Annotated in this window: 55 protein-coding genes (2 of these 55 running past the window's edge); 22 read left to right on the top strand and 33 right to left on the bottom strand. The window is 68.9% G+C overall.

What is annotated here, in order from left to right:
• Window positions 1-658, bottom strand: partial view of a hemerythrin domain-containing protein gene (locus tag GON04_RS19480; protein WP_157399667.1) — the 5' portion only. Its footprint begins 62 nt before the window's first position; only the first 658 of its 720 coding nucleotides appear in the window; its start codon is at window positions 656-658; its stop codon lies off the left edge, out of view.
• Window positions 659-689: 31 nt separating this feature from the next.
• Entirely contained in the window at window positions 690-1,247 is a 558-nt protein-coding gene (locus tag GON04_RS19475) for a DUF4395 domain-containing protein (RefSeq protein ID WP_157399666.1), read from the bottom strand.
• A gap of 247 nt (window positions 1,248-1,494) precedes the next feature.
• On the opposite strand from GON04_RS19475, the gene nudC reads away from it, so the two are divergent.
• The 5 genes from nudC (at window position 1,495) to GON04_RS19450 (ending at window position 8,649) form a co-directional block, all read left to right on the top strand.
• Window positions 1,495-2,322, top strand: a complete 828-nt coding sequence (gene nudC, locus GON04_RS19470) for an NAD(+) diphosphatase (RefSeq protein WP_157400783.1) — start codon at window positions 1,495-1,497, stop codon at window positions 2,320-2,322.
• Window positions 2,323-2,792: 470 nt separating this feature from the next.
• Window positions 2,793-3,779: a hypothetical protein gene (locus GON04_RS19465; protein ID WP_181653668.1), complete on the top strand. Its 987-nt coding sequence runs from the start codon at window positions 2,793-2,795 to the stop codon at window positions 3,777-3,779.
• A 369-nt stretch (window positions 3,780-4,148) separates the two neighbouring features.
• Window positions 4,149-5,294, top strand: coding sequence for a hypothetical protein (locus GON04_RS19460; RefSeq protein WP_157399665.1), 1,146 nt, complete (start codon window positions 4,149-4,151; stop codon window positions 5,292-5,294).
• 169 nt (window positions 5,295-5,463) lie between these two features.
• Window positions 5,464-6,738, top strand: coding sequence for a M20/M25/M40 family metallo-hydrolase (locus GON04_RS19455; protein WP_157399664.1), 1,275 nt, complete (start codon window positions 5,464-5,466; stop codon window positions 6,736-6,738).
• Window positions 6,739-6,753: 15 nt separating this feature from the next.
• On the top strand, window positions 6,754-8,649 hold the full coding sequence (locus tag GON04_RS19450; protein ID WP_232533153.1) for a bifunctional metallophosphatase/5'-nucleotidase: 1,896 nt from the start codon (window positions 6,754-6,756) through the stop codon (window positions 8,647-8,649).
• A gap of 7 nt (window positions 8,650-8,656) precedes the next feature.
• Here GON04_RS19450 and GON04_RS19445 read toward each other — a convergent pair whose 3' ends face one another.
• The 10 genes from GON04_RS19445 to GON04_RS19400 all read right to left on the bottom strand — a co-directional run bounded on the left by GON04_RS19445 (window position 8,657) and on the right by GON04_RS19400 (window position 19,059).
• Window positions 8,657-9,235 (bottom strand): TetR/AcrR family transcriptional regulator, encoded by a 579-nt coding sequence (locus GON04_RS19445; protein ID WP_338051018.1) that lies wholly within the window; start codon window positions 9,233-9,235, stop codon window positions 8,657-8,659.
• A 112-nt stretch (window positions 9,236-9,347) separates the two neighbouring features.
• A complete protein-coding gene (locus tag GON04_RS19440; RefSeq protein WP_338051053.1) occupies window positions 9,348-11,177 on the bottom strand; it encodes an AMP-dependent synthetase/ligase in 1,830 nt (609 codons plus the stop codon).
• A gap of 71 nt (window positions 11,178-11,248) precedes the next feature.
• Complete coding sequence (locus GON04_RS19435; RefSeq protein ID WP_157399662.1) at window positions 11,249-12,088, bottom strand: ABC transporter ATP-binding protein; 840 nt, start codon at window positions 12,086-12,088, stop codon at window positions 11,249-11,251.
• 104 nt (window positions 12,089-12,192) lie between these two features.
• On the bottom strand, window positions 12,193-13,386 hold the full coding sequence (locus GON04_RS19430; protein WP_157399661.1) for an ABC transporter substrate-binding protein: 1,194 nt from the start codon (window positions 13,384-13,386) through the stop codon (window positions 12,193-12,195).
• A gap of 29 nt (window positions 13,387-13,415) precedes the next feature.
• Window positions 13,416-14,456: a branched-chain amino acid ABC transporter permease gene (locus GON04_RS19425; RefSeq protein ID WP_157399660.1), complete on the bottom strand. Its 1,041-nt coding sequence runs from the start codon at window positions 14,454-14,456 to the stop codon at window positions 13,416-13,418.
• The gene (locus tag GON04_RS19420) at window positions 14,457-15,341 is read right to left on the bottom strand and encodes a branched-chain amino acid ABC transporter permease (protein ID WP_157399659.1); all 885 of its coding nucleotides are present in this window, start codon (window positions 15,339-15,341) and stop codon (window positions 14,457-14,459) included.
• On the bottom strand, window positions 15,338-16,132 hold the full coding sequence (locus tag GON04_RS19415; RefSeq protein ID WP_370530013.1) for an ABC transporter ATP-binding protein: 795 nt from the start codon (window positions 16,130-16,132) through the stop codon (window positions 15,338-15,340). The genes GON04_RS19420 and GON04_RS19415 overlap by 4 nt, the downstream gene beginning before the upstream one ends.
• Before the next feature lie 178 nt (window positions 16,133-16,310).
• A complete protein-coding gene (locus GON04_RS19410) occupies window positions 16,311-17,273 on the bottom strand; it encodes a tripartite tricarboxylate transporter substrate-binding protein (RefSeq protein ID WP_157399658.1) in 963 nt (320 codons plus the stop codon).
• Between the two features lie 76 nt (window positions 17,274-17,349).
• Entirely contained in the window at window positions 17,350-18,222 is an 873-nt protein-coding gene (locus GON04_RS19405) for an amidohydrolase family protein (protein ID WP_157399657.1), read from the bottom strand.
• 21 nt (window positions 18,223-18,243) lie between these two features.
• Window positions 18,244-19,059 carry a class II aldolase/adducin family protein gene (locus GON04_RS19400; RefSeq protein WP_157399656.1) on the bottom strand — a complete coding sequence of 272 codons (816 nt, stop codon included), beginning with the start codon at window positions 19,057-19,059 and terminating at the stop codon, window positions 18,244-18,246.
• 129 nt (window positions 19,060-19,188) lie between these two features.
• On the opposite strand from GON04_RS19400, the gene gcvA reads away from it, so the two are divergent.
• Window positions 19,189-20,088 carry a transcriptional regulator GcvA gene (gene gcvA, locus GON04_RS19395; RefSeq protein WP_157399655.1) on the top strand — a complete coding sequence of 300 codons (900 nt, stop codon included), beginning with the start codon at window positions 19,189-19,191 and terminating at the stop codon, window positions 20,086-20,088.
• Window positions 20,089-20,179: 91 nt separating this feature from the next.
• A complete protein-coding gene (gene gdhA / locus GON04_RS19390) occupies window positions 20,180-21,523 on the top strand; it encodes an NADP-specific glutamate dehydrogenase (protein ID WP_157399654.1) in 1,344 nt (447 codons plus the stop codon).
• Window positions 21,524-21,591: 68 nt separating this feature from the next.
• Here gdhA and GON04_RS19385 read toward each other — a convergent pair whose 3' ends face one another.
• Window positions 21,592-22,503 carry a glutaminase gene (locus GON04_RS19385; RefSeq protein WP_157399653.1) on the bottom strand — a complete coding sequence of 304 codons (912 nt, stop codon included), beginning with the start codon at window positions 22,501-22,503 and terminating at the stop codon, window positions 21,592-21,594.
• 98 nt (window positions 22,504-22,601) lie between these two features.
• Between GON04_RS19385 and GON04_RS19380 the strand changes: the two genes are divergently transcribed.
• The 4 genes from GON04_RS19380 (at window position 22,602) to GON04_RS26625 (ending at window position 27,650) form a co-directional block, all read left to right on the top strand.
• Window positions 22,602-23,507 (top strand): glycine reductase, encoded by a 906-nt coding sequence (locus GON04_RS19380; protein ID WP_157399652.1) that lies wholly within the window; start codon window positions 22,602-22,604, stop codon window positions 23,505-23,507.
• A gap of 57 nt (window positions 23,508-23,564) precedes the next feature.
• Entirely contained in the window at window positions 23,565-24,059 is a 495-nt protein-coding gene (locus GON04_RS19375; protein WP_157399651.1) for a hypothetical protein, read from the top strand.
• 587 nt (window positions 24,060-24,646) lie between these two features.
• Window positions 24,647-27,241, top strand: a complete 2,595-nt coding sequence (locus GON04_RS19370; protein ID WP_157399650.1) for an ATP-binding protein — start codon at window positions 24,647-24,649, stop codon at window positions 27,239-27,241.
• Between the two features lie 220 nt (window positions 27,242-27,461).
• Window positions 27,462-27,650 (top strand): hypothetical protein, encoded by a 189-nt coding sequence (locus GON04_RS26625; protein WP_198349350.1) that lies wholly within the window; start codon window positions 27,462-27,464, stop codon window positions 27,648-27,650.
• Window positions 27,651-28,177: 527 nt separating this feature from the next.
• Here GON04_RS26625 and GON04_RS19365 read toward each other — a convergent pair.
• Complete coding sequence (locus tag GON04_RS19365; RefSeq protein ID WP_157399649.1) at window positions 28,178-29,119, bottom strand: transglutaminase-like domain-containing protein; 942 nt, start codon at window positions 29,117-29,119, stop codon at window positions 28,178-28,180.
• 101 nt (window positions 29,120-29,220) lie between these two features.
• Here GON04_RS19365 and GON04_RS19360 point away from each other — a divergent pair, with 101 nt between their 5' ends.
• Window positions 29,221-30,360 (top strand): sensor histidine kinase, encoded by a 1,140-nt coding sequence (locus GON04_RS19360; RefSeq protein ID WP_181653667.1) that lies wholly within the window; start codon window positions 29,221-29,223, stop codon window positions 30,358-30,360.
• A gap of 31 nt (window positions 30,361-30,391) precedes the next feature.
• On the opposite strand, the gene GON04_RS19355 is transcribed toward GON04_RS19360, so the two are convergent.
• Together GON04_RS19355 and GON04_RS19350 are read right to left on the bottom strand one after the other, a co-directional pair.
• Window positions 30,392-32,323 (bottom strand): PAS domain-containing protein, encoded by a 1,932-nt coding sequence (locus GON04_RS19355; RefSeq protein ID WP_181653666.1) that lies wholly within the window; start codon window positions 32,321-32,323, stop codon window positions 30,392-30,394.
• A gap of 273 nt (window positions 32,324-32,596) precedes the next feature.
• Window positions 32,597-32,740 carry a hypothetical protein gene (locus tag GON04_RS19350; protein ID WP_157399646.1) on the bottom strand — a complete coding sequence of 48 codons (144 nt, stop codon included), beginning with the start codon at window positions 32,738-32,740 and terminating at the stop codon, window positions 32,597-32,599.
• Window positions 32,741-32,924: 184 nt separating this feature from the next.
• Between GON04_RS19350 and GON04_RS19345 the strand changes: the two genes are divergently transcribed.
• From GON04_RS19345 to GON04_RS19330, 4 genes are all read left to right on the top strand, one after another.
• Window positions 32,925-33,239: a plasmid stabilization protein gene (locus GON04_RS19345; RefSeq protein WP_157399645.1), complete on the top strand. Its 315-nt coding sequence runs from the start codon at window positions 32,925-32,927 to the stop codon at window positions 33,237-33,239.
• Window positions 33,240-33,436: 197 nt separating this feature from the next.
• Window positions 33,437-33,910, top strand: coding sequence for a cupin domain-containing protein (locus tag GON04_RS19340; RefSeq protein ID WP_157399644.1), 474 nt, complete (start codon window positions 33,437-33,439; stop codon window positions 33,908-33,910).
• A 90-nt stretch (window positions 33,911-34,000) separates the two neighbouring features.
• Window positions 34,001-34,453: a hypothetical protein gene (locus tag GON04_RS19335; RefSeq protein ID WP_198349349.1), complete on the top strand. Its 453-nt coding sequence runs from the start codon at window positions 34,001-34,003 to the stop codon at window positions 34,451-34,453.
• A 108-nt stretch (window positions 34,454-34,561) separates the two neighbouring features.
• Complete coding sequence (locus tag GON04_RS19330; protein WP_157399642.1) at window positions 34,562-34,744, top strand: hypothetical protein; 183 nt, start codon at window positions 34,562-34,564, stop codon at window positions 34,742-34,744.
• A 98-nt stretch (window positions 34,745-34,842) separates the two neighbouring features.
• On the opposite strand, the gene GON04_RS19325 is transcribed toward GON04_RS19330, so the two are convergent.
• The 4 genes from GON04_RS19325 to GON04_RS19310 form a co-directional block, all read right to left on the bottom strand.
• Window positions 34,843-35,484 carry a hypothetical protein gene (locus tag GON04_RS19325; protein WP_157399641.1) on the bottom strand — a complete coding sequence of 214 codons (642 nt, stop codon included), beginning with the start codon at window positions 35,482-35,484 and terminating at the stop codon, window positions 34,843-34,845.
• Between the two features lie 85 nt (window positions 35,485-35,569).
• Entirely contained in the window at window positions 35,570-35,791 is a 222-nt protein-coding gene (locus tag GON04_RS19320; RefSeq protein WP_157399640.1) for a hypothetical protein, read from the bottom strand.
• A 101-nt stretch (window positions 35,792-35,892) separates the two neighbouring features.
• Entirely contained in the window at window positions 35,893-37,176 is a 1,284-nt protein-coding gene (locus GON04_RS19315; protein WP_157399639.1) for an FAD-dependent oxidoreductase, read from the bottom strand.
• A gap of 1 nt (window position 37,177) precedes the next feature.
• Entirely contained in the window at window positions 37,178-38,164 is a 987-nt protein-coding gene (locus GON04_RS19310) for a Bug family tripartite tricarboxylate transporter substrate binding protein (RefSeq protein ID WP_157399638.1), read from the bottom strand.
• A gap of 113 nt (window positions 38,165-38,277) precedes the next feature.
• On the opposite strand from GON04_RS19310, the gene GON04_RS19305 reads away from it, so the two are divergent.
• Window positions 38,278-39,180, top strand: coding sequence for a LysR substrate-binding domain-containing protein (locus GON04_RS19305; protein WP_157399637.1), 903 nt, complete (start codon window positions 38,278-38,280; stop codon window positions 39,178-39,180).
• On the opposite strand, the gene GON04_RS19300 is transcribed toward GON04_RS19305, so the two are convergent.
• Both GON04_RS19300 and GON04_RS19295 read right to left on the bottom strand, forming a co-directional pair.
• Complete coding sequence (locus tag GON04_RS19300; protein WP_157399636.1) at window positions 39,149-40,036, bottom strand: shikimate dehydrogenase family protein; 888 nt, start codon at window positions 40,034-40,036, stop codon at window positions 39,149-39,151. The two genes, GON04_RS19305 and GON04_RS19300, sit on opposite strands and share 32 nt — an antisense overlap.
• 152 nt (window positions 40,037-40,188) lie before the next feature.
• Entirely contained in the window at window positions 40,189-41,571 is a 1,383-nt protein-coding gene (locus GON04_RS19295) for an FAD-binding oxidoreductase (RefSeq protein ID WP_157399635.1), read from the bottom strand.
• Between the two features lie 415 nt (window positions 41,572-41,986).
• Between GON04_RS19295 and GON04_RS19290 the strand changes: the two genes are divergently transcribed.
• Window positions 41,987-42,952: a hypothetical protein gene (locus tag GON04_RS19290; protein ID WP_157399634.1), complete on the top strand. Its 966-nt coding sequence runs from the start codon at window positions 41,987-41,989 to the stop codon at window positions 42,950-42,952.
• A 64-nt stretch (window positions 42,953-43,016) separates the two neighbouring features.
• Here GON04_RS19290 and GON04_RS19285 read toward each other — a convergent pair whose 3' ends face one another.
• The 9 genes from GON04_RS19285 to GON04_RS19245 form a co-directional block, all read right to left on the bottom strand.
• A complete protein-coding gene (locus GON04_RS19285; RefSeq protein WP_157399633.1) occupies window positions 43,017-44,894 on the bottom strand; it encodes a potassium transporter Kup in 1,878 nt (625 codons plus the stop codon).
• Between the two features lie 67 nt (window positions 44,895-44,961).
• Window positions 44,962-45,648, bottom strand: coding sequence for a response regulator (locus tag GON04_RS19280; RefSeq protein ID WP_157399632.1), 687 nt, complete (start codon window positions 45,646-45,648; stop codon window positions 44,962-44,964).
• Window positions 45,645-47,150 carry a DUF4118 domain-containing protein gene (locus tag GON04_RS19275; RefSeq protein WP_157399631.1) on the bottom strand — a complete coding sequence of 502 codons (1,506 nt, stop codon included), beginning with the start codon at window positions 47,148-47,150 and terminating at the stop codon, window positions 45,645-45,647. The genes GON04_RS19280 and GON04_RS19275 overlap by 4 nt, the downstream gene beginning before the upstream one ends.
• Before the next feature lie 79 nt (window positions 47,151-47,229).
• Complete coding sequence (locus GON04_RS19270; protein WP_198349347.1) at window positions 47,230-48,156, bottom strand: M23 family metallopeptidase; 927 nt, start codon at window positions 48,154-48,156, stop codon at window positions 47,230-47,232.
• A gap of 155 nt (window positions 48,157-48,311) precedes the next feature.
• On the bottom strand, window positions 48,312-49,196 hold the full coding sequence (locus tag GON04_RS19265; protein ID WP_338051014.1) for a Bug family tripartite tricarboxylate transporter substrate binding protein: 885 nt from the start codon (window positions 49,194-49,196) through the stop codon (window positions 48,312-48,314).
• Between the two features lie 172 nt (window positions 49,197-49,368).
• Window positions 49,369-50,460 carry an NAD/NADP octopine/nopaline dehydrogenase family protein gene (locus tag GON04_RS19260; protein WP_338051013.1) on the bottom strand — a complete coding sequence of 364 codons (1,092 nt, stop codon included), beginning with the start codon at window positions 50,458-50,460 and terminating at the stop codon, window positions 49,369-49,371.
• A gap of 135 nt (window positions 50,461-50,595) precedes the next feature.
• On the bottom strand, window positions 50,596-50,988 hold the full coding sequence (gene gloA / locus GON04_RS19255) for a lactoylglutathione lyase (protein WP_157399628.1): 393 nt from the start codon (window positions 50,986-50,988) through the stop codon (window positions 50,596-50,598).
• Window positions 50,989-51,014: 26 nt separating this feature from the next.
• Entirely contained in the window at window positions 51,015-51,755 is a 741-nt protein-coding gene (locus GON04_RS19250) for a sulfite exporter TauE/SafE family protein (protein ID WP_157399627.1), read from the bottom strand.
• A gap of 24 nt (window positions 51,756-51,779) precedes the next feature.
• Entirely contained in the window at window positions 51,780-53,054 is a 1,275-nt protein-coding gene (locus GON04_RS19245) for an MFS transporter (protein ID WP_157399626.1), read from the bottom strand.
• A 71-nt stretch (window positions 53,055-53,125) separates the two neighbouring features.
• Here GON04_RS19245 and GON04_RS19240 point away from each other — a divergent pair, with 71 nt between their 5' ends.
• Window positions 53,126-53,758, top strand: coding sequence for a TetR/AcrR family transcriptional regulator (locus GON04_RS19240; protein ID WP_181653665.1), 633 nt, complete (start codon window positions 53,126-53,128; stop codon window positions 53,756-53,758).
• A 20-nt stretch (window positions 53,759-53,778) separates the two neighbouring features.
• Window positions 53,779-54,051, top strand: coding sequence for a KTSC domain-containing protein (locus tag GON04_RS19235; RefSeq protein ID WP_157399625.1), 273 nt, complete (start codon window positions 53,779-53,781; stop codon window positions 54,049-54,051).
• Between the two features lie 37 nt (window positions 54,052-54,088).
• Here the strand turns inward: GON04_RS19235 and GON04_RS19230 are convergent, their stop codons facing one another.
• Both GON04_RS19230 and GON04_RS19225 read right to left on the bottom strand, forming a co-directional pair.
• Window positions 54,089-54,298 carry a hypothetical protein gene (locus GON04_RS19230; RefSeq protein ID WP_157399624.1) on the bottom strand — a complete coding sequence of 70 codons (210 nt, stop codon included), beginning with the start codon at window positions 54,296-54,298 and terminating at the stop codon, window positions 54,089-54,091.
• A 97-nt stretch (window positions 54,299-54,395) separates the two neighbouring features.
• Entirely contained in the window at window positions 54,396-54,941 is a 546-nt protein-coding gene (locus GON04_RS19225) for a PaaI family thioesterase (RefSeq protein WP_157400776.1), read from the bottom strand.
• Between the two features lie 57 nt (window positions 54,942-54,998).
• On the opposite strand from GON04_RS19225, the gene GON04_RS19220 reads away from it, so the two are divergent.
• Together GON04_RS19220 and GON04_RS19215 are read left to right on the top strand one after the other, a co-directional pair.
• The gene (locus GON04_RS19220) at window positions 54,999-55,457 is read left to right on the top strand and encodes a MarR family winged helix-turn-helix transcriptional regulator (protein ID WP_157399623.1); all 459 of its coding nucleotides are present in this window, start codon (window positions 54,999-55,001) and stop codon (window positions 55,455-55,457) included.
• Window positions 55,450-56,356, top strand: the 5' portion of a protein-coding gene (locus tag GON04_RS19215; protein ID WP_157399622.1) for an MFS transporter. It continues 314 nt past the right edge of the window; only the first 907 of its 1,221 coding nucleotides appear in the window; its start codon is at window positions 55,450-55,452; its stop codon lies beyond the right edge, outside the window. The genes GON04_RS19220 and GON04_RS19215 overlap by 8 nt, the downstream gene beginning before the upstream one ends.

Raw genomic sequence — 56,356 nt, 5'->3', positions numbered from 1 at the left:
CGGGAGGGCAGCTGCGCTGGACGATGGGCCGGAAGTGGCGCCATTGTTCCGGCGTACAGGCGTGCTGCAAGCCCCAGACGAAGACGCGTGTCGCGACGGCGGGGGGCTGTGCCGTCGACCCATGGCGACTCAGCATCTCCACCACCCAGCCGACGAACCAGTCGAAGTCGGGCAGCCCGGTGCCGGGCGTGAGCAGGCGGTCGTGGACGACGCGCGCGCGCCCTTCGGGCGTCGGCGCGGTCTTCATCGTCAGCGGCATCATCACCGCCTCCTCGTGCTCGAGGTGGTGCAGGTGTTCGTCGCGCCAGGCCGACCAGGCGTTGCGCAGGTCAGCGAGATCCGGGCCGGCCAGCGCAGCCTCCACGGCGGCCCCCAGGCGCTTGTCGTCCGTGTGCTCGGCAGGAAGGCCGGCGGCGGCACAGGCGCCTTCGCTCACGGCATCGAGCAGCGAGAACATGTCGCGGTCTTCCATCGCCATGTGCACCGCGAGGCCGCGCTGCAGGCGGCGCCACTCGTCGGCGAAGGCTGTCCGGTCGCGGGTCTCCAGCGCGGCTTCCTGCAGCCGGATGCTGGCGCGCAGGGCCTCGTGGGTGTTGCGCATGATCGCGAACGGCATGGGCTTGGGCGCCTCGGCGGCGGCGGGAGCGGCATCGGGCACGGCGGTCTCCTCGATGGATCGGATGGGACGCTCAGCGCGGCGGGATGTCGCAGGCGCCGTGGGCGCAGATCTCGAAGGCGCTGTCCTTCTGCACCCAGCCCTGCTTGACCATGAAGCCGTGGAATTCGCAGCCGACGCACAGGCCCAGCACGGACTCCATCCAGAGCAGCAGCATGAAGATGACGCAGATCGTCAGCGGCACGGCGCCGGTGACGCCGGCATTGGTCATGACCATCATCGCGCCCGACATGATGAGGGCGAGCGTCCAGGCGAAGCGCTTGGGCCTGGCCGAGGCCCAGTCGGGGCCCTTGCGCTGCACCATCCAGCCCGCCAGGACGCCCAGCGGGCTGTACTGGATGCCGATCGTCACGCGGATCAGGTATTCGACGAACAGGAAGGTCGTGACGGCCTGCATCGGCAGGTAGACGCTCTCGAAGCGGCCGTAGACGAGGGCAACGGCCGCCAGCACCAGCGCCAGGCCGGCGGCGGCGCGCACCTGGTTGTCGTTGAACACTGCCGCCTGCACGGGCTTGCCGTTGTGGCTCAGCCCCGAGATGACGTGACCGTAGGTGGCGTGAAAGAAGGACATGCGAACCTCCTTGAGCTTGGGCGACGGAGTCCGGATGATGCCCATTCCGGTTGCAACAATCCAGCCTCGGCGAGAGGCCGCGGCGACGAGCGGGACCGCGCGGCGGCACGGATGGGCAAAGCGGCCGGCCAGGCCATCGATGGCAGACGCACACCGGGCGCCGTGCGTCTCCCTCGTCGATCACGGTCGTGCTGGTGGCCAAGGCCTGGCTGCCGACGGGCTCGACGGCGCCTTGTTATCGTTGGACATGCTCGTCACACCGTCCCACTTCGTTCCGCTCCATGCGCCGCAGCCAGGCGCGCACGAACACATCTTCGTCTTCCGCGGCGGCGCCCTGCTGGTGCGCGAATCGGACCTGGCCTTGCCCGACGAATCCGCGTGCCTCGCGCTCGATGTGCCGCTGGCGCAATCCCGGGCCGTGGGCATGCTGGGACAGCACTATTGCCGGGCAGCCTGGGTCGAGGCCGGTGCAGCGGACCCGGCCGGCGGCTTCGCCTTCCGGCCTTTGCGCTCGCTGTTCGGCGCGCTGGACGCGCACCTGATGGCCGTGGCCGGCCGCGCCTTCCAGGTGGCCGAATGGGCAAGGACCCATCGGTACTGCGGCGCCTGCGGCGGCCCGATGGAAGCGCTGGCGGGCGAACGGTGCATGCGGTGCACACGCTGCGGCCACGCGGCGTACCCGCGCATCTCGCCGGCGATGATGGTGCTGGTGAAGAAGGGCGACGCCATCCTGCTGGCCCGCAATGCGGCGTCGCCCACCGGCCGCTTCAGCGCGCTGGCGGGGTTCCTCGAAGCAGGCGAGTCGGTCGAGGACGCGGTCCACCGCGAGGTGCACGAGGAGGTCGGCTTGCGCGTGCACGACCTGCGCTACTTCGGCAGCCAGTCGTGGCCGTTCCCGCACTCGCTGATGATCGCCTTCACGGCGCAGTGGGCCGGCGGCGAGATCAGCGCGGACCCGCGCGAGATCGCCGAAGCGCGCTGGTTCGGGCCCGGCGACACGCTGCCGGAGTTCCCGGCCGGCATCTCCATCGCTGGCGAGCTCATTCGCGCGAACCTGCCGCGCGCCGCGGCGTAGCAGCTGGTGGGTTGACGCGCACGACCTGCACCTACGGTCAGCGTGGCGCCATCTGCAAGGCGCGGTGCGCGCGCGCCTACATGGCTCCTTGTCCCATTCGCACGCCGGTGGTCATCGCCCCCTGACGCTTGCGCGCGAGGCCGCCCCCAACACTTTTGACTGACAGCACTGTCTGAGGGCCAACGACCGGAGCGCGGTGGATCTGGCTCGACCGAACTGATAGACAGGCCGATGACCTGGGCCCGGCCCAGGGTCACACACCCACCGCGCGGCTCGACAAGCACGGCTCCCACCCGGGCCGGGAGATGAGCCGCGACTGCGTTTCGGCATGTGCCTCCGAGTGGCGCCCTCCCGGATGGGCGTTGCGCACTCGGCCCGGGACGGCTCGATGCGCTCCGCATCCCGCACACCGCTCCGCCGGGGAGTGGGAGTGTGGTCGCACCTCCGACGTTCACCTGAGGACACAACCCATGAGATCCCTATCCAAGACGACCGGCGGCGCTGCGCTGGGCGTTGCCCTGGCTGCCGGCCTGTTCGCGCTGGCGCCGCTGAAGGCCGAGGCGGCATCGTCGAAGTTCTGCGAGGGTGGTGGCTTCACCATCCAGCGCGCCGGGCAGCCGGACATCAGCGGCGACCGCGACGTCCGCATCCCCGCCGGCACGCTGGGGACCAGCTTCACGATCAAGGGACGCTACGTGCAGTTCCAGGTGATCGCGGCCTCCTTCGGCATCCGCGACTACCGCTTCCTCTCGTCCAATGCGCCAGGCACGCAGACGGTGGGCGGCGACGCCCCCGTGTTCGAGAGCAAGCTCCCCGATCACCGCGGGCTCGTGCTGGCCGCCGACGTGGTCGTGGAACTGAAGGGCGAGAACATCGAACTGTCCCGCACGGGCACCGGGCTGAGCATGAAGATCACGGCCAAGGACTGCACGCAGGGCGGCGTGTTCCAGATGGAGCCGGAGCGGGCCGACGGCACCCAGACGCGGATCCGCCATCTCCTGGCCGCGGGGACGTTCTACTTCGACAACCCCAATTTCCGTGCCCGGGAAGGCGACGTCGTGCCGTTCAACCCGAGCGACCCGACCCGCGCCACGACCGTCACGGTCGGTCCCCGGATCAACTGGGCCAACGACATGTCGCCGGCCTTCGTCGGGCGCGACAGTCCGCAGGTCGCGACCCGCGTGCTGCCCACCAACTGCCCCAACCAGATCCGCCGGCGGGACGGGACGTTCGTGACCGTCGACCATTGCGGCAGGGAGTCGGTCTGGGACGTGGCCAGTGGCGGCCGCATGGGCATGGTGACCGGGGAAGACGCCACCGAGGTGTCGCCGCCGGCGACCAACTGCGTCCAGAACTGCCAGGCGCAGAACCGTGTCCGCGGTGGCGCCGTGGTGCTGGGGCATCCATTCCCGGTCCCGGCCGACGTCCGCCTGCACCCGGACTTCCAGCAGCCTTGAACGACAGGTCCCCGGGGCTAAGGTCCCGGTGACAGTGCCGCCGGGACCGTGGGCCCCGGCGGCATGGCGCTGTCCGGCTGGTTCGATCAGGACTTGAGCGCAGACGAACGGATACCGGGCGAAACAAGAACGTGTTTCGATGTGTGTCGCTGCCCTTGCGACTGATCGGTCCGAGGGCGATTGATCGGTGGCCCCGGCCGGTGTTGAGGTCGTGGGACCGTGCAGAAATCGAAAAGATTGCTTACTAAGGTCGCGTTCCCTGAAGCCCACGCTATGTAACGAAAGCATCCAGAAGTAGACACATGACCTAGACGAGTCGCTGCCCGAGCCGGCAGCCAGCGCGACAACCATCGGATCGGGAGGAATGCCATGCGCAGCGGTTTGCTTGTTCTGGCGATGTTGGTCCCCTCACTGGCCAGCGCGCACGTGAAATGGTTCGCGGCGTCCTGGGACCCGAGTGCCGCGCCGGTCGGCCTCGATCGGCTCCTGGCCTCGCACGGTTTCCTGGCCATGTTCCTCCTCACCCTCGCGGTGGTCGTCGCATCCCAGTTCGCCGACCGGCGGCTGGCGGCCCGGCAAGCTCTCCAACGCTTTCTCGCGGCCGCCGACCTGAAGACCGCCCGCTTCGTCCCCTGGATCATCCGGCTGGGCCTCGTCGTCTACTTCACCAGCATTGCCCTGTACTTCCGGGCCGAGCCCATCATCCTGACGCCCGAGTTGAAGAGCGGCGTCTCCTGGATGCCGATGGTCCAGCTGGCGATCGCGTGCGGGCTCCTGCTGCGCAGGGGCGTGATGCCGGCCTGTGTCCTGATCGTCGCGTTGTATGGCTATGCGGCCCATCGCTATGGATGGGTCCACATGCTCGACTACACCTTCTTCCTCGGTGTCGTCGCCCTCCTGTCCCTGGAAGTCCTGTACGGAGAGCGTCGGGCAGGGGTAGGCATGCTGGTGTTGCGGATCACGGTCGCGACGAGCTTCATGTGGGTGGCGGCGGAGAAGTGGATCTACCCCGACTGGACACACGAAATCCTCTCCAGCCTGCTTCCCCCGGTGCTGACGGGGTTCGACGTGCACTTCTCCTGCACCGCCGCCGGCTTCGTGGAGCTCGCGCTCGCCTTCTTCATCCTGTTTGGCCGCACGGCCGCTCCGACCGCCGCGGTGGTCCTGCTGTCGTTCTTGCTGGCGGCCATCCCGTTCGTCGGCCCGGTCGATGCCATCGGCCACATGCCGCTGGTGGTTGCGCTGGCGGTCCTGGCCGTCACCAAGAACCACCTGCTCCTGGTGGGGTCGGCCCGGCAGGTCGTCACGCGGCTCGGCGCCTTCCTGTTCCCCACGACCGTTGTCGTGCTTCTCGTCTCCTACTACTACTCCCACGCCGCGGCCATCGCCAGCGGCGCCTTGGGCCATTGGCCCGCCACCCTGTCCCATGTCGCACTGGCCGCCGCGGCCGGCTATTGGGCCACCTATGCGCTCTACGGGGTCGTCGCGGAGCGGCGCAGCCACCTGGCGGGGTAGTTCATTGCGGCGCAGCGGGCTGCGGCACCGCCACGCCCGGCGGGTGCCATCGCCGTGAGCCGGCTGGACGACGGGTGCACGGGGACGCCCCCGGCCGTCGTCTACAGTCCTGCCTCGGCTGGCGGAAACAGTCCCGCCAGCCTGTCTCCGCTACCCAAGGGAAATCATCTTGAAGATCGCACTTGCCTGTACTGCGCTCGCGCTCGCGCTCGCCGGTCCAGCCCATGCTCAGCCGGCCGACACGGCCGTGCAGCGCGCGGCCGCCAGCCAAAAGCAGCCGCTGCTGGACACCCTGAAGGAGTTCGTCTCCATCGAAACCGGAAGCCGCGACGCCGCCGGCTTGACCAAGGCGACGGAGCTGCTGGCGTCCAGGCTGCGCGCGCTGGGCGGGCAGGTCGAGTTCGTCGAGCCCACGGATGCCACCACCTATCGCATGGCCGACACGCCCGGGAAGATCGGTCGCATGGTGAAGGCCAGCTTCCGCGGCACCGGCAGCAAGCGCATCCTGTTGCTGGCGCACATGGACACCGTGTACCCGCAAGGCATGCTCGCCAGGCAGCCGTTCCGCATCGACGGCGACAAGGCCTATGGGCTCGGCATCGCGGACGACAAGCAGGGTGTCGCGCTGGTCGTGCACATCGTCGCACTGCTCAAGCAACTGAACTTCAACGAGTATGGCGAGCTGACCGTGCTGGTCAACTCCGACGAGGAGATCAGTTCGCCGGGCTCGCGCGAAGCGATCGCAGCCGCCGGCGCGGCCCACGACGTCACGATGTCGTTCGAGTCCAGCCGGGCGGCGTCCGACAAGCTGTCGCTCGCCACGGCCGGCATCGGCTCGGTGCAATTGAAGGTGGAAGGGAAGGCTTCCCACGCCGGCTTGGCGCCCGAGCAGGGCGTGAACGCGCTGTACGAACTCTCGCACCAGCTCCTGCAGATGCGCGACCTTTCGGACCCCCAGACCGGCCTCAAGCTGAACTGGACCATCTCGCAGGCTGGCACCAATCGCAACGTGATCCCCGCGCAGGCCACTGCCGAGGCCGATGTCCGGGTGCTGCGCGTCGCCGACTACGACCGGATCGAGGCGGTCGTGCGCGAGCGGGCGAAGAAGCAGCTGCTGCCCGAGAGCAAGGTCACGGTGTCGTTCGAACGCCGCCGGCCGCCGCTCGAAACCAGCGACGCCAGCCGGAAGCTGGCCGCCCAGGCGCAGGCGATCTATCGCGAGATCGGCAAGGACCTGGTGGTGGATCCCGTGGCGGAAGGCGGTGGCACCGATGCGGCGTTCGCCGCGCTAAAGACGAAGAACGCCGTGGTGGAGCGCTTCGGCCTGCAGGGGTTCGGTGCCCACTCGACAGACGCCGAATACATCCTCCTCGGATCGATCGAGCCGAGGCTGTACCTGGCGGCACGGCTGATCATGGACGTGTCGCGCGGTCGAGCCCAGTAGAGGGGAGGGGCCGCCTTGCCACCGTGGTTGCCCGATCCGGCGCGCCGACGGGGGTTCGGTGGGCGCCTGGCCCTGCGGGCCGCCGCCGGGACGGTCCTCGTGGCCACGGCACTGGCCGCCGGCTGCGCGGCGGATCGGCAGGCGAGCGGACCGCTGCAGGTCAAGGTCATCGCGTTCAACGACTACCACGGCCACCTCGAACCGCCGGACCTGTCTGCGGCCCCAGCGCGGCTGCCCGCTGCCGAGCGGATCCGGGTGGGCGGCGCGGCCTACCTGGCCGCGCATGTCGCGCGGCTGCGGTCCTCCGCCAGGCACAGCGTCGTGGTGGGGGCGGGCGATTCGATCGGGGCGAGCCCGCTCATCTCGGCGCTGTTCTTCGACGAGCCCGCGGTCGAGACGCTCAACCGCATCGGGCTGGAGTTCAACGCGGTCGGGAACCACGAGTTCGACAAGGGCGCCGACGAGTTGCGCCGCCTGCAGGCCGGCGGATGCCGGCCTGACCCGAACAGTTGCATGGGGCAGCACGCCGGCACGCCGGTGCCGTTCGAAGGCGCGAAGTTCCGCTGGCTCTCGGCCAACGTCGTCGACCGTGCCAGCGCAGGGACGCTGCTCGCTCCCTACGGCGTCAAGAGTTTCGACGGCGTGCGCATGGCCTTCATCGGCGTGACGCTGCGGGCGACCCCTACCATCGTCATGCGGAGCGGCGTGCGGGGGCTGGATTTCCTCGACGAGGCCGAGACCGTCAACCGCCTCGTGCCCGAACTGAAGGCGCAGGGCATCGAGGCCGTGGTGCTGCTCCTGCACGAGGGCGGCACACAGGCCGGCGCACGCCAGGACATCAACGGCTGCGCGGGCGGCCTGCAAGGCTCCCCGGTGGCTGGCATCGTGCGCCGGCTCGACGACGCGGTCGACCTGGTGATCAGCGGCCACACCCATGCCGCCTACAACTGCCGCCTGCCCAACGCGGCCGGCCGCGCGATCCCCGTGACCAGCGCCAGCGCGTTCGGCCGGGTGCTGACGGACATCGACCTGGTGCTGGACCGCCGCACGGGCGAGGTGCTCTCGGCCGCGGCCACCAACCGCCTGGTGCGTCATGACGACATCCAGCCGGATCCTGCCGTCCAGGCGGTCGTCGCGGGGTACGGGCAGCTCGCGTCCCGCGCGGCCCGCCGGGTGGTCGGCGCAGTGGCGGCGGACGTGCCGAACCGGCGGTCGGATGCGGCCTGCAACATGCCGGCAGGGGAACTGATCGCCGATGCGATGCTCTCCGCGACGGCGGCGGAGGGTTCCGGCGGCGCGCGCCTCGCGTTCATGAATCCCGGCGGCGTGCGCAGCCCCGGGTTCCTGCACCGCCCGGCGACGGCGGGTGGCGGCCCGGGCGAGGTGACGTATGGCGATGCGTTCACCGTGCAACCGTTCGGAAACAACCTGGTCACGATGACCTTGTCGGCCCGGGACATCAAGGATGCGCTGGAGGAGCAGTTCGCGGGCTGCGGCCGGCAGCCGCCGGGCAGCACGAGGCTGCTGTTGCCTTCGGCCGGGTTCCACTACACATGGGACGCCGGCCGGGCTTGCGGCGCCCGGATCCGCTCCGCGGTCCTGCGCGATGCCGCGGGTCCCCACATCCTGGTGGACGACAGCGGCGCCTTGCCCGACCCGGACCGCCGCTTCCGCGTCACCGTCAACGACTACCTGGCGCAAGGAGGCGACGGGTTCTCCACCTTCCTGCGCGGGGCCGACCGGCTCGTGGGGCCGCAGGACATCGAGGCGCTGACCGGCTTCCTGTCGCGCTTTGCGCCACCGGCCGCGCCCTATGCGCCCGGGACGAATCCCCAGGACGGTGGCGGCCGCCGCATCCGGCGCACGGGCGCGGGCAACAGCTGCCCGAGCGGCAGGCTGGCCGCCGGATGAGAGACCGTCAGGGCGGCGCGACGCGCAGGCGTGCGGCCACCCGGGGCGTGCACAGGCCGCCGGCCAGCACGTCGATGGCCTGGCGGGCAATCGCATCGGGTGTGAGGGCACCATCCGGGCGGTACCAGCGGCCGATCCAGCTCAGGGCGCCGGCCAGGGTGAACGCGGCGATCTTGGGATCGCAGGGGCGGATGGAGCCTTCCTCCACCCCGCGCGCCACCAGGTCGCGGAAGTGGGCGTCGAGCTTGGCCTTGAAGGCGCGCAGCGCGCGACGGCTGTCCTGCGGCAGCGGGTCCTCGCCGACGCGGATGATGCACATGCCGTAGTCCTGCGTCACGATCATCACGTAGCTGTGCATCGCCGCCACCAGCTGGTCGATGGCGCGGCCGCCGCGGCTGCGCTCGGCCTGGATGGCGTCTTCCAGCATCTGCAGGCCGATGCTCACGCACTCGAACAGGATCTCGTCCTTGTTCTTGACGTAGTAGTACAGGGTCGGCTTGGTGATGTGCAGCCGCTCGGCCACCTCGTCGAGCGACGTGGCGTGGAAGCCCTTCTCGTTGAACACGCGCGCGGCCGTGCGCAGCACTGCGTCGCGCTTGCTGGCGCGAAGGCGCTCGCGGTCGCTCGTGCTGGTCCACGGCGACGCGGGCGCGCGCGCGGGGGTTGTGGAACCCAGCGCCACGCCGGGCCCGCCGCCGTCAGCGGTAGAGCGCTTCGATCTCGGCGGCATAGGCCTTGTAGATGCTGGCGCGGCGCACCTTCATGGTGGCGGTCACCTCGCCGTCGTCGTGGTCCAGTTCCTTGGCCAGCAGGTGGAAGCGCCGGATGCGGGCCACCTCGGCCAGCTGCGCGTTGCCGCGGTCGATCTCCTGCTGCACCAGCTCGCGCACCTGCGGCAGCTCGGCCAGCGAGCGGAAGTGCGTGAAGGCCAGCCGCTGGCCCTCGGCCCACTTGCCCACGGTCTCGAAATCGATCTGCACCAGCGCCGCGACGAAGCGCCGGGCCTCGGCGACGATCACGCATTCCTTGACGAAGGGGCTGGCCTTCATCGCGTTCTCGATCTCGGACGGCGTCAGGTTCTTGCCGCCGGCGGTGATCATCACGTCCTTGAGGCGGTCGACGATCCGGTAGTGGCCGTCCTGCAACTGCACCACGTCGCCCGTGTGCAGCCAGCCGTCGACGATGGCGGCGGCCGTGGCCTCCGGGTTCTTGTAGTAGCCGGCGAACACCACGCCGCCGCGCATCTGCAGCTCGCCTTGCCCCGACACCCGCGCCTCGACGCCCAGCGTGGGCTGGCCCACCGTGCCCCAGCGGATGTCGTCCGGCCGCTGGCCCAGCACCATGCCGCTGGACTCCGTCATGCCGTAGACCTCGACCAGCGGCACGCCCAGGGTGCGGAAATACTGCAGGATCAGCGGCGAGATTGGCGCCGCCCCGGTGAGCGCCACGCGCGCGCGGCGCAGGCCGATGAAGTTCTGCAGCGAACGGAACACCAGCGCGTGCCAGAAGCCGAAGACGAGGCGCTCGGCCGCCGTGCGCTGCCCGGCGTCCCTGTGCGCGAACGGCGCGCAGGCGGCCAGCGCGCGCTGGTACAGCCAGCGCCGGCAGGCGCCGGTCTCCTGCATCTTGATCGAGATGGCCGAGTGCAGCTTCTCCCAGATGCGTGGCACGCCCAGGAACATGGTCGGCGCCACTTCGCGCAGGTCTTCCTGCACGGTGCGGATCGACTCGCCGAAGTCCACCCGCGAGCCCAGGTACAGCGGCACGAAGCAGGTGAGCATCTGCTCGGCCACGTGGCACAGGGGCAGGTACGACAGGTGCGAGGTGCGCTCGTCCAGGCCCAGCCGGTCGATGATGCCCGGCGCCATCGCCGCGATGTTGCCGTAGGTGATCATCGCGCCCTTGGGCTTGCCGGTGGAGCCGGAGGTGTAGATCACCAGGCCGACGTCGCCCAGGGTCTGCGCCGCCAGCACCGCCTCGACGCGGGCGCGGTCGGTGCTGGCGCGGCCGCGCTCTTCCAGCTCGGCGAAGCCGACCACGAGGTGCGGCGCCCGGGCCTTCACGTCGCCCAGGCCCTTGGTTTCCATCACGACCACGGCCCGCAGCGCGGGCAGCTGGTCGCGCGCGTCCAGCACCTTGTCGGCCTGCTCCTGGTCCTCGCAGACGACGACCTGCGCGTCGGCATGGCCGAGGACGTAGGCCACTTCGTTGGTCGGGCTGGTGGGATACACGCCGACGGTGACCGCGCCGACCAGTCCGGCGCCGAGCTGCGACAGCACCCACTCGACCCGGTTCTCGGCCAGCACGCCGACGTGCGCGCCGCGCCCGATACCCAGTGCGGCCAGGCCGAGGCCGACGTGCACCGCCCGCTCGTGCAGCTGCGCCCAGGTGAGCGGCTTCCAGATGCCGAAGCGTTTCTGCCGCATGGCGATGCGGTGGCCGGCGTGGGTCGCCTGGTGGCGCAGCGCCTGGGGGAGGGTGAGGGAGAAGGGTGCCGTGGCGTCACTCCCGCGCGGGCGGGACTCCACGGCGGCCTTCTCGGCACCGTCGTGGAAGCCTTCGGCCACCGCCTGCGCGGGGAGGGCGGCGGTGGGCGACGTCACGACAGCCACCGCTTCCTCCGCTTGTAGTGCTTCAGGTCGCGGAAGCTCCTGGCGCCGCCTTCGCTGCCGACGCCGAGGTAGAACTCGCGCACGTCGGGGTCGGCGGCCAGCTTCTCGGCGGTGTTGTCGATCACCACCTTGCCCGTCTCCAGGATGTAGCCGTAGTGCGCCACGGCCAGCGCGATGGACGCGTTCTGCTCGACCAGCAGCATGGAGACGCCGCGCTCGGCGTTGATGCGGGCGATGATGGCGAAGATCTCCTCCACCAGCACCGGCGACAGGCCCAGCGAGGGCTCGTCCAGCAGCATCAGCTTGGGCCGCGCGATGAGGGCCCGGCCGATGGCCAGCATCTGCTGCTCGCCCCCGGACAGGTAGCCGGCCAGCCCCTTGCGCCGCTCGTACAGCCGCGGGAAGTACTCGTAGACCAATTCGAAGTCGGCCGCGCCGGCGCGCTCGCCGGTGAGCGCGTAGGTGGCGGCCACCAGGTTCTCGTGGACCGTCAGGTCCTCGAACACGTGGCGGCCCTCCATCACGTGGAACAGGCCCGCGCGCACCAACTGGTGCGCCGGCCGCCGCGCCACCGGGGCGCCGTCGAAACGGATCTCGCCGCGCGTGACCTCGCCGTTCTGCAGTTCGAGCAGGCGCGAGATGGCCTTCAGCGTGGTCGACTTGCCTGCCCCGTTGCTGCCCAGCAGCGCGACCACCTGGCCCCGCGGCACCGCCAGCGACAGCCCGCGCAGCACCTGCACCGTGTGGTTGTAGACCACCTCGATGTTGTTGACGGCCAGGATCGTGTCCTGGGTCGCGCCGCCGCTGGACGGAACGTCTACGCGCATGGTGGGCGGGACTTCGCGCGGGCCACCGCGGAACCGGCTGTGCCGGGCCGCTGGTGGCGCCCCCGCGAGGGGGAGGCGCCAGAGGCGCTTCGGGGGGGAGCCATTTACTGCAGACTGATCCAGTCGGAAACCGGCAGCATCTTCTGCTGCTTGAAGTCGGCCTTGTAGATGCGGCCGATCGGGATCGAGTTGCCCTTGATCGACAGCGGCACGCCGATGATGCCGCCGGTGTCGAAGTTGCGGATCGAGCTGAGCGCCGTCTTGAGGTTCTTGCCATTGAGCTCGTTGCCCGCCTCGATGCAGCGGCGCGCCGCCTCTGTCAGCAGCATGGTGGCCAGGAAGCCCTGCATGTACGCCGTGCTCTGGTACTCGGGGCGCATCTTGCGGATGCGCTCGAGCATCGGAGCCTTGCCCTCGGTGTCGTAGTAGTACCGGTAGGGCATCACGCCCATGAAGCCGTCCGCATTCGGGCCCATCTTCATGACCGTGCTGTTGTCCATGGTCCAGAAAGTGCCCATGAAGCTGGTCTTCAGGCCCTGCGCACGCGCCTGGTTGATGAACTCGGGAATCGGGGCCGACACGTAGCCGTGGAAGATGGTGTAGTCCGGGTCGGCGCGGCGCAGCTTGATGACCTCGGTCGACACGTCCACGCTGCCGGGCGGCGTGACGATCTCCAGCACCGGGTTCAGTCCCAGCTTCTTGCTGTCGGCGCGGTAGGCATCGACGGGGTCCTTGCCGAACTCGGTGTCGGAATAGACCATCGCGACCTTGGCGCCCGGCTTGGCCTTGGCGATGTACTGCAGCAGGATGCCGACCATCTCGCTGTAGTCGGGGCCCACCATGAACTGCATCGGGTACTTCTGGGCGTTGCTGATCTCGCGCGCGAACGAGGCGCCGGTCATCAGGATGCTGCCCATGCGGTCGACTTCCGGATTGACCGCCTTCACGAAGCCGGTGGAGTCGGCGTAGTACAGGTTGACCTTGTTGCCGCCGGTGATCTTCTTGAACGCGGCCAGCGACTGGTCGACCTTGTAGCCGGTGTCCTCGGGCACGTAGCGCACCTTGCGGCCCTTGATGCCGCCCTGGCCGTTGAGGATCTCCAGGTAGTCCTTGATGCCGGCGTCGATGCCGATGCCGGCGAACGCGAACACGCCGGTCATGGGAACCGAGGCGCCGAGGACGATGTCCTCCTGCGCGGCGGGCCGGGCCTGCGCGAGCACGCGGCCGGGCAGGGTGGCGGCGGCGGCCGCGGCGGCCGCGGCGGCCGTGGTGGCGAGGAACTGGCGCTTGGTCTTCATGGTGTCTCCTGGTGTTGGCGGGAACGGGCTCAGGTGCGGAAGGGCCACAGGTGGAACGTGCGGCGCACGCGCCGCCACACTTCGGCCAGGCCCAGCGGCTCGAAGACGAGGAACAGGACGATCAGGGCGCCGAACACGATCGTGCGCACCGGCGAGAGGTAGAGCGTGGCGTTGCCCGACAGCGGCAGCCAGCCCATCACGGACTTGAGCACCTCGGGAACCAGCGTCATGAACAGCGCGCCCAGGATGCTGCCCAGCACCGTGCCCAGGCCGCCGACGATGATCGCGGCCAGGAAGAAGATCGACAGCACCAGCGGGAAGGTCTCCGGCGTGATGGCGCGGAAGAAGAAGGCGTACAGGCCGCCGGCCACGCCGGCGTAGAACGAGGAGATCGCGAACGCGAGCAGCTTGTAGCGCAGCAGCGGGATGCCCAGCACCTCGGCCGAGATGTCGCGGTCGCGGATCGCGATGAAGGCACGGCCGATGCGGGTGCGCAGGAGGTTGGCCGACCCGAGCAGGCCGGCAGCCGTGAGCGGCAGCACCAGCCAGTAGAAGCGGAACGAGTCTTCCAGCGCGATGCCCAGCACCGACGCCGGCCTGACCGTCAGGCCGGCCGAGCCGCCCGTCACCGTGGTGAAGTGCGAGAAGGCGAAGTGCGCCAGCACGCCGGCCGCGATGGTGGCGATCGCGAGGTACAGGCCCTTGACGCGCAGCGAGGGCAGGCCGACCAGCAGGCCCAGCAGCAGCGCGGCCAGGCCCGCGGCCGCCAGCGACAGCAGCGAGGGCACGCCCCAGCGCTGCTGCAGGATGGCGACCGTGTACGCGCCGACGCCCATGAACGCCGCCTGCCCCAGGCTGACCAGGCCGGTGTAGCCGGTGAGGATGTTCAGCCCGGTGGCACTGAGGATGTGGATGGCGACCAGGCAGGCGAGGTACAGCCAGTACTCGGAGGCCAGGAACGGGAACCCCAGCAGCGCCACGGCCAGCACGGCGAGCCAGGCGCGCTGCGTCGGCGTGTCGAACAGCGCCGCGTCGGCGGCGTAGGTCTGCCGGGCGGTGCCGATGCGCATCTACAGCCTCTCGATCTCGTGGGTGCCGAACAGGCCGTAGGGGCGCACCAGCAGCACCAGCACCAGCAGCAGGAAGGTGGCCAGCAGGCGGTACTCGCCGCCGAGGTAGAACCCCGCCAGGGCCTCGACCATGCCGACGACCAGGCCGCCCACCAGCGCGCCCAGCACGCTGTCGAGGCCGCCGAAGATCACCACCACCAGCACCGACAGGCCGAACACGCCCATCACGGAGGAGATCCCGCCGATGGAGCCGACCACGATGCCGGCGACGCAGGCGATCATCGCGGCGCCGACCCAGGCGAGCGAGAACACCCGCGGCACGTCGATGCCCATCGAGTAGGCCGCCTGCTGGTCCGAGGCAGTGGCCCGCAGGGCGACACCGCCGCGCCAGAAGCGCAAGGCCAGCAGCACGGCGCCGATCAGCAGCACGGCCACCGCGAACCCCCACACCACCTTGGACGACAGCATGGCGTCGCCGATCTTCACCGGCGCGGCCGGGAAGAACTCCGGCAGGCGCTGCTGGTCGGCGGTCCACACCAGTTCCACGATGCCGACCAGGATGGAGCCCAGGCCGACCGTCACCATGAACGACGAGATCGGCGACTCGCCGAGCATGGGCCGGATCATCACGCGCTCGACCAGCGCGCCGAACGCGCCCGAGGCCACCAGCGCCGCGAGGATGGCGGCCCACACGGGCAGATTCAGGCCGGCGCTGAAGGCGAAGAACAGGTAGGCGCCGACCATCAGCATCTCGCCGATGGCGATGTTGACGACCCGGGTGGCCTTGTAGATGGTGACGAACGCCAGGCCGGTGAGGGCGTACAGGCCGCCCGCCCCCAGGCCGGACAGCACGATCTCGAACAGGAGCCACCAGTCGATGGTCATGCAGCCACCGTCGCGCGGAACCTCGCGCGCAGTTGCGCCACGTCGCCCGAGCCCAGGTAGGCCTTCACGACGTCGGGGTTGCCCTGCACGTCCTTGGGCAGCCCCTGCGCGATCACCCTGCCGAAGTTGAGGACGGCAACGTGGTCGGACAGGTCCATCACCATGCCCATGTCGTGCTCCACCATCAGCACCGTCACGCCCCACTCGCGCCGCACCTCGAGGATGAAGCGCGCCATGTCCTCGGTCTCCTCGCGGTTCATGCCGGCGACCGGCTCGTCCAGCAGCAGCAGGCGCGGCTTCATGGCGAGCGCCCGCGCCAGCTCCACGCGCTTCTGCAGGCCGTAGGGCAGGGCGCCGACCGGCGCCTTGCGGATGTGGTCGATCTCGAGGAAATCGATGATGCGTTCCTCGATCTCCTCGCGCAGCGCTTCCTCCTCGTGGCGCGCGGCCGGCGAGTAGAACAGCGCGCCCAGCGCGCCGGTCTTCAGGTGGCAGTGCCGCCCCAGCTTGATGTTGTCCAGCACCGTGAGGCCGCGGAACAGCGCGATGTTCTGGAACGTGCGCGCCAGGCCCAGCGCGGCGCGGCGCGGCGGCGCGAGCCGCGTGATGTCCTGGCCGGCGAAGCGCACCGACCCGCCGCCGGGCCGGTAGAAGCCGGAGATGGTGTTGAAGACCGAGGTCTTGCCGGCGCCGTTGGGGCCGATCACCGAGGTGATGGAGCCCGGCGCCACCGAGAACGACACCTCGTCGAGCGCCCGGACGCCGCCGAAGGACAGCGTGAGCCGGTCCACCTCCAGCAGGGGCGCGGTCGCGGGCGCGGCAGGGAGCAGGGTCGTCTCCTTCGCCGGCGGGCGGCGGCGTGTCTACTGGTGGGTAACCTCGGCGAATTAGAAGTAGGTTGTTGGTACTGGTTGCCTAGGGCTTACCCGGGTGCGCACGCCGGCAGGGCTGGTCGACCAGGTTCAGGCGTTATTGAGCCTGCGCAATGCCACGGTACTTGCTCGCAGCGCTGCGCAGGTACTCACCGAAGGCCTGCGGGGTCTCGCTGCTCTTGACCTCGATGCCCTGGGCTGACAGTTGCTCCCGCAGCGCGGGCCGCGCCAGCACCTTGGCAATGGCCGCATGCAGGCGCGAAACGATGGGCGCGGGCGTTCCTGCGGGCGCGAGGATCGCGTTGAACGTCACGTCTTCGTACCCGGGAAGCCCGGACTCCGCGACCGTCGGCACCTCGGGCAGCAGCGGCGATCGCGTCGGCGTGGTGACCGCCAGCGCATGCAGCTGCTTGCCGCGCACATACTTCCACGAGGTGCTGACCTGGTCGAACATGGTCATCACCTGGCCGCCCACCACGTCGACCAGCGCCTGGCTGTTGCCCTTGTACGAAACGCTCAGCATCTTGATGCCTGCCCTTCGGCTGAAGAGTTCGGCCGCGATGTAGCCGGTGGACCCGGTGCCGGAGGATGCGAAGGACACTTCGCCAGGATGCGCCTTGGCGCGTTCGATCAGCGCCTGGACCGATCGCTCCGGCACGGTGGGATTGACCACCAGCACCATGGGGATCTGGCACAGCTGCGTCACCGGCTCGAAGTCCTTGATGGGGTCGTAGCCGGCCTGCGGGACGAACGCGGGGGCGGAGACGAAGGTGTTGGCGACCGCCAGCAAGGTGTAGCCGTCCGGCTGGGCGTGGGCAACCTCCCGCGAAGCGATCAGGCCGCTGGCACTGGGCTTGTTGTCGACGATGACGGGTTGCCGCAGGTCCTCGGCCAACCCCTTGGCCACCAGGCGGGTCACGATGTCCACGGTGCCACCGGCGGCCGTGGGCACCACGATACGGATCGGTTTGGCGGGCCAGGCATCGCTTGCCAGGGCGGTGCCACCTGCGCAGGTGGCGCCAATGGCCAGGGCGGCCAGCACACGTCGAATGGAATTCACGAGAGTCTCCTGTTGTGGCGCGCGATGGCGTCGCTTCTCGCGCATGGGGGCACCCGCCAGGCGCCTGGCGGGCAGGTCAGAACATGTACAGCCGCGCCGGGTTGTCGACGAGGAGCTTGCGGACGCGCTCGGCCGTACCGGCCCACGACAGGCAGCGCGCCAGCGCCCGCGCGTTGTCCTCGTCCCGGAATGGCGTGATGCCCTCGGGCCGGAGCGCGACACCCGCCGCCGTTCCCGGATGCGGCCAGTCCGTTCCCCACAGCACGCGGTCCGGATTGGCGTCGATGAGGGCCTGCGCGAGCGGAGCAACGTCCGCGTAGCCAGGCGCGCGCGAGATGCGGTACGGCGCGGACAGCTTCACGTACACACGTCCCGAAGCAAGCGCCGACAGCAGCTTGTCGAAGCCGGCCTGCGACGTTCCCAGGTCGGCCTGCGCGCGCCCGAAGTGGTCGATCACCAGCGTCGTGGGCAGGTCGGGCAACAGGCCGGCCAGTGCGGCCAGGGTCGCCAGGCTGGTGTACGTCTGCACGTGCCAGCCCAGGGGCGCGACGCGCCGGGCCGCGGCCATCAACCGGCGGCCAGCCACTGCGGGGTCGTGCTCGCCGGCGGTTTCCAGGTTGACGCGCACGCCGCGCACGCCGGCCGCGTGCATGGCGGCCAGCGCCTCGCCCGAGATCGTGTCGTCGATCACCGCCACGCCCCGGGCAGCGTCCCCCAGCTGCGCCAGCGCATCGAGCAGGCAGGCGTTGTCGGAGCCGTACGGACTGGGCTGGACGATGACGGTGCGGGCCATGCCCAGGCGGCGATGCAGCGCGCGCAGCGCGAACAGTGGCGCGTCGGCCGGCGTGTAGGCGCGAGCGGGGGCAAACGGATACGACGCCGCGGGGCCGAACACGTGGACATGGCAGTCGCAGGCACCTGCGGGGAGCGGGGCGGGAACGGCGGTCATGGGCAAGTCGTCGTCCGCCCCTCAGCTCGCATAGGAGGGAAAGCCGCCCGGCTCGGCCTCGAGCAGGCGCAGCATGGCATGCCACTCCAGCTCGCCATAGGGCCGGCGCGTGCCGGGCTGGTACAGGTGTGCCGCGCGGTCCAGGACGGCACCGGGCGGCACCAGCACCTGCCCGATCCCCGCGGACATGGCGTCCACCTGCGCACGGCATGCCATCTCGAGCTGGTACATCAGGTTGAAAGCCTGCGGAACGGAGGCGCCGCAGACCAGCAGGCCATGGTTGCGAAGGATCATCGCGTTGTGCGATCCGAGGTCGGCCACCAGGCGTTGCTGCTCGGCCAGGTCGATGGCCGGCCCCTCGAAGTCGTGGTACGCGATGTGGCCGTGGAACCGCGAGGCGGTCTGCGTGAGGGGCAGCAGGCCGCAACGCATGGCCGCCACCGCCATGCCGGCGCGTGTGTGGGTATGGATGATGCAGTGCACGTCCGGACGCGCACGGTGGATGCAGCCGTGGATCACGTAGCCGGACTTGTTGATGCCGTACCCGGTCTCCGGCTTGCGGCAGACGGCGCCGTCGAGGTCGATCTCCACCAGGCTCGATGCCGTGATCTCCTTGTACAGCAGCCCGTAGAGGTTGATCAGCAGCCGATCCTGGCTGGCCGGAACCCTCGCCGTGATGTGGTTGTAGATCATGTCGGTCATGCCGAACCGGTCCATCAGCCGGTAGCACGCCGCCAGTTCCTTGCGCGCCTGCCATTCGGCCTCGGGCACCTCGTCCCTCAGCGACACGAAGTTGGTGCCATATGCGGTCGTCGTCTGCACACCCGATCCATTCATCATTAAATCTAATGTCCCTGTGCGGCCGCGCCTGACAATGCGCGCCCGGATTAGCGTCTGGCGGCGATGATAGGAAGGGGTCATCGAGCCGGCGAGCGAGAATTCGTCATCTTCGGATCGAAAAATCTAATGAATCCCCAGCTGCCGCCCCTGAACCCACTGCGGGTCTTCGAATGCGCCGCGCGCCACCTCAGCTTCACGAAGGCGGCGCAGGAACTGCACATCACGCAAGGTGCCGTGAGCCACCAGGTCAAGGTGCTGGAAGACTGGCTCGGGTTCGAGTTGTTCGACAGGAGCTCGCGGCGCTTGCGCCTGACCGGGGGCGGCGAGACCTACGCGGCGGCGCTGGGCGGTGCCTTCGCGCAGATCTTGCGTGCCACCCAGGAACTGGTGAGCACGGGGGCCAAGCAGGTGCTGACCGTGCGGGGCCACACGACCCTGTTCGTGCGCTGGCTCATCCCGTTGCTGCCCGCATTCCAGTCCGCGCACCAGGACATCAACGTGCGGCTAACGGCGAGCGTCGAAGGCGTCGACTTCACGCGCGATGCCGCGGACGTGGGCATCATCTATGGCGACGGGCCCTGGCCCGGCCTGCGCAACGACCTGCTGTTCACGGACGAACTCACGCCCGTGATGGCCCCGACACTGGCGGCGCAGCTCCCGACGCCGTGCACCGCCGAGGCATTGCTGCAATTGCCGCTGCTGCACTCCAACCGTCGACTCCAGCACTGGCCCGACTGGATGCGCGCCGCGGGCGTCACCCGCGACGTGGCGGTCGGCGACATGTACTACGAGGATCTCAGCGTCATCTACCAGTGCGCGACCGAAGGTCTCGGTGTCGCACTCGGGCAGCTGCGCTACCTAGAAAAGGACCTGGCCCAGGGCAGGCTGGTGGCGCCGCACCCGCTGGTGCTGCGGCGCCGGCGGGGCTACCACCTGGTCTGCCCGGAAGCGCGCGCCGATGAAGCGAAGATCGCCTGCTTCCGCCAGTGGCTGCTGGCGCGGACCAGGGGAGCCGTGCCGTCATGAGCGCGGTGACCCTGCCGACGCAGCAACCACCGGGTTGATGTAGGTCCAATCGGTGACAATGGCGGCCCCGTTAACCATGAATCAGTACGCCATGCACCACCAGACCTTGGACGGCTTCCTGTCCGACGTCGCCGTCCGCAATCCCCAGCAGCCGGAATACCTGCAGGCCGTCACCGAGGTGATGCACAGCCTGTGGCCCTTCATCGAGAAGCACCCGCGCTACGCCGAACACGCCCTGCTGGAGCGCCTGGTCGAGCCCGAGCGCGTGATCATGTTCCGCATCACGTGGGTCGACGACCACGGTAGCGTGCGCGTCAACCGCGGCTACCGCATCCAGCACAGCATGGCCATCGGCCCGTACAAGGGCGGCCTTCGCTTCCATCCGTCGGTCAACCTGTCGATCCTGAAGTTCCTGGCCTTCGAGCAGACCTTCAAGAACGCGCTGACCACGCTGCCCATGGGCGGCGGCAAGGGCGGCTGCGACTTCGATCCCAAGGGCAGGAGCCCGGGCGAGGTCATGCGCTTCTGCCAGGCCTTCGCCACGGAACTGTTCCGCCACGTGGGCGCCGACACCGACGTGCCGGCGGGCGACATCGGCGTGGGCGGCCGCGAGGTCGGCTACATCGCCGGCATGGTCAAGAAGCTGACCAACCGCTCCGACTGCGTGTTCACGGGCAAGGGCCTGTCCTTCGGCGGCTCGCTGATCCGCCCCGAGGCCACCGGCTACGGCACGGTGTACTTCGCGCAGGAGATGCTCAAGCGCCAGGGCAAGAGTTTCGACGGCATGCGCGTCGCCGTGTCCGGCTCGGGCAACGTGGCGCAGTACGCCGTGGAGAAGGCCATGGCGCTGGGTGCCAAGGTGGTCACCGTGTCCGACTCCAGCGGCACCATCGTCGAGGAGAACGGCTTCACCGCCGAGAAGCTGGCGGTGCTGATGGACGTGAAGAACCACCACTACGGCCGCGTGTCGGATTACGCCGAGCGCACCCACGCCAGGTTCCTGCGCGGCGCCAGGCCCTGGAACGTGCCGGTGGACATCGCCCTGCCTTGCGCCACCCAGAACGAACTGGACGGCGAGGACGCGCGCACGCTGGTGAAGAACGGCGTGCTGTGCGTGGCCGAAGGCGCGAACATGCCGTCGACGCTGGAAGCCATCAAGGTGTTCGAGGGCGCGGGCGTGCTGTACGCGCCCGGCAAGGCCAGCAACGCCGGCGGGGTGGCCACCTCCGGCCTGGAAATGAGCCAGAACGCGGCGCGCCTGTCGTGGCCGCGCGAGGAAGTGGACGCCCGCCTGCTGCAGATCATGCAGGGCATCCACGCCGCCTGCGTGCAGCACGGGGCGCAGCCCGACGGCAAGGTCAGCTACGTGCAGGGCGCGAACATCGCCGGCTTCGTCAGGGTGGCCGACGCGATGCTGGCCCAGGGCCTGACCTGACGTAGTCGGGAAGCGCTTGTGCAGCCGATGCTGCGCAAGCGCCTGGGGGACCCTAGGCTCGATCCGCGTCAGAAGATCGAGAGCCCGGTCCTGGTGGCGAACAGCTCCAGCGCCTGGATGCCCAGCAGCGAGTTCCCGCTGGGCTCCAGGGCTGGCGACCACACGCACAAGGCGAGGCGATCGGGCACCACGGCCACGATGCCGCCGCCGACGCCACTCTTGCAGGGCAAGCCGATCCGGAAAGCGAACTCTCCTGCCGCATCGTAGGTGCCGCACGTCAACATCAATGCGTTGACGCGTCGCGCCTGGCGCTCGGTGAGGACCTGCTCGCCCGTGTACGGATGCCGTCCGTCCTGGCACAGGAAACCCGCGGCGCGCGCCAGCTGCAGGCAGTTCATGCGGATGGCGCAACAGTGGAAGTACACGTCGAGCACGTCGGCAACATCGTTGTCGATCCGGCCAAAGCTCTTCATGAAGTTGGCGAGAGCCACATTGCGGAATCCCGTGGTGGCCTCGGACGTCGCAACTTCCTTGTCGAAGTCGACCGCTTCGCCGCACAGGCTGGACAGCAGAGCCAGCACTTCAGCCTTGGCGTCGAACATGCTGACGAGCCGATCCGCGACCGCGATCGCCCCCGCATTGATGAACGGGTTGCGCGGAAGACCGTGCTCGGACTCGAGCTGCACCAGTGAATTGAATGCATTGCCCGAGGGCTCGCGACCGATGCGCTCCCACAGCGCCTCGCCGAGACCACGCATGGCAAGCGTCAGCATGAACAGCTTGGAGATGCTCTGGATCGAGAACGGCACGGCGCTGTCGCCGGCAAAGGCCTCCTCGCCATCGCAAGTGCGCAGTGCCATGCCGAGGCGCGCGGCGGGGACCCTCGCCAGCGCAGGGATGTAGCTGGCCACCTCCCCCGCCCGACCCAATTCCGGGCGCAGCGTGGCGACGATCTCATCCAGCAGAGATTGGAATGGCATGGCGGCATTGTGGACCGTCCCATCGAGGAGGGAAGTCCAGGACGACTACGCGATCCCAGGCCTGCGTGCAGAATGCAGGAAGGACGAGGACAAGGGCGATGGACACCGACCGGCCGATCCCCTACATGCAGCGCACGCGCGAGTGGTACGCGGCGCTCGGCTACGGCAACCCGTACCGGTATGCGCATTTCGAGGATGTCCCGTTCCAGCCCCTCGCCAGGCCACTTCGCGACTGCGTCCTCACGCTGGTCACCACGGCCGCACCCTACCAGCCGGGCAACGGCGCGCAGGGGCCGGGGGCACCCTACAACGCGGCAGCGAAGTTCTTCACCCCGTACAGCCTGGACACGGCGCGTGACCACGACCTGCGCATCTCGCACGTGGCCATCGACCGCCAGCACGCCTCCATGGAGGACAGCAACTGCTGGTTCCCGCTGCCGCTCATGCGCCGATGGGCGCAACAGGGCCGATTCCAGCTGGCGGCCCGCTGCCACGGTGCGCCGACCAACCGCAGCCAGCGGCACACGGTGGAAGTGGACGTGCCCGTCATCCTGCAACGCTGCCTGGAGGATGGCGTCGATGCGGCGGTGCTGGTGCCGAACTGTCCCGTGTGCCACCAGACCTTGAGCCTCACGGCGCGGGCCCTGGAGGCTGCGGGGATCGCCACCGTGATCATGGGGTGCGCGCTGGACATCGTGGAGCACGTCGGCGTGCCGCGCCTGCTGTTCTCGGACTTTCCCCTGGGCAATGCGGCGGGCAAGCCGCACGATGGCACGTCCCAGGAGGCGACGCTCGCCCTGGCTCTCGATCTGCTGCAGACGGCGACCGGACCCCGCACGACGGTGCAGTCACCGCAACGCTGGAGCGTGTCCGCCGATTGGAAGCCGGACTACTGCAACCCCGAGCGTGCATCGCCCGCCGAACTCGCGCGGTTGCGGGCCGACTTCGACGCGGGCAAGGAGACGGCCCGCGCCCGGCGAGACCTCGGCGCGGAGAGGCGATAGGAAAGCTGGCGACGGGGGCGGTGGCGCAACGGGCGCGGGATGCTGCAACAATCCAGCATGGACGATTTCGAGAGCGGGAGCGATCAGGAGACCATCCGCGGCGCGCGCTTGTGGCGTGACAATGGATGGACGGCCCGGGTCATCAAGAACGAGGACGACGATGGCTGGGCGGTGGCAATGACGCCCGACGGCCAGTCGGAGCCGGCGCTCGTCGGACCGTGGACGATGGGGCGCGACAAGAAAAACCCCAAGCCGCTCGACACTGCGGCCTTCATCACGTTGGTGAAGACCGCCGCCGAATTCGTGCGCCGTCACGAGCAGCAGTTGGAGGCGACATTGCACCAGCATCTCGACATCTCGCACGCTGGCGGGCGCGTGAGGGTCACGCTCGACATCGATCCAGACGACGAGAGGCCGACTGCCATTCTGCGGGCGACGACCGCCGCCGGGGATGTGCTTGGCAGCGCGAGCGTGTCGCCAGGCTTCAAACTGACGCGCGTCCGTGCAAATGCTTGGGCAGAGGCAGGGTTTTGCGCTGACGTGGTCGGCTGAACAATCACATCGGCTCCGAATCGGTGAGGAGCGGAAGGTCACCTGTCAGTACGAGTTCGAACTGGAGGTGCCGACAGCATCGGCAAGGAACTGCACCACGCCGCTTTACACAGGAGACGCGGCTGTTGCGGCGGGCAGAGCTGAGTGCCGTTGACCGGCCCGCATCCGGCCGAAAGCCGGACTTGAGCGTCTGCACCCACAACAATGAGCGCCTGTGGTCAACGCGCGTCCACATAGCGGGGCCGCGCACTAGCGGTGCTCCAGCCTACCTTCCGAGAGCAGCCGTTCCTTCAACAGCGAACGCCATGCATCCCTGTCGATCGATCCAGGCTTCGATGCGACCATCGCCTCAGTCTCCTTGAAGATCTCTTCGTCCGACACGATAACTAGCAGCCGCTACATGGCAGGGCGAAAGCCCACCGCGGCATCCTTCAGGGATGAAGCGTCATGCGTCAAGGCGTGCCCCTTCTCCGCGCGAAATCCGCTAGAGATTGAGTGGGCAGTTCGCGCAAGAGCAATGACGCGGCGTGGGAGCTCGACAGTTCCCCCGCTGATAAGCTCGTCAGCTTTCGCTGACATCGCTACGCATGACCCTCCCGTTCGTCGAACTGCCAGCCTTCCTGAGAGTGGGCGGCGAACTCGGGGGTCTGATCGCCAAATTTTCCTGGGCGTCGACCAGCATGGGTCCTGTCGAGACTTGGCCTCCGCATGTGCGGACGTCGGTCGCGAACATGCTCAGGTCCGAGGTCGCCATGGTGATGCTGTGGGGCGAAGACGGCGTGATGATCTACAACGACGCCTACTCGCGCTTCGCCGGAAAGAGGCATCCCGGCTTGCTGGGCTCCAAAGTTCGCGAGGGCTGGCCCGAAGTCGCCGAGTTCAACGACAAGGTCATGCGCGTCGGCCTGACGGGGGGGACTCTCGCCTACCGAGACCAGGAGCTGATCCTGCACCGCGACGGCAGGCCCGAGCAGGTCTGGATGGACCTCGACTATTCGCCCTTGGTCGATGCGGACGGCAATCCTGCGGGCGTCATGGCGGTCGTCGTCGAGACGACCGAGAAGGTTCGCGCCACCGCTCATGTGCTGCGGGAGCGCGAGCGGATCGGCCAGATGTTCGAGCAGGCGCCTGGCTTCATGGCGATGCTGCGCGGCCCTCAGCATGTCTTCGAGTTCGCCAACGCCAGCTACAACCGCTTGGTGGGCCACCGTCCAGTGCTGGGCCTCTCAGTGGCCGAGGCTTTGCCTGACGCGGTCGCTCAGGGCTATGTGGCCCTCCTCGACCAGGTGTTCGCGAGCGGCGTCGCCTACGCGGCCAACGGCGCGAGGTTCTCCGTGGCCGAAGCTCCCAGCTCCCCTCCCGTCGAGCGCTTCGTCGACTTCGTCTACCAGCCCGTGCGGAACGAAGCGGGCGAGGTCGAAGGCATTTTCGTTGAGGGCGTGGACGTGACCGAGCGGGTTGCCGCCGAGCGCCGGAGGGAAAGCCTGATCGAGCTCACCGCGCGCTTCCAGGGAGCCCGGTCCGTAGCCGACGTTGGCTTCGAAGCCTCCGAGCTCCTGGGCCACGCGTTGGGTGTGAGCCGTGTCGGATACGGGAGCATCGACGCCGAACGCGACACCCTTCACGTCGAGCGCGATTGGGTCAAGGAGGGGGTCGAGAGCCTGGCAGGGGTCACGCCGCTGCGCGACTATGGGTCATTCATCGACAGCCTGAAAAACGGCGACTTCATCGACATCCCTGATGTCCGGCTGGACCCGCGCACCAGCGTAGCGGCCCACGCGCTGGAATCGAAGTCCGCCCGATCGTTCGTGAACGTGCCGGTGCTGGAGGACGGCCGTCTGGTGGCGGTCTTTTTCGTCAATGAGGACAAGGCGCGAAACTGGTCCAGGGACGTCCTCGCCTTGATCAAGGAGGTGGGGGAGCGCACGCGCATGGCCGCCGAGCGGCTGCGAAACGAGATCGCTTTGCGTGAAGCGCACCGGGAGCTCGAGGCGAAGGTCGAGCAGCGTACGCGCGAGCTCATGGAGGTCGAGGCGCGATATCGGCAGTCGCAGAAGATGGAGGCCATAGGACAGCTCACCGGCGGCATTGCGCACGACTTCAACAATCTCTTGCACGGGCTGAGCCTGAGCTTGGAAATGCTGCGGCGCGCACGCGATGGCGCGAACCCTGGCCAGTGGTCGAGATACTTCGACATGGCCGACCGATCGATCAAGCGCGCAGCCGCGCTGACGCAGCGCATGCTGGCCTTCTCGCGGCGCCAGACGCTCGATCCGAAGACGGTCGACCTCGCCCATTTGGTCCGCGGGCTGGAAGACCTCGTGCGCAGCACTGTAGGCCCCTCGATCGCGGTCGTCATCGAATGCGCGGCGGACCTCTGGCACGCGAAGGTGGATCCGCCTCAGCTGGAGAGCGCCATCCTCAATCTGTGCATCAACGCGCGCGACGCCATGCTGCCTGGCAGCGGCAAGCTGACGCTCGCGTTGGAGAACATCCGTCTGGACGCGCGCCAGGCGGCCCAGCGCGAACTCGCCGCGGGCGACTATGTCCGCCTGCGCGTAGTCGACACCGGCGTGGGCATGTCGGAGGAGATTCGCGCCCGGGTGTTCGACCCCTTTTTCACCACCAAGCCCCAAGGCGAAGGCACGGGCTTGGGCTTGTCCATGGTCTACGGGTTCGTACGCCAGTCGGGAGGACACGTCGAGGTGGCCTCCCAGCTTGGCCGAGGCACGTCGGTCCAGATCGTCCTGCCGAGAGTCGACGGCGAGGCGCCGCGACAGAGCACGGCGGCGCGGTCCACGCCCGGCGTCGATGGCTCCGGCGAAGTGGTGCTGCTGGTGGAGGACGACCCCACCATCAGGCCGCTGTTGACAGAGGAGCTCGAGCGGGCCGGTTACCACGTGATCGCCTGCGCGAGAGGCGCCGAAGGTTTGAGCGTGCTGCAATCGGACGCGCGAGTCGACATCCTGGTGACCGACGTGGGGCTGCCCAGCGGACTGAACGGACGTCAGGTTGCCGACGGTGGTCGCGCCACGCGTCCTGCGCTGCCCGTGCTGTTCATCACCGGCTACGCCGACGCCGCGGCGGCAGTGGGGGGCGGCCAGCTACCCGAAGGCATGCAGGTCATCGGCAAACCATTTGAAGTCGCGGAGTTCGTCCGCAAGGTCGGGGCCATGCTGTAGCCCCAGGGACCAGAGTACCGCGCGGTTTTCGACTTGCGCGATTCGCAACCCAGGAACTGGACGATTGGCAGTGGGAGACGCAGCCGGCCCCTGAAAAGCAGGATGCGCGGCGCAGACCCGTTCGCAGGGAGAGTCCTGTCCCTTCCTGCGCCTACGCGGACGCAGCACGTCTGACCACAACGGCGCCTGCCCCGGCAGTCGAATACTGCGGCTTTGGCATATGGCGAAGCGCACACAGGACGAAGACGGGCCGAAGAAGGCTGGGGGGGCCGCCGTCGACGGGAGACGGGATGCGAAGGCGCTGCCGGAAAGCGCCGCACTTGCCCTCGAGAAGCTGCGGCGCCTGGATTCACAACTCGCGGCGCGCTATGAAAAAACCAGATCGGAACGTCGCAAGCGTCTTCGCTAGCCGATGCGTGTCCATCCTGCTGCCCTGCGGGAGGGGCATGGAGATCCGGCCGTGTCGCTGACGCTGCAGACAGCCGATCCAACCGCCGGGTCGCCCGGCATCTGCCGGGCCCGCCTGCATCGGTCGTGCCGCCCTACCGTCGGGGCCTCTTGCGGCCGGCCTGCTTCGCCGGCTTGCCGAACCAGAAGTCAAGAACCTGTCGCGTAGCGTCGGCCTGTGCGACAGCGACTTGCCTCTTGCCAGCGCTCGTCGCTTGTCCGCGGGCACGGCCGGCAGCGCTGTTGGCGGCGCTGAGCCACACGCTCATGAACGGGTTCTTCTTTGTCCAGGGATTACTCATGGTGGTCCGATCCGGGCGAGGGGGCCCGATACCAGCATGAGGCCACGGGATCGTCGGCCGACCCGGGCGGACGCCACTTCTCTGGTCGCCCGCCTCCTACGTGCCGTGTGCACCAGAGCGTCAATGGTGTCGAGGTCATGTTGCTCAGCGACGGCTGCGATCCGTTGACCGGGATCGAGATGCCCGCCTAGTTGGGCAGTTGCCTGGCGACGGCATCCGAGGGCCCGGTCGCTCCGGCGAACTGCGCGCAACCATCGTCCGGCACCGGCGCTGCCGCGACGGTCGACAGCGCCTCGCGGCAGTGTCGGGGGACGTCGAGACCCGCAGCGGCCGACGCCGTCGCCCGCACGACTGGCGCCTTGGATTCGACGGAGCCGAAGATCGTGGCATAGGCGACGTCCGCCGCATCGCGGCCCGTTCCGATCCGGACGAAGCCCATGGGGATGCCGGTCCCTGACGGGTCGAAGAGGTACCAGCGGCCGCTGAGGTAGACCTCGACATACGCGTGGAAGTCCGACGGACCGAGCGCTTCGGCACCGAAATCCGTCCCTGTGGCGATCCGCGCAGGGATGTTGAGTGCGCGGCACAGGGCGATCATGAGGTGGGCGAAGTCCCTGCAGACGCCGACGCGGTCCAGGACGGTATCCAGCGCGGAGGTCGTCGAGGTGCTCGTGTTGGACACGAAGGACACGCGATCCTGCACCCAATGCTGGACCGCGAGCACGCGGCTATAGCCCGGCCAGAGGTGGCCGAACTCGCCGAAGGCGAGCTTCAACAGCCGGTCCGATTCGCAGTAACGGCTGGGGTAGACGTACGGCATCACCTCCAGCGGCAGGCACCTCACCGGCACTTCGACGAGCGTGTCGGGCTCAGCCATGTGGTGGTCGATCGCGACGGTTGACGCGTAGTGCAGGATGAACGGGCCAGCGTTTGCATGCAGCCGCATGAACCGCGATCCCGTGCCGGATTCCACAGCGACCTGCGGGACGATGCTCTGGCTGATGCTCAGGCGTTCGTCCCGCACTGCCTGATGGGCCGTGACGGCGGGGTGGATGTTGAACACGAAGTCGGCACCTTCCGGATGCTTGACGTCGTACTCGAGCGTGAGCTCCAGGGCGATCTGGACCATGATCCGTGCATTCTCAGGCCAGTCGACGCATGGGTGGCTGGCGCAGCTCCACGTCCCGGTTCACGGCCGGGCACGACAGGGCGCATTCGAACTGGAAAGCAATGGACATCTCGGACTTCATCGAGCAGCACGTCGACCCGATCGTCGCGGAATGGGTCGAGTTCGCCCGTTCCCGCCTGCCGTCATCGGGTGGTTTGTCGTTCGGGGAACTGGCAGACCACGCCAAGGTTCTCCTCGTCGCGGTTGCCGCCGACATCAGGCAAGCCCAGGGGGCAGCGCGCAGGCACGAAAAGTCACAGGGCAATGCGCCCGGCAATGCGCCAGAGATCACCCGCATTGCGCGCGACCACGCGGAGCAACGCTTTGCGCAGGCGTTCTCGCTGGATCAGTTGGTCGCCGAGTACCGGGCCCTGCGGGCTTCAGTGATTCGGCGTTGGACGCAAACCCAGCAGGAGGTCGACCGAGGGTCGCTCGAGGAGCTGACCCGCTTGGGTGAGTCCCTGGACCAGGCCCTGACCGAGTCGACGTCGCTGTATGCCAAACATGTGGATGACGCGCGCAACCTCCTGCTGGCGGTCCTCGGGCACGACCTGCGGACACCATTGGGGGTGGTGCACTTGACTGCCAATTCGCTTCTGCGGACCGACAGCCTGGATGGTGCACAGACGAAAGCGGTGGTCCGCATGCTGACCTCTGCGGAGCGGATGAAGGCCATGGTGAACGACATCCTTGACTTCACCCAGACGGCGCTGGGCATTCGGCTGCCCGTCTCGCCGGCACCGGCCGATGTCGGCGAGATTGCCGCCAGCGTCGCCGAAGAGGTCGGCATCCTTCATCCCGACAGCAGGTTGGAGGTCACCCGCGAGGGCGACTGCACCGGCAACTGGGACGGCACGCGGGTCGCGCAGATGCTGTCGAACCTGGTCTCGAATGCCGTCCAGCACGGGGACCCCTCCAAGCCGGTCATCGTCCGCGTCACCGGGGAGGGCGAAGCAGTCACCGTGCGGGTCCAGAATGAAGGCCCCCACATCACGGCCGAGACGTGGAGAACCTTGTTCACGCCACTGCGACATGCATCCGATGCGCAGAAGGACCGGAAGGCCGGCTCGTCCGGGCTGGGCCTCGGCCTCTACATCGCAAAAGAAATCGCGGTGGCACACGGGGGCTCCGTCGACGTCTCGTCCGAAGGTCCGGCCACAACGTTCTGCGTTCGTCTGCCGCGCCCCACTTTCCCGGCCTGAAGATCCGCCCCCACCGGTTGCCACCTGGGCGCTATGGATCCAATGGCAGGACACTCAGCGCCTTGTACAACCCCTCCAGGCTGTACGGCTTGAGCAGCAGCTCGAACTCCTCGCTCTCCATGCCGGCAGTCGCTTCCGAATACCCGGTGGTCAGCACGATGGGGAGCTTCGGCTGCCGGCGCCGGATCTCGCGGGCCAGTTCCAGCCCGCTCATGCCGCCGGGCATCATGATGTCGGAGAGCACGACGTCCACGGGACGACCGTTGGCCAACGCGCCCAGGGCGGCCACCGGTGTGGCGGCATGGAGCACCGTGAAGCCCAGGGCACTGAGCATTTCCCGCGTCAGCGCGGCGACTTCGGTGTCATCCTCGACGAGCAGGACCTGCCCGCGCCGCGGGCCACCGCTGGGCGCGGCCGACGCCCGGGAGGGGTCGGGTGACGCGACGGGCTGCTGCGACGAGCGCGGCAGCAGCAAGGTCACCACGGTCCCCATGCCCACCTGGCTGTCGATGCTGATCCGGCCTCCGGATTGCTGCGCGAAGCCATAGACCTGCGGCAGGCCCAGGCCCGAGCCCTTGCCGATGTCCTTGGTGGTGAAGAACGGCTCGAACACACGGGACAGGACCTCGGGGGGCATGCCGCATCCGGCGTCCTGCACCGACAGCCGCACGAAGTCGCCCGCCGGCCCGTCCTCGCCCGTCTCCGCCACGTTCATGGCCGTGATCCTGATGCTGCCGCCGGCCGCCATCGCGTCACGCGCATTCACGCACAGGTTCAACATCGCCAGTTCGAACTCTCCAGGGTCGACCTCGACGGGCCAAAGGCCGGGCATGAGCTCCATCCGGATCTCGACGTCGCCACGCAGCGAACGTGTGAGCAGGTCCCGCATGGCCTCCAGGCTCGCGGCGGGATCGATCGACTCCGGGTTCATCGGGCGCCGGCGCGAGAACGACAGGAGCTGGTGCGTCAACCCGCTGCCGCGGGCCACGGCGCGACGCATGCTGGCGTACACGCGCTGGCGCTGCTCCGCGGACGGATCGCGCTCCAGCACCTGCAGGCCGTTGGCGAACACCGCGAGCAGGTTGTTGAAGTCGTGGGCCACGCCGCCGGTCAGCTGCCCCAGCGACTCCATCTTCTGCGCATGGCGCAGCGCCTCCTGCGCGCGCCGCAGGCGCTCCTGGTCGTGCACGCGCTCGGTGACGTCGTAGACGAACTGGTAGGACCCGATGCGCGTCCCATTGCGGTCACGCAAGGCGTTGTAGCGCATCTCATAGAACCGGCGATCCCGGGCCGGATCCCCGAACTCGGCCACCTCGACGAACTCCTCGCCGGCGAGGGCGCGGCCCCACACCGCCGCGACCGCGGCCTGGTGCTCCGGCTGGTCCGCGAGCAGTTCCAGCATGCTGTCACCGACCCGGGGCCGCACGCCGAAAATGCGTTCGAACTCGTTGGCGGCGGCCTGGTTGATCGCGAGCCACCGGAAGCCGAGGTCGGCGACCTGGACGAACGCGTTGGTTCCCTCCACGATGTCGGCCAGGACCTTGCGTTCGGCCACCGCCTCGCTCACGCGGCGCTCCAGCGTCTCGTTGAGCTCTCGCAGTCCCCGCTCGGCCATGACCCGGCGGGTGGTTTCCGAGCAGGCGCAGAACATGCCGGCGACCTTGCCGCTGTCGTCGCGCACGGGGGAATACGAGAAGGTGAACCAGGTCTGCTCGTCGTACCCCTTGCGGTTCATCAGCAGGGGCAGGTCCTCGCGATACGTCGCGTGGCCTGCCATGGCCGCCTCGATCAGCGGGCTGATGTCCGTCCAGATCTCGGCCCAGATGTCCTGGAACCGTCGTCCCAGCGCGCGCGGATGCTTGACGCCGAGGATCTCGGCGTAGGGATCGTTGTAGAGGAAGCCCAGTTCGTCGCCCCAGGCGACGAACATCGGGAATCGCGACTGCAGGAGCAGGCCGACCACGGTGCGCAGAGGCTGCGGCCACCGCTGCGGCGGGCCCAGCGGCGAGTCCGACCAGTCATGTGCGCGCATGAGCGCGCCAACGTTTCCGCCGCCTTGCAGGAAATTGGCCCGAAGGCCGGCAGATGAGTTCATCTCGCGAGGGGCAACCAAAGTCCGCCAGCGTAGGTCCGGCCGATCAGGTTCCGCCCCCTCTTCGCGGGGGGCGTCGGCGATGACACGGTGAGAAGCTGCTGCCCGCCAGAAGTGGCCTGGGTCAGGCAGTCGATCAGCAGGCTAGTAGGCGCTCGAATTGGTGGTGCCCGAGCCGCCGCCAGGCGTCGATGACGAGCGGTTCTTGGTCGTGTCGCAGCCCGCGACGAAAAGCGCGGACGCCATCAAACTTGCGATCGTCGCCAGCCTGAGGAGGTGGGCAGTCATCGGAGTTCCTCTTGAGACGAGGGGTGGGGACGTCATGCTAGGACCCAACCACGGCCGTTGCAACCTCGTCAGAAGCGGGGCGTGCGGCGATTCGCTCGCCGCATGACATGCACGTCCTACAACGCGCCTTGTGCGGCGGTTGCAGCGTTCAGGTCAAGGACCCTTTTCCACGAAAGGAGCAGACATGCCGCGCGGAGACAAGTCGTCGTACACCGACAAGCAGAAGCGCCAGGCCGAACATATCGAGGAAGGCTATGAGGATCGGGGCGTCGGCAAGGACGAAGCCGAGCGCCGGGCCTGGGCGACCGTGAACAAGGAAACTGGCGGGGGCAAGAAGAGCGGCTCCGGTCGCGGGCGCGCCATGGACACCAGCCCGTCGCGCAAGGGTGGCGCGGCTGGCGGGCGAGCCTCGGCGGCACGCAGCCCAGCGGAACGGTCCGCGTCCGCCAGGAAGGCAGCTGCCACCCGCAAGCGCAACGCCGCCCGCAACACGTCGTGAGGGTTCGCGAGGTCGAACCAGAGACGTCGATCCGGGCGCGGGTCGCGGGCGGCCTTCGGTTCTGCTCCCGTCGCCGCTTTGGCGAGACGCTCAACAAGAACACATGGAAGCACATCGGTTGTCGCCGAGCGCTATCGTGAGCGCCTCGAAGTCGCGTCTGCGGCGGGCGCCGCGGCGATGCGAGCAGGAGAACAACAATGAGACTGCGCCATGTCACGCATGCGACCACTCTGGTCTGCGCCTGTCTTGTCTCCGCGGCGGCATTGGCCGATCCGCCCGTGGACGTGATGCAGATCGTGCGCGACGCCGATGTCAAGTGGGTCGCCGGTCAGTTCGGGCCAGGCTTGCAGAGCGCCGTCCTGGCGGGAAACCCCTCGCAGCCGGGCCCCTATGTGATGCGGGTCAAGTTCGGCCCAGGCACGATGAGCCCGCCCCACTTCCACGCGGAGACGCGTTACATCCTCGTTCTCAAAGGCACGTGGTGGGTCGGTGCGGGACCAAAGTGGGATCGTGAAGCCACGACCCCGGTGCCTGCGGGCACGCTGGTCGTTCACCATCCGAACAAGATCCACTTCGATGGCGCGAAGGATGAAGAGGTCGTGCTGCAGATCGTCGGCGTCGGTCCCAGCGGGACGACCCCGGTCGACGAGTCAGGTCAGCCTAGGAAGTAGTGCGCACTGGCGCTCAGGCTTGCTGCCCTGGGCATGCCGCGACCCCTTGCGGTCTGCCGATGCTTCGAACGTGCAGAGGTGGGAGTGGACGTGCCCGACTATGAAGAGTTCTTCCGCCAATACGCGAGGGCGTATGAACGTTCCTTGGGCGAGAGCGTTGATGTGGCCGCGATTCGAGCCTTTTTCGCCGAAGGGTTCATCTCTGTGAGCGTAGGCGGGCGAGTTGCAGCAGGAGCAAATGACGAGACGTTCGAGGAGGCGCTGATCAGAGGATATGGCTTCTACAAGGCAATCGGAACCAGGAGCATGAAGGTCGATCGCGTGGAGACGGAAGCGCTTTGCGAGAACCACGACCGGGTTCGTGTCTACTACTCCGCTGGTTACCGGAAGCGCAATGGGGCGGAGGTATCGATCCCGTTCGACGTGTTGTATTTACTTCAACGGCGCAGTGGGAGCCCGAAGATCTTTGGGTTCATCGTTGGCGACGAAATGGCGATCTACAAGCAGCATGGCCTGGTGGACGAGACTGGCCAGCCTGCATGAGCGCCACCTGCGCGCCTCGCGTCCGCTTGGCGTTGGAAGGGTAGCTTCCGCCATTCCGGAAAACTACCTACTTGCGAGAAAGCGAGAGCAGTGCCTTATGCTGCGAGCATGTTCTCCAGCCAAGTCACGCTCTTGACCGCCGGTTTTCTCATCGTGCTTGTCGCCGGCGGCATCGGCTTGTGGATCAGGGGTCGAAGGGGCAGGGGTGACCTGCTGCCCGATACGCGGGTCTCCACGCTGGTGTTTCCTCCCGAAACGAAATTCCAGCCATCGGTGTTCCCGCGCCAATGACGCCCTGCCGCCGCGTCGATGCGGGCGGTCACCAGGGCCCGAGAACGGCGACGGACGGAAAACTTCCCGGCTAGCACCTTGCGAAGGCGGACGGGCAGCTACCTGGCCAGCGCGGCCAGTTTTTTCCGGGCGCTCTCGATCAGTCCCTCGCGTTCGGCTGCCGGCTTTGCTTTCGTGTCGCCCTCGGCGATGACCTCCATCGCGGAGGCGCCAGCCAGCTTCATTCCGAGGTCATCACGCCCGGTGAGGGTTGCGTACTGCCGGCCGGAAATCACGTGAACCTTCAGATGTCGACCAATGGACACCGAGAGCTTCCGGCATGCCGCGGACATGGCTTTCTCGTCAGGCACCTCGTGGCCATGCACGACCAGCAGTTCGACCATGCCTTGCTGGTCTTCACCCAGCAAATAGGCGCGCAGCACTGACCTCTTGAACTTCGACCGCAGCATCGCTCGAACTGGCTCCGCTGCTGCAAAGGACTTGAGGGCGATGCCCCTCAGCTCGCGGTAGAAGACGAAAGACGTGTTCGCGCAGACCGCTTCCTGGTCATCGGCCGTCGATTTGCACTTGGTCAGGATTCCGCACTTGACGAGGTGCTCCTGGGTCTGCTGGACCTCTTCGACAGTGAGCTTTGACGCTTTCGCAATCTCGTCGGCGGTGAACTTGCAGGCGGGGCGTGAATACACCAGCAGCAACAGCTTCTGGACTTCTGGGGCGAGGAGGAAATCTGCGGCGCTCATTCTGGCTGGCGTCATCTGGTGCCGGGCATTATGGCCACAGCATGAGCCAGGACGACCGGACGCCGGCGCTCGAACGCACGCCGTCTCAGGATCTGTGTCGACTGTCCTGGATGATCTGGGTGCTGCGAACCCACTCGATGCCGCCCGGATCCCGGCTGCAGGTCAGAAGTCCGCGCCTCAGCGCTTCCTCCCAGACCGGAAGGCGCGGACAAGATGTCTTCCACGCGTCCATCACCTCGGCATAGGGGCGACCCTTGCCGACCCATTCGACGAGATCCGCGACGAGAGGTTCGAGCGTGTCATTCATGAGCTGCCCTCGAGCGCACACGTGGGCAGGTTACGCCGATTTGCCGGCGGCGTCGAAACGGACGAGGCCTCTCGTCAGCCCTGCGTCGCCGGCTCCTTTGCTCAGCGCAGGCACGCCCCGGCGTCCTGCAGTGCCGTGCGCAGGCGCGGCACGGACACCTGGCGCACGTCGCGCGCTCCCTCTCTGCAGGCGAGACCCGCCGCCGTGCCGGCGGCCTGGCCCACCGCCATCGAAATGGTCATGACGCGGATCGCGGCGAGAGCCTGGTGCGTGGCCGAGATGCCGCGGCCCGCCACCAGGGCGTTGCCCAGCGCGGCCGGGATGAGGCTGCGGTAGGGGATCTGGTAGGCGTGGTCGTCCCCCAGGCCGGAATACAGGAGCTCGCCGCCCGACGCAGGATGGATGTCGATCGGGTACGCGCCCGCTGCGATCGCGTCGGCGAATTCCACCGGATGCAGCAGTTCCTCCGCGCTCAGGACATGGTCGCCCGCGACCCGGCGCGTTTCGCGCACGCCCACTTGCGTCCCGAAGGCACGCAGCCGCCCCTCTCCGCAGCCGGGCACGGCCTCGCGCAGGTAAGTCGCTGCGCGCCACGCCTGCCGCCGGCCTTCGATCTCGGCCCGCCCCAGCGCCATCGCGTCCGTGGCGTCGATCCCGAGGCGGCTGATGTTGAACCAGGCATCGTCGGAGAACGGGTCGCGGGCCGCATGCAGCGCGGCACGCGCAAGCGCGCCTTGCGCGAAGCCGCGCGCGGCCAGGGCCTTCGTCTCTTCGGCGCTCAGCGCGTCAAAGCGCGCGAAGTCCACCGGGCCGAAGCGGAACATCATGGTCGCGGGCTGGAGCGCCTCGCCTTCGTCCAGTTCCAGGAACGCTGCCCCGGCCTGCTTCAGCGCATCGAGATCGCCCGAGCAGTCGATCAGGAAGCGTGGTTCGACCGCCAGCACGCCGCTCTTGGTGAGGAGCCGCACCTGGCGGACTTGTCGCGCCTCGCTGCGCACGTCGAGCAGGCTTGCATGGAGCAGGGGCCGCACGCCGGCCTCCCCGACCATGTCGTCCAGGACGAGCTTCAGGACCTCGGGGGCGTACTCCACCCGGTCCATCTTGTGGCCGGTGGACATCACGAACTGGTGGTGCTCGCCGGCACCGCCGTAGGTGCGCAGGCGCTCCACCACTTCGGCGGCAAGGCCGGCGACGACGCGGCGGCCGTTGGCGGTCTGCCAGCTGTTGAACTGCGCGACGGCTCCCGCCGTGGCGTTCCCACCGAGGAAGCCGTAGCGCTCCGCCAGGATCACGTCCGCGCCCTGGCGCGCCGCCGCGACCGCGGCCATGGTGCCGGCGACGCCCCCGCCGCACACCAGGACGTCCGCCGTGAGTTGTGTGCCCATGTCAGTCGGCCTTGATGCCGCGCGCCTTGATGATGCCTGCATAGCGCGTGGCCTCGGCGTGCAGGAACTCGGTGGTCTGCTGGCGGTTCATGACGATCGGCGTCAGGCTCATCCCCTCGAACTTCTGCTTCACGGTGTCTGACGCGAGTGCCTTGGCCAGGAGGCCTTCGAACCTGGCGAGACCCTCCTGCGGGATGGTGCCCTTGGGAGCCAGGATCGCCGCCCAGCCTTGCACTTCCAGGGCGGGGTAGTTGAGCGAACGCAGCGTGGGCACGCCGGGCAGCTGCGCCACCGTTTGCGGCGATGAGACGGCCAGGGCGCGCAGGCCGCCGGACTTGAGGTGGGGCGCCACGCTGGGCAGGTTGAGGAAGCCGAGCGACACGCGTCCTGCGATCAGGTCGGGCAGCAGCGCGCTCTCGCCCTTGTAGGCCACGGGCGTCAGCGTCACGCCGGTCTGGGTCGCGAAGAGCTCGGACGCGATGTGGGCCAGTGTGCCGTTGCCGCTGTTGCCGGCACTCAGTGCGCCGGGCTTGGCCTTGGCTTGCTTCACGATGTCGTCGATGGAGCGCAGGCTCGAGCTCGCTGGGACCACGAGGACCAGCGGCTGCCCGGACACCATGCCCACCGCGTCGAAGTCGCGTTCGACGTCGTAGGTGATGGCCGGGTTCAGCGACGGGTTGATGACCATGCTGTTGCTGCCCATCAGCAGCGTGTGGCCGTCCTTGCTCTGGGCGGCGGCCATGACGCCGATCGCGCTGCCCGCTCCCGGCTTGTTCTCCACGATCACGGACTGGCCCAGCTGCTGGCCCAGCAGTTCGGCCAGCACGCGGGCCGAGCTGTCGGCGCCGCCGCCGGGTGCGAACGGCACGATGATCCGCACCGGCTTGCTGGGCCACGGCTCGGCTGCGAAACCGGCGGGCACGAGGGCCGCCGTGAGGCCGGCGGCGAGGATGGCGAGGAGGGCGCGTCGGATGGGGCGCAGCTGCATGGATGTCTCCGGTGTGAAAAGCGTGCCGCGATGATCGACCGCGCGGACCGCAGCGGCAAATACCAAGACGGGGCCATGCCATAACATGGCGTTATTGCACCCCGCCACCAGCCGTGAATCTGCGCCAGATCGAAGTCTTCCGTGCCGTGATGCTGGCCGGCTCCGTCACGGATGCGGCCCGCCTGTTGCACGTCTCGCAGCCCGGCGTCAGCCGCATGCTGGGGCACATCGAGCTGCAGCTGGGCTTGCGACTGTTCGAACGCAGCCGCGGGAAGCTGCGACCCACGCCGGAGGCGCAGGCCCTCTTCGCGGAGGTGGAGCAGGTGTATCGGGGCGTGCAGCGCATCGACGACCGCGCCCGCGAACTGAAGGAGGGGGGTGGGCCGACCTTGCGCGTGCTGGCAAGCCCCAGCACGGCGTTGGAGACCGTGCCGCGCGTGTTGTCGCAGCTGGCCGGCCGCTTTCCGGCGGCGAAGATCTACCTCGAGACCCAGCTCGTGCGCGAGATCGTGGAGCGGCTGGTGCGGCACGAGGCGGACATCGCGATCTCCACGCTGCCCATCGAACACACCTTGCTCACCTCGGAGGTCGTGGGAAGCTGGGCCATGGTGTGCGTGTTCGCCGCAGGCCATGCCTTCGAGGCACGGCGCACCGTCAGCGCCCGCGACGTGCTGATGCAACCCCTGATCGCCTTCAGCCCCGATACACCCCAGGGGCGGCTGATCGCCGACTGGTGCCGCGAGCACCGGCTGGAGCCGAACACCCAGATCGAGGTGCGCGCCGGACAGGCGGCATGCGCATTCGCCGCAGCCGGTGCCGGGGTGGCGATCGTGGACGACCTCACCGCGCGTGCCTGGTACGGGGGCAAGCTGGCCTATCGGCCGCTGCAGAAGTCAGCCGTGTACCAGGCCTATGCCGTCCACAACGCCAACTTCCCTCCTTCGGTGCTGGCGCAGGCCTTCGTCGGGCAGGTGAAGGCGGCCTTCAAGGCGCCGCGGCGGCCGGCCGCAGCGTGACCTGTCCGGATCCGGTTTCCACGCGGCGCGCAAGGTCGGCGAAGCCGAAGAACTCCAGGTAGGCCGGCACCTGGTGGTCCAGCATGGCGCCGCCGCGATGCACCGGCAGGCCGCGTTCCTGCGCCGCGCGCAGCAGCGCCGTGGTGGCCGGCTTCATGATGATGTCGCACACCAGGGTGCCGGGTGCCAGGCGCGCCGGATCCAGGGGCAAGGGATCTTCGGGCCGCAGGCCGAGCGGGCTCGCGTTGATGACGATGTCGCAGCCCTGCGCGTCCGGGGCCGCTTCCACGCGAAATCCAGTGCCAGGATAGTGCTCGCGCAGCCTGGCCGCCAGCGTCTCGGCGCTGCCTGCCTGCGGATCGAACACCTTGACGAGCGCGGCGCCTGCGGCCCCGAGCTTGGCCGCGATGGCGGCGCCTGCACCGCCCGCTCCCAGCAGCAGGATGTTGCGTCCCGCCGGGAGGTGGCCGGCCGCGTGCAGCCCGCGCACGAAGCCCGTGCCGTCGAAGAGGTCGCCTTCGAAGGTCCCGTCCGGGCCGCGCCGCAAGGCGTTCAGCGAGCCGGCCACGCGGGCGTCCGCGCCGAGGCGATCCGCGGCGGCGCACAGCACCTTCTTGTAGGGAACGGTGACGAGCAAGCCGCCCACGCTGGACGAGGCGAGCAGGGCGCGGCAGGTCTCCACCACGCGTTCCGGCGGCAGCGCCAGGCCGAACGAGACAGCGGCGATGCCGGCGCGGGCGAAGAGATCGTTGAACACGAGCGGCGCCCGTACCTGCGCGACCGGATGGCCGATGACGGGGAACAGAAGGCTTTCGCCGGACAGTCGGCGCCACGCCGTGGAGAACTCGGAATCCATGCGCCGATGCTAGAAGGGAGCGCATGGCGGCGCCAATACCAAACGGTTGCAGGGGGATAACGCCAGGTTATGCGGCGGAGGGTTGGTGCGAAGCGCCTGCCGGGAACGGCAGGCGCTTGTCCTGGCCAGTGGCCGATGTGGAATGGGCAGCGTCAGGTTGCCGGCCTGATGTTCTGGTTGACGCGGAAGACGTTCTTCGGGTCGTACCGCGCCTTGATGGCGGCGAGACGGGCGTAGTTGTCGCCGTAGGTCGCCTGCACGCGGCCGTCCGCTTCGTCGTCCATCATGAAATTGACGTAGGCGCCCTCCATGTTGAAGGGGTGGACCGCCTTCCAGTAGGCGCGTCCCCAGGCCTTGAGCGCCTCCGCCTTGTGCGGGTCCGGATCGATCCCCGCGATCACCATCGACCAGGTCGCGTCACGCGTGTTCCATGCCGTTGCGTCCTTCGCGACGCGCTGGGCGGCGCCGTCGATCGGGTACAGGTGCATCAGGCACAGGTCGCTTGGCGCAGCGGCGGCCTGCGCGATGTGCGTATCGATGGCCGAACCCGACAGGTTCTTGACGAAGTCGCCCTTCCAGTACCACTGCAAGCCCTTCGGGAAGAACGGATCGAACAGCGAATTGATCGCCGGGAACGGCATCTCGCCCATCCAGTTGAAGATCGGCGCGGGCAGCTTCCCGAGCAGCTGGGCCATGAGCTTCTCGCCTTCAGCCGCACTGCCGTTGTAGCTGCCGATGATGGCGCAGGCGCGCCGCCCCCAGTAGTCCTTCGGGAACGGGTCCATCGGCGGCACCGTCTTCAGCCCCACGAACACGCCCAGGTCTTCCGGTGCCGTGGGGAGGAAGTCGCGATAGGCGGCCATCACCGCCTTGGCATGGGTGGCCTCCCAGAAGATCGGCCCGGCATACACCATGCGGACCGGATGCGCCTTGAACAGGAAACTCGTCACGACCCCGAAGTTGCCGCCGCCGCCGCGCACCGCCCAGAACAGATCGGGATGCTCGTGCTCGCTGGCCGTCACGAAGCTGCCGTCGGCCAGCACCATGTCCACTTCGAGCAGGTTGTCGATCGTGAGGCCGTGCTTGCGCGTGAGGTACCCGGTGCCGCCGCCGAGCGTCAGGCCGGCCACGCCGGTGGTCGAGACGATGCCGAATGGCACGGCGAGCCCGAACGCATGCGTGGCGTGGTCGACGTCACCCGACGTGCACCCCGGATCCACCCGCACCGTTTTCGCCCGGGGATCCACCCGGACGGCCTTCATCAAGGACAGGTCGATCATCAGGCCGTCGTCGCAGCTGCCGAGGCCCGGGCCGTTGTGCCCGCCGCCACGGATGGCCATCAGCAGGCCGTGTTCCCGGCCCTGGTTGACCGCCGCGATGACGTCCGCCGCATCGACGCAGCGGGCGATGGCGCGCGGTTTCTTGTCGATCATGCCGTTGTAGAGCGCCCGGACCGCGTCGTAGTCGGGGTCCTCCCGGCCGATGACGCGGCCGCGCAAGTTCTGCTGCAGAGCGGAGACGATCTGGTCTGGCATGGTGTTCTCCTTTGATCGATGGCGTGTTCAAGATGGACCGGCCGACGCGCTCAGGCGCGTCAGGAAGCGACGGCCGGCTACAGGTTGCTACCCGGCGAGCGTGCGCGTCGGGGACGAATCTGCCGGATGGATGTATTCGCGCCGTGTCAGAACGGCCTCGCGGCGTATCGGCCGTGTATTGCTACGCTTTCTTGCAGGTCTCGGCTCGGTGGAACATGAAACGGGGGAGGGAGCAGAAGCGACTCGGCCGGTAGGGCCGGGCGGCGCCAGCGCACCGCCAGCGCAACCGGCCCTTCACCCTGGCGATGGACGTGCAGGACAGTACATGGCGTGTACATGGCGGTACGCGGGCGACACGGCGCGGATACGGGGCCCCACCAGACTTCGCGCGCCAACCACTGAAAGGACAGCCGCCATGGACACCTCCTCCACCACCGAACGCTATGCACGCGTCATCGAAGCCTCCAAGCGCGTGCGATGGGACATCGAGCGCGATGTCATTCGCGGCCGCCGGTTCGACTACACGCGGCCGTTCCTGCCCTCCGGCCTGTCGCTGGTCGACGAGCTGCCCTTCCTGCCGGAGGACGACAGGCGCCTGCTGAGCCAGGTGCAGGGACGGACCTACGCCTACATCTTCGGACTGGTCGAGCGGTTCATCAGCGCCAAGGTGCTGGACATCAGCCGCGAGCACTGGTTCGGCGACCAGGTCGCGCTGGAAGCGCTGGTGCGCATGGGCGACGAGGAGATCAAGCACCAGGAGATGTTCCGGCGCCTCGAGGCCCAGATGGGCCAGGACATGCCGGCCGGCTATGAGCAGACGGCGAACCCGAACGACGTCGCCCGGGCGGTGCTCGGCAAGAGCACCTGGGCCGTCATGGCGCTCACGCTCGACATCGAGCTGTTCGTGCAGGCCCATTACCGGGCCAGCATCGGCCCGCGGAACGACATCTGCCCGCTGTGGAAGGACGTCTTCCTGTTCCACTGGCGGGAGGAATCGCAGCACGCCATCCTCGACGAGCTGGAGTTCGTCGCCGAGGACCGCAAGCTGGATTCGCAGCAGCGCTCCGCCGCCGTCGATGACCTGATCGGCCTGGTCGGCGCGGTCGACGGGATCCTGCAGGTGCAGGCTGCGGCGGACGCGCGCTATTTCACGCGCTGCACGTCGACCGGCTTCACGCCGGAGCAGCTGGCGCAGATCCAGGACCTGGTCCTGAAGGCCTACCGCTGGCAATACATCGTGTCCGGCGTGATGGAGCCGCGCTTTCGCAAGGTGCTGCTGGCAACGCTGGACGGCGCGCAGGCCACGAAGATCCAGAACGCACTGGCCCCGCTGACCTACGCCATGCCGCAGCGATTGACGGAGATGGCCATCGCGGCGTGAGCATCACCCGGGGGCGATCCGCCCCGGGTGGCTTTCACGCAGTCAACCCGGGTGAGCCCCCCGGTCAGATCCGCACGCGCGTCCCGAGCTCGATCACGCAATTGCTCGGCAGCCGCAGGAAGTCCGCGATGCTGGTGGCGTTCCTTGCCATGAAGGCGAACAGGCGTTCACGCCAGAGCGCCATGCCGGGACGCCTGGTGGGGATGACTGTTTCGCGGCTGAGGAAGTAGCTGGTCTCGAACAGGTTGATGTGCAGGTCGGCCGCCGCGCACAGCAGCAAGGCACGCGGAATGTCCGGCTTGTCCTTGAAGCCGTACGTGACCTGCACGCGCCAGAAGCCGGGCCCGATGGCGTGCACCGAGACCCGATCGGCTTCGGGGACCCAGGGCTCGTCGCCGAAGACGACCGTGAGGATCACGTTGTGGTCGTGCAGCACCTGGTTGTGCTTGAGGTTGTGCAGCAGGGCTTGCGGCACGGTCTCCGGGCTGCCCACCGGGTAGATCGCCGTCCTCTTCGCGCGCCGCAGGTCCGCAGCGGGGAGCGCCTGCAGGAACGAAGCCAGCTCCGGATCGCGGTGCACGATGCTGCCGCGCAGCAGCTCGCGTCCTCGCCGCCAGCTGGTCATGACGGTGAACAGGACCAGGCCCAGCACCAGCGGGAACCAGCCCCCCGCGAGGAACTTGAGCGCGCAGGCGACCACGAGCACGAGGTCGGCCACCAGGAAGACGCCGGTGGCGCCGAGCGCGATGGGCAGGGGATAGCGCCACGCGTGCCGCACCACGAAGTACGTGAGCAGGGTCGTGGTGAACATCGTGATGGTCACGGCGATGCCGTAGGCGGACGCGAGTGCCGAGGAACTGCCGAATGCCACGACGGCCAGGACGACCGCCCCCAGCAGCAGCCAGTTGACCAGGGGAAGGTAGATCTGGCCCCGCTCCCTGGCCGAGGTGTAGAGCATCTGCATGCGCGGCGGCAGCCCGAGCTGGATCGCCTGCTGGGTGAGCGAGTAGGCACCCGTGATCACGGCCTGCGAGGCGATCACGGTGGCCGTGGTCGCGAGCACCACGGCAGGAAGCAGGAGGTCGGCGGAGAGCAGGTGGTAGAACGGGTTCTCGAGGGCTTCGGGGCTGCGCAGCAGCAGCGCGCCCTGTCCCATGTAGTTCAGGGCCAGTGCGGGAAGCACCAGGCCGACCCACGCGATCTGGATCGGGCGCCGTCCGAAGTGCCCCAGGTCGGCGTACAGGGCTTCGGCTCCCGTGAAGGCCAGCACGATGGCGCCCAGGATGGTGAAGGCCGCCCAGCCTTGCTCCTGGAGGAAGCCGATCGCATGCCAGGGATTCAGGGCGGCGAGGATGGCCGGCTGCTGCCGGATCTGGACCAGGCCTGCGGCGCCCAGTGCCAGGAACCACAGCGCGATCAGCGGACCGAACAGGCGGCCGACGAGGCCGGTGCCGAAGCGCTGCACCGCGAACAGGCCGACCAGGACCCCGAGCGAGATCGGCAGCACGTAGGGCTTGAACGCCGGGGTGGCGACCTCCAGCCCTTCGACCGCGCTCAGGACCGAGATGGCCGGCGTGATGATGCTGTCCCCGTAGAACAGCGCGGCGCCGACCACCCCTACCAGCAGCAGGGCGAGCCGCCGCCTGGCCGTCGAACCCGCGGCCGCCGCGGCGAGCGCCGTCAGGGCCATGATCCCGCCTTCGCCCCGGTTGTCGGCGCGCAGGATGAGGATCACGTACTTGAGGGTCACGATGAACATCAGCCCCCAGAGGATCACGGACACGGCGCCGATCAGGTGCGGGGCATCCAGCGGCAAGCGGTGCTCGGGCCTGAACACCTCCTTCATCGTGTACAGCGGGCTCGTCCCGATGTCGCCGTACACGACCCCCAAGGCACCCAGTGTCAGTGCGGCCCGGCTCTCCCGTCCGGCAGTCGTCGTCATGGCATCCCTCCCTTCATGGTGAGGGCACTGTGGCGGCAGCCGCGTCAGGAAAGCATATGGACCTGGCTCAGGCCGCGGCCAGCCGGTAGCCGACGCCGGTCTCGGTCAGCAGGTGGCGGGGCTCGGCCGGCTCCTGTTCGAGCTTGGCGCGCAGCTGGCCCATGTACAGGCGCAGGTAGTGCGTGTGCTCGGTGAACTCCGGTCCCCAGACATCGGCCAGCAGCTGCCGGTGGGTGACGACCTTGCCGGCGCTGCGCACCAGCCGCGCCAGCAGGTTGAATTCGGTCGGGGTCAGGTGAACGGCCCGCCCCCCCACGGCCACCTCGCGCGCCGCGAGGTCGACGTGCAGGTCTTCGTGGTCGTGCACGATGCGGGCGGGCTCGAGCGCCGTTCCCCGGTGCCGCAGGGCGACCCGGATGCGTGCCAGCAGTTCAGGGACGCCGAACGGCTTGGTCAGGTAGTCGTCGGCGCCCGCATCCAGCAACCGCACCTTTTCCGACTCGTGGTACCGGGCCGAGACCACCAGGATGGGCGTCGACTGCCGTGCGCGGACCTCGCGCACCAGGTCCGCGCCGTCGCCGTCGGGCAGGCCCAGGTCCAGCAGCAGCGCATCGGGCGTGGCGTGACGCAGCAGCGCCCGCGCTTCGCTGACCGACACCGCCGTCTGCACGTCGAAGCCTTCCAGTGCGAGCGACGACTGCAGCAGGCCGCGGATCTCTCGGTCGTCCTCGACGACGAGGATGCGCGTGCTCATGCGGCTTGCGCGGCAGGCTGGTCCGCCTCCACCGGCAGGCGCAGCACGAAGCTGCTGCCGCCACCGTCGCGCGTGCGCGCCACGAGCTGGCCTCCGTGCGCGTCGGCGATCGCGCGGCACACGGCCAGCCCGAGCCCGGCACCCCGCGGGCCGGACTGGTCGCCGCGGCGGTAGGGCCGCAACAGCGCCTGATCCTCGATGGCCCCGACGCCGTTCCCGCGGTCGTGGACCGAGACTTCCATGAAGGCGCCGCCGGCGTCCACGACCAGCTCGATGGCCGCCGTGCTGTACTTCAGCGCGTTGTCGAGCAGGTTCTCCAGCAGCTGGGCCAGCAGAACGGGATCCGCCTTGATCAGGGGAAGGCCCGATGGCACCCGGGACTGGATGCGGCGGCGCGGGTCGCGCTGCCGCACGCGTGCCAGCACGGAGCCCACCACTTCCTCGATCGACTGCCAGTCCAGGTGCAGCTCGCCGGCGTTTTCAAGCCGGGCGAGCTGGAGCGTGTTCTCGGTCAGGTTCGACAGGTAGCCCGCTTCGTCGAGGACGATGCCCATCAACCGCTGCCGCTCCGCCGGGGCGAGCCGGTCCTCCTGCGTCTGCAGCGAGGACGTAGCGGCGACGATCGCCGCCAGCGGCGTGCGGAAGTCGTGCGAGATAGCGGCCAGGAAGGTGTTCTGTGCCCGGTGCCATTCGGACTCCTTCTCCGCGGCACGGATGGAGCCACGCAGCTTCAGGCGGCCCAGGGCCTGCCCGACCAGGGCGCAGATCGCCTGTGCATGCTGGAGGCTGCCTTCGTCGTGCGACGGCGCATGGCGCACGCAGGCGGCGCCGCCGACGTAGTCGTCGGAACCGAGCGGAAGGAACCAGGCATCGAGGTCGGGCCAGCGCTCGGTGCCGGCGCCCAGCACACGCCGGTCGCGGATGGCGGCCAGCATGCCTTCGGGAATGCCGGCCGGCGTCTCGGCCGGCAGGGCCAGGGCGCCGTCGGGCCCGACCAGGCCGACCAGGCAGGGCCCGGGAAAGGCCCGGCTGAGGAAGCGCTTGCCCAGGAGCTGGATCTCGGCCGGAATGCTGGCACCCGCCAGTTCCGTCGCCAGTTGCTCCAGCTGCGACGCGCGGCGCTCATGCAGGCGTGCCACGTCGGCCTCGCGGCGCATCGCCGTCACCAGGTGGCTGATCACGATGGCCACGGTGAGCAGCGTGAGCAGGGCGACGACGTTCTCCTGCGCGTCGACATGGAACGTGAAACGCGGGGGAACGAACAGGAAGTTGAGCAGGGCGACCGCGCCCACCGCGCAGGCGATGGACCCTGGAAGCCGCACCGAGTAGGCAGCGCACGCCACGGCGAGCACGTAGAGGAGGGCCAGGCTGGTCAGCGAGGCATACCGGTCGAGCAACAGGCCCAGGCCCGTGGCCGCCGCCAGCAGCAGCGCGACCAGCGCGGCATCCCGCAGGGGCGACGCCGGGGTCGGCGGCCTGTCAAAGAGGGTGAGGTTTCTCATCGGCGCTCCAGACTAGCACCGCAGGCATCAGGAAGGTGTCAGTGCCGTGCTGGGGGCCCGGCGCTGCGCGGGGCGTCGATCAGGGCGACCGGGCGCCGCGCAGGGTGAGCTCGAAGCTGCGGCTCAGGACCGTCTGGTCGCCCTGGCGAACCTGGTACTGGCCGACGTAGCGGCCCCTGGGCCAGCCCTGTGGCGGACGGCGCACGCCGGCGAAGAGCATGCTCTGCGCCTCGTCGCGCGCCAGCGGGACCATGGTGTTGGAGGCGATCACCGTGCCGTCCGGACCCGTCAGGGTGAGGGTCTGCACGTCGCCGGTCTTCAGGCCGATCCCCCGTGCGTAGGCGACCAGGGCTGCCGCGCTGTCGTCCGGGACGTCAGGACCTTCCTCGACGGCGGCCATGCTCAGGGGCCCGCCGGCCCAGCCGGTGTTCAGCACCACGCGGGGCTTGTAGGCGAGCGGCTCGCGCAGTTCCGGGCGCCACAGGCTCTGGCCGGCCCCGCAGGCGCGTGCGGCCGCCCCGAAGGCGAACGGGTCGACCAGCGTCTCGCCGCGGTGCACCGAGAAGTGCAGGTGCGGGTACTCCGTGCGGCCGGACAGTCCCACCCGCCCGATCACGTCGCCGGTCCGGATGGAATCGCCTGGCCGCACGGCCACACTGCCCTTGGCCAGGTGGCAGTAGCGCGTCTCGAAGCCGCCGGCATGGCGAATGGCCACGCCGTTGCCGCACTCGCGCCCCTCGACCACCGCCGTCCCGGTCGTGCGGACCGACACGTCGGCCACCCCGTCGCGGGCGCGCGCGACGCGGCCGTCCGCCGCCGCCAGCACGGCCACGCCCCGGCGCTGCTGCGCGAGGTTCAGCAGGCGGAAGTCGATGCCGGTGTGGGCCTGGTAGGTCCTGGTGCCGCACTGGTAGTCGGCGGAGCCGGGGCCGGGATCGTGGTCCACATGGTTCTGGATCTCGCAATCGACACCGACCTGGCAGGCGATGGGCAGCGACAGGCTCAACGGTGGGGCTTGGGCCGATGCGAGGCAGGGCGCCAACAGGAACAACGCGGCACAGACGGGCCGTCGGAGCAGAGGCCCATGCGAATCGGTGGCGGTCGATGGGCGGGGCATCGTCGAAGCTGCACCCGGCTGCGCGGCGGCGTCCCGGCCGGCGGTCAATTCACCGTGATGTTGGCGGTCCTCACGACGTCGCCCCATTTCTTGATTTCCGAGTCGAGGAATGCAGAGAACTCGGCCGGCGTGCCCCCCATCGGCTCCACACCCATGGCAACCAGGCGCTCGCGGAACGCCGGTTGGGCCAGCAGCTTGTTCACGCCGTCATTCAGGCGCTCGATCACCGCACTGGGCGTTCGCTTGGGTGCCATCAGGCACAGCCAGGTGTAGGACTCCAGGCCCGGGAACCCTGCTTCCGTCATCGTCGGGACATCGGGCAACGTCGGCTGCCGCCGCGGCGACATGACGGCCAGCGCGGTCACCTTCTTCTCCTTGACGAAACCGGAAATGCCCGGGACCAGCTGGAACATCGCCTGGATGTTGCCGCTGAGCAAGTCCGTGGTGGCGGGGCCCGCGGCGTTGTAAGGGACATGGACCATGGACGTGGACGTCCTTTGGCGGAACAGCTCGCCTGCCGTGTGCATCGAGCTTCCGTTGCCGGTGGATCCGAACGACACCTTGTCGGGCGACTTCTTCAGGTACTCCACGAACTCCTTCACCGTGGTGGCCGGGATCGACGGATTGACCACAAGGATGTTGGCGACGCTGCCGACGACGGCCACCGGCTCGAAATCCGCCTTCGTGTTGAAGCCCGGGTCCTTGTACATGGCGGGATTGGTGGCCAGCGTGCCGGCACCGGTGAAGAGCAGGGTCTGCCCGTCCGGTGCGGAGCGCTTGACGAAGACCGCGCCGAGATTGCCATTGGCTCCGGGCTTGTTGGTCACCACGAAGCTGGCCCCCATCTGCTTGCCCAGTTCCTCGGCAACGATCCGAGCGAGCGGGTCCGTGGTGCCCCCGCCAGCGCCGAAGGGAACGACGATCTGCACGGGACCGCTTGGCCAGGGACCGGCCTGTGCCCGCGCCAGTCCAGGTGACAGGGCGAAGGCGCTGGCGAGGCCCAGGAGTGATCGACGGTCCATCATGTGTCCTTTGGGTGAAGTCGGTGGCGGGGTGGGAACTTGTCGGGAAGCTGGCCAATCCTGGCGACGACAGGCGCGATCAGTCGACGGCGGCACCGTCGCGTGCCAACGCCTTCAACTGATCGAGGGTCAGCGATTCCAGGCCCAGGGCGGGCAAGAGGTCGTTCGCCTGCGTGAAGTCGCGTCCATAGGCCGCGGAGAACAGGGCGATCCCCGCTTCGTGGAGCGGGGCGGGGACACCGACCAGGCGCCCGAGTCGGGCCGTCGGGACCAGCCCGAACGGGACATCCTCGAGCACGTAGCGCGAGTCGGCGGTCCTGGGACCGTGGCCTCCCCTGCCGCTGCGATGCATCTCCTGGTTCATGTCGGAAACACTGGCGGGGGTCACATGGAAGGACAGCGAGAAATGTTCCTTGACCGTCCTGACGTGGATGCCGAGCGCGGTGGCGATGGCCAGGCGCTCCAGGTCCAGGGCCTCGATCAGCCTTCCGACCGCCGGCGTCACGTTCTCTGCCTGGCCCCAGGTTTCTCCCCGCTCCATTCGCGTCAGGTTCAACAACGCGATCGCCAGGTGATTCTGCGGGTTCAGGTTGCTCAGGGCGATGGCCAGGAGTCCGTCCCGTTGCACGAAGCGATCACCAAAGAGATGGGTGCACAGTTCGACCGCCCGGTCCGATGCGCTCTGGGGCACGGCTGCGACGTCGATCTTCTTGCGCACCGAAATGACATTGACGTGCGTTTCGTCGCTCTTCGTCCCGGTGGTGAGCGTCGTGCCCCAGACGATGATCGGTGCGCGGATGCCACGAGCCGCCAGGAGCCGTGACAGATACAGCGCGCCGAAGGAACTGTGCGAGCTGATGATGACCGGCTGGTTCTCACGAACGTGAGGCGCCATGGCATCCATCGTGGCCTTGTGACAGAAGCCGGGAAGGCAGATCAACAGGGCGTCCGCCTCCTGGACGGCTTCGGCGCAGTCCTTCGCCACGCGGGGCGTGAACTCGAGCTCGATGGCGCCCTTGGCCACCAGTGGTGCGCCGGATGCAAACGGTCGAGTGCCACGACCGGAGGGCGACCAGAGCATGGGGCTGTGACCGGCTTGCTCCAGGAAAGCGGCAGAGCCAAAGGCCACTGCACCGGCGCCGAGAATACTGACCTTCATGGACTGGAACACCCCGAGATTCGAACGTTGGTCACGATAGTGAACAGGCTTCGCGCGGGCAAGTGGGGCCTTCCGGTCTTGACGAGCGCGGCCGGATCTGGTGTCCAGCCCATCGAACCTGCTGCGGGGGTGCCCGTGGCCGGGTCGCTAGGTCGCCGACTCTCTTTGGATCAATTCGATCTTGTACCCGTCCGGGTCGGTGACGAAGGCGATGACGGTGTTGCCGCCCTTGACCGGGCCGGGCTCGCGCGTGACGGCGCCGCCGGCCGCGCGGATCTTGTCGCAGGCGGCGTAGACGTCCTCGACACCGAGCGCGATGTGGCCGTAGGCCGTGCCCAGCTCGTAGTTCGAGACGCCGTGGTTGTAGGTGAGCTCGATCTCGGCGTGGTCGGGATTGGTGCCGTAGCCGACGAAGGCCAGCGAGTACTTCTGCTCGGGCCGTTCGGTGGTGCGCAGCAGCTTCATGCCGAGCACGCGGGTGTAGAAGTCGATCGACCGCTGCAGGTCGCCGACGCGGAGCATGGTGTGGAGGAGGCGCATCGCCGGATTATCCGGCGCACGGGCCGTCAGGCGAGTTCCTGGCCGATCATCACCGCGCCCAGGATGGCGAACACGATGAACAGCACCTTGCGGAAGGCTGCCGCCGGGGTGCGGCGCCGCAGCCGCGTGCCCACCGCCATGCCGGCGAAGGCGAACACGATGGCCAGCAGGCCGGGGGCGCTCCAGGCCGCCTGCCACGAGGTGCGGAACCCGAGCGAGGCCGCCAGCGCCACGGTGCTGACGGTGAAGGAGATGCCCAGGGCCTGCACCAGCTCGTCCTTGTCCATCTCCAGCGACTGCAGGAACACGACCATGGGGAAGAAGAACACGCCGGTGGCCGCTGCCATCACGCCCGTCACGCAGCCGACCAGGAACGCGACCGCCAGCATCCATCCGGCGCTCAGCCGCAGCCGCATGGCGGGCCGGGCCAGGCCGTAGGCGCTGTAGACCAGGAGCACCACGCCGAGGCCGATGCGCGCGCTCGCAGCGCCGCTGGCGAGCTTGGGGAAGGGCGTGAACAGCGCGCCCAGCACGATGCCCAGCCACATCGGCCACAGCGTCGCCACCGTGCGGCGCAGGTAGGGGCCCAGGCACTGCATCACGTTGGTGGCCAGCGACGGCACGACGAGCAGTGCGGCCGCGGCGGCGGGCGGCATCACCACGCCCAGCAGGGCGATGGCCACCGTGGGCAAGCCCATGCCCGAGATGCCCTTGACGGTTCCGGCCAGGAGGAAGGCGGCGGCGACGCCGGGCAGCAGCAGATCCATGGGCGTGGAGTATGCGACGGCGCGTCAGGCCGTCCGCTCGCGCCGGGTCCTCAGGCTTGGCACCTTGCGGGCCCGGAGCGCCGAGATCGCCCCGGTCGCCCGCACCGTGGCGAGCAGGGCCAGGGCGATGACCACGGCGGCGAAACCGATGGCGGTGCCCAGCAGGTTGCCGCTGCGCGCGGCCACGAAGCCGGCGGCGACCGCCGGCAGTCCCATCGACAGGTAGGACACGACGAACACCACGGCCAGCACGCCGGCGCGCTCGGCAGCGCTCGCGGGCGCGAGCACGGCGCGTACGCCGCCCTGGAAGCCACTGCCGAAGCCGATGCCGGTCAGCACGGTGGCGGCGAAGAAGGCGGCCATCGATTCCACTTCGAGCGCAGCCAGCACGCCGGCCATGCCGGCCAGCAGGGCGGCCGCGCCGATGGTCATCAGGCGCTGCTCGCTCGCCTTGCGCAGCAGCACCACCGCGACGGCAGCGCTGCCTGCCAGCATGAACAGGGCGACGCCGCCGGCCAGCGAGGCGTCGAGGCCGAAGGTCTTGCGCACCAGCGCCGGGACCAGCGAGGCATAGAAGCCGGCGACCGACCAGCCCGCCACCAGGATCGGCACCGCGGCGCGCAGGGCGCCACGGGTGGCCTGGGGCGCGGCCAGGCGGGGCCGCAGCGAGGCCAGCGCGCCGGGGCGGCGCCGCACGGGCTCGGGCATCAGCCAGACGCCCACGGCCTGCAGCAGGTAGACCGCAGCGAGCAGGGCGTAGACCAGGTGGGTGGGCTGGGGCAGGTAGCGCACCATCAGGCCGGAAAGCAGCGCGCCGGTGGCCGTGCCCAGTGCAGGCGCCACCGCGTTGGCCATGGTGCCGCGCGTGGGGTCGAAGTCGAGCATGCCGGCACCCAGGGCCGCGACCGCGGCGCCGGTGGCGATGCCCTGCAGGATGCGGCCGGCGTAAAGGGCCGCGACGCTGTCGGCGGCGGCGAACACGCCCATGGCCACCAGCTGCAGCAGCGCCGCCGCGATCACCACGGGCCGGCGGCCGATGTGGTCGCTCAGCCGGCCGGTCACGAGCAGGGTGGCCAGCAGCACCACCGCGTAGCTCGCGAAGACGGCGGCGACCTCGATGGCGGAGAACCCCCACAGCCGCTGGTACACCGGGTACAGCGGTGTCGGCGCGCTGGCGCCGGCCAGGAACGACAGGGTGATGGACCCGAGCAGCAGGAAGCTGGCAGGACGCGAGAGGGTGAAGCGCGGACGGCTCACCGAAGCCGGGAGGGCGTCGACGGTGGCGGCAGGGCAGGTCATCGGGGATTCTCCTAAGAACAGACAGGTCTGTCTGTTGCACTATACAGACCTGTCTGTTAATGTCAAACGCCATGGCCAATTCCCGAACCCCCGCCGGGACGTCCGCCGCAACGGCGGCTCCCGCGCCCGCGCGCCTGTCCGTGCGCGAGCGGCTGCTCGCGTCCGCCGACGAGCTCTTCTACCGGGAGGGCATCAACAACGTGGGCATCGACCGCGTGCTCGAGCACGCCGGCGTCGCCAAGGCGTCGCTGTACTCGACGTTCGGCAGCAAGGACGAGCTGGTGCGTGCCTACCTCGAGGGGCGCCAGCAGTCGCGCCGCGTCCGGATCGAGGAGCGCATCGCCCGCCACAAGACGCCGCGCGATCAGTTGCTCGCCATCTTCGATGCCATGGCCGAGACGCTGGCGCGGCCGGGCTTCCGCGGCTGCGCCTTCGTCATGGCCAGTGCCGAACTGCCGGGCGGCCGCGGCGCGCAGGAGGTGGTGGCGGCTTACCGCGCCTGGGTGCGCGAGCTGCTGCTGCGCCTGTGCAAGGAAGCGGGAGCGCGCCAGCCGCGCCTGCTCGCGCAGCAGCTGGGGTTGCTCTACGACGGCTCGCTGGTGGCGGGCCAGCTCGACGGCGATCCGGCCGTGGTGGCCACCGCCCGCCAGACGGCGGCGCTGCTGCTGGACGCGGCCGTTGCGCCCGCCCGGCGCGCCGCCTGAGTGCCAACCGGAGTCACGCCATGCAGACCAAGACCTTCACCGGCGGCCGCATCCGCAAGGCCGTGTGGGATCCCGCGTCGGGCCAGCTCGACCTGCACTGGGACGACCAGTCCATCAAGGCCTACAAACAGGTGCCGCAGGAGGTCTACCGCCGCCTGTGCAGCGCTCCCAACCCGGCGACCTACTGGGAGGACCGCATCGCCGAGGAGTACCCGAAGGCCACTCCGATGACGGGGCGGGGCGACGGTGGCGGCGGCAAGACGCTGAAGGACCTGTTCGGCGACCCCGATTGAGCGCGGCCGTTCGCGGCCGTCGCGCTCCCCGTGTGAATCAAGCCTTGCTGTAGGCACCGCTCCAGCGGTGCGCCAGGATGCGCTCGGCCTGTTCGCGCGCCGTGGCGACCCGCTGGGCCCGGGCGGTGAGCTGGCGCCGGGTCGGCGGGCGTTGCGCCTCGGCAGGCCGTTCGGTGAAGCGGCGCCAGTGGAACGGCGACACGGCCTCGTCCGTGGCCGGCCGGTGCTGGGTGTGCGTGGAGTTCATGGCGCCATGGTGCGTCCGGGGCGCCTGGCTCACCTGTGGGAACGCGACCGGCCGTGGTGTAGGTCAGCGGCGGCACTCCGGGTCATCTTCCGACCGCTCACCTGGCGGCCGGCGCCTCGAACACCAGGCAGGTGGTGGTGGCGTGCGCGTACAGCGTGCCGTCCGGCCCGTACAACCGCCCTTCGGCCGTGGCGAGCTGGCGGCCGGCGTGCAGGACCTTGCCTTCGGCGCGCACGCGCTGCACCTTGGGCCCGATGGCGCGCACGATGTTCACGCTGAGCTCGGCGGTGGTGTAGCCCCGGCCGGCCGGCATCCTGGTGTGCACCGCGCAGCCCATGGCGGAATCGAGCAAGGTGGCGTACCAGCCGCCGTGGATGCCGCCCATGGGGTTGAGGAAGGCCGGCCCCGGCGTGCCCTGGAACACCGCCCGCCCGTCCTCGGCTTCCAGCAGCAGGAAATCCATGCTGCGGGTGATGGGCGGCGCCGGCAGGTCGCCGGCGAGCATGGCCTGCATGAGCTGCAGGCCGCTCTTGCCGGCCACCTGATCGGGCCGGGACAGGCCGACGCCGGCGCCGGTGTCGAACCGGGCGGCCTGTTCACGTTCCTGGGCGAGCCAGGCTTCGAGGGGATCGTGGTGGGTCATGGGGACGTTCTCGCTGAAAGGTTGCATATGCATTCGATGCAGGTACAATAATCGCCCATGGACATCGCTGTCAAGCCGCAGGGCTGCACCAACATGAAGCTGCGCCAGTTGCTGCGCCGCGTGGCGCAGCACTACGACGCCGAGGTCGGCAAGACCGGCCTGAAGAACACCCAGTACTCCCTGCTCTCGTACGTCTGCAAGCTCGGCCCCATCCGCCCGGTCGACCTGGCACGCGAGATGAAGATGGACGCCTCCACCCTCAGCCGCAACCTGCGGCCGCTGGTGACCGCCGGCTGGATCGAGCTGCTGCCCGGTCCCGACGGCCGCAGCCGGCTGGTGCAGGCCACGGCGGCCGGCCGCGACAAGCGCCAGGAGGCGCAGCGGCGCTGGCGCGTGGCCCAGGAAGGCCTCAACACCCTGCTGGGCCCGGAGCGCGTGGTCGCCCTGCATGCCCTGATCGACGACTGCACCGAGCGCCTCGCGCCCGTCCAAACCGAAGAGGACACCGATGGTTGATTCCACCTCTCCCCGCCGCGCAGCCCTGTGGCTGGTGCTGCTCGCCGCCGCGGGCACCTTCGCCCTCACCATGGGGGCGCGCCAGACGATGGGACTGTTCCTGTCGCCGCTCAACACGGCCACCGGCCTCGGGCTGGCCAGCATCAGCCTGGCGTTCGCCTTCGGCCAGCTCTGGTGGGGCATCACGCAGCCGTTCGCCGGTGCGGTCGCCGACAAGATCGGCACCGGCCGCGTGCTGGTCGCTGGCGCCGTGCTGGTGGCGCTGGGCACCTTCATCACCCCCTACATGACCAGCACGCTGGGGCTGATCGTCGCCATCGGCGTGCTGTCGGCCGGCGGTGCCGGCATGGCCGGTCCTGCGGTGCTGATGGGCGCGGCGGCCCGGCTGGTGCCGGCCAGCAAGCGCGGGCTGGCCACCGGCATCGTCAACGCGGGCGGCTCCACCGGCCAGTTCCTGATGGCGCCGCTGGCCGCCACCCTCATCGTGGGCATCGGCTGGATGCAGGCGCTGCAGGTCATGGCCCTGCTGGTGCTGCTGTGCCTGCCGGCTGCCTGGGTGCTGAAAGGCAACTCGCAGCAGGCCGCGCCGGGCGCCGCCAAGGCGGTGGGCACCCGCGAAGCGGTCCGCACCGCGCTCGGCCACAGCGGCTACCTGCTGCTGGCCGTTGGCTTCTTCGTCTGCGGTTTCCACGTCGCCTTCCTGGCCACCCACCTGCCCGGCGTGGTGGCGGCCTGCGGCCTGGCCACGCAATGGGCCGGCTGGGCGCTGGCGGTGCTGGGCCTGTTCAACATCGTCGGCAGCATCGCGATGGGCTGGGCGGTCAGCCGCTGGCGCATGAAGTCGCTGCTGTCGCTGCTGTACGCCGCCCGCGGCCTGGCCATCCTGGCCTTCCTGCTGG

This window comes from Ramlibacter pinisoli (genome assembly GCF_009758015.1).
Taxonomy (GTDB): domain Bacteria; phylum Pseudomonadota; class Gammaproteobacteria; order Burkholderiales; family Burkholderiaceae_C; genus Ramlibacter; species Ramlibacter pinisoli.
The sequence above is the reverse complement of the archived record's forward strand: the minus strand, read 5'-3'. Positions and strand labels throughout refer to the sequence as shown.

Bases quoted from the DNA above. Each gene is read 5' to 3' on its own strand.
- GON04_RS19475 (WP_157399666.1), bottom strand. From the start codon at position 1,247: ATGTCCTTCTTTCACGCCACCTACGGTCACGTCATCTCGGGGCTGAGC.
- nudC (WP_157400783.1), top strand. From the start codon at position 1,495: ATGCTCGTCACACCGTCCCACTTCGTTCCGCTCCATGCGCCGCAGCCA.
- GON04_RS19465 (WP_181653668.1), top strand. From the start codon at position 2,793: ATGAGATCCCTATCCAAGACGACCGGCGGCGCTGCGCTGGGCGTTGCC.
- GON04_RS19460 (WP_157399665.1), top strand. From the start codon at position 4,149: ATGCGCAGCGGTTTGCTTGTTCTGGCGATGTTGGTCCCCTCACTGGCC.
- GON04_RS19435 (WP_157399662.1), bottom strand. From the start codon at position 12,088: ATGCGCGTAGACGTTCCGTCCAGCGGCGGCGCGACCCAGGACACGATC.
- GON04_RS19430 (WP_157399661.1), bottom strand. From the start codon at position 13,386: ATGAAGACCAAGCGCCAGTTCCTCGCCACCACGGCCGCCGCGGCCGCC.
- GON04_RS19425 (WP_157399660.1), bottom strand. From the start codon at position 14,456: ATGCGCATCGGCACCGCCCGGCAGACCTACGCCGCCGACGCGGCGCTG.
- GON04_RS19420 (WP_157399659.1), bottom strand. From the start codon at position 15,341: ATGACCATCGACTGGTGGCTCCTGTTCGAGATCGTGCTGTCCGGCCTG.
- GON04_RS19405 (WP_157399657.1), bottom strand. From the start codon at position 18,222: ATGACCGCCGTTCCCGCCCCGCTCCCCGCAGGTGCCTGCGACTGCCAT.
- GON04_RS19400 (WP_157399656.1), bottom strand. From the start codon at position 19,059: ATGAATGGATCGGGTGTGCAGACGACGACCGCATATGGCACCAACTTC.
- gcvA (WP_157399655.1), top strand. From the start codon at position 19,189: ATGAATCCCCAGCTGCCGCCCCTGAACCCACTGCGGGTCTTCGAATGC.
- gdhA (WP_157399654.1), top strand. From the start codon at position 20,180: ATGCACCACCAGACCTTGGACGGCTTCCTGTCCGACGTCGCCGTCCGC.
- GON04_RS19385 (WP_157399653.1), bottom strand. From the start codon at position 22,503: ATGCCATTCCAATCTCTGCTGGATGAGATCGTCGCCACGCTGCGCCCG.
- GON04_RS19380 (WP_157399652.1), top strand. From the start codon at position 22,602: ATGGACACCGACCGGCCGATCCCCTACATGCAGCGCACGCGCGAGTGG.
- GON04_RS19375 (WP_157399651.1), top strand. From the start codon at position 23,565: ATGGACGATTTCGAGAGCGGGAGCGATCAGGAGACCATCCGCGGCGCG.
- GON04_RS19370 (WP_157399650.1), top strand. From the start codon at position 24,647: ATGACCCTCCCGTTCGTCGAACTGCCAGCCTTCCTGAGAGTGGGCGGC.
- GON04_RS26625 (WP_198349350.1), top strand. From the start codon at position 27,462: ATGGCGAAGCGCACACAGGACGAAGACGGGCCGAAGAAGGCTGGGGGG.
- GON04_RS19365 (WP_157399649.1), bottom strand. From the start codon at position 29,119: ATGGTCCAGATCGCCCTGGAGCTCACGCTCGAGTACGACGTCAAGCAT.
- GON04_RS19360 (WP_181653667.1), top strand. From the start codon at position 29,221: ATGGACATCTCGGACTTCATCGAGCAGCACGTCGACCCGATCGTCGCG.
- GON04_RS19350 (WP_157399646.1), bottom strand. From the start codon at position 32,740: ATGACTGCCCACCTCCTCAGGCTGGCGACGATCGCAAGTTTGATGGCG.
- GON04_RS19345 (WP_157399645.1), top strand. From the start codon at position 32,925: ATGCCGCGCGGAGACAAGTCGTCGTACACCGACAAGCAGAAGCGCCAG.
- GON04_RS19340 (WP_157399644.1), top strand. From the start codon at position 33,437: ATGAGACTGCGCCATGTCACGCATGCGACCACTCTGGTCTGCGCCTGT.
- GON04_RS19330 (WP_157399642.1), top strand. From the start codon at position 34,562: ATGTTCTCCAGCCAAGTCACGCTCTTGACCGCCGGTTTTCTCATCGTG.
- GON04_RS19325 (WP_157399641.1), bottom strand. From the start codon at position 35,484: ATGAGCGCCGCAGATTTCCTCCTCGCCCCAGAAGTCCAGAAGCTGTTG.
- GON04_RS19320 (WP_157399640.1), bottom strand. From the start codon at position 35,791: ATGAATGACACGCTCGAACCTCTCGTCGCGGATCTCGTCGAATGGGTC.
- GON04_RS19315 (WP_157399639.1), bottom strand. From the start codon at position 37,176: ATGGGCACACAACTCACGGCGGACGTCCTGGTGTGCGGCGGGGGCGTC.
- GON04_RS19310 (WP_157399638.1), bottom strand. From the start codon at position 38,164: ATGCAGCTGCGCCCCATCCGACGCGCCCTCCTCGCCATCCTCGCCGCC.
- GON04_RS19300 (WP_157399636.1), bottom strand. From the start codon at position 40,036: ATGGATTCCGAGTTCTCCACGGCGTGGCGCCGACTGTCCGGCGAAAGC.
- GON04_RS19295 (WP_157399635.1), bottom strand. From the start codon at position 41,571: ATGCCAGACCAGATCGTCTCCGCTCTGCAGCAGAACTTGCGCGGCCGC.
- GON04_RS19290 (WP_157399634.1), top strand. From the start codon at position 41,987: ATGGACACCTCCTCCACCACCGAACGCTATGCACGCGTCATCGAAGCC.
- GON04_RS19285 (WP_157399633.1), bottom strand. From the start codon at position 44,894: ATGACGACGACTGCCGGACGGGAGAGCCGGGCCGCACTGACACTGGGT.
- GON04_RS19280 (WP_157399632.1), bottom strand. From the start codon at position 45,648: ATGAGCACGCGCATCCTCGTCGTCGAGGACGACCGAGAGATCCGCGGC.
- GON04_RS19275 (WP_157399631.1), bottom strand. From the start codon at position 47,150: ATGAGAAACCTCACCCTCTTTGACAGGCCGCCGACCCCGGCGTCGCCC.
- gloA (WP_157399628.1), bottom strand. From the start codon at position 50,988: ATGCGCCTCCTCCACACCATGCTCCGCGTCGGCGACCTGCAGCGGTCG.
- GON04_RS19250 (WP_157399627.1), bottom strand. From the start codon at position 51,755: ATGGATCTGCTGCTGCCCGGCGTCGCCGCCGCCTTCCTCCTGGCCGGA.
- GON04_RS19245 (WP_157399626.1), bottom strand. From the start codon at position 53,054: ATGACCTGCCCTGCCGCCACCGTCGACGCCCTCCCGGCTTCGGTGAGC.
- GON04_RS19240 (WP_181653665.1), top strand. From the start codon at position 53,126: ATGGCCAATTCCCGAACCCCCGCCGGGACGTCCGCCGCAACGGCGGCT.
- GON04_RS19235 (WP_157399625.1), top strand. From the start codon at position 53,779: ATGCAGACCAAGACCTTCACCGGCGGCCGCATCCGCAAGGCCGTGTGG.
- GON04_RS19230 (WP_157399624.1), bottom strand. From the start codon at position 54,298: ATGAACTCCACGCACACCCAGCACCGGCCGGCCACGGACGAGGCCGTG.
- GON04_RS19225 (WP_157400776.1), bottom strand. From the start codon at position 54,941: ATGACCCACCACGATCCCCTCGAAGCCTGGCTCGCCCAGGAACGTGAA.
- GON04_RS19220 (WP_157399623.1), top strand. From the start codon at position 54,999: ATGGACATCGCTGTCAAGCCGCAGGGCTGCACCAACATGAAGCTGCGC.